Source organism: Candidatus Hydrogenedentota bacterium (assembly GCA_019695095.1).
Lineage (GTDB): Bacteria > Hydrogenedentota > Hydrogenedentia > Hydrogenedentales > SLHB01 > JAIBAQ01.
In genome coordinates, this window is sequence record JAIBAQ010000012.1 from 1 (window position 1) to 57,671 (window position 57,671).

Annotated in this window: 41 protein-coding genes; 21 read left to right on the forward strand and 20 right to left on the reverse strand. The window is 56.0% G+C overall.

The genetic code is table 11. The annotated features are described in order from the left end of the window. The first annotated feature begins 23 nt into the window (after nucleotides 1-23). Genes hemF through K1Y02_03665 form a run of 3 tightly spaced genes read left to right on the forward strand, consistent with a single transcriptional unit; the run spans nucleotide 24 to nucleotide 2,328 of the window. Nucleotides 24-932, forward strand: a complete 909-nt coding sequence (gene hemF, locus K1Y02_03655) for an oxygen-dependent coproporphyrinogen oxidase (protein MBX7255436.1) — start codon at nucleotides 24-26, stop codon at nucleotides 930-932. Then, complete coding sequence (locus K1Y02_03660; GenBank protein MBX7255437.1) at nucleotides 929-1,291, forward strand: MerR family transcriptional regulator; 363 nt, start codon at nucleotides 929-931, stop codon at nucleotides 1,289-1,291. Before hemF ends, K1Y02_03660 begins: the two co-directional genes overlap by 4 nt. An 8-nt stretch (nucleotides 1,292-1,299) precedes the next feature. Continuing rightward, entirely contained in the window at nucleotides 1,300-2,328 is a 1,029-nt protein-coding gene (locus K1Y02_03665) for an RluA family pseudouridine synthase (protein MBX7255438.1), read from the forward strand. On the opposite strand, the gene K1Y02_03670 is transcribed toward K1Y02_03665, so the two are convergent. The 4 genes from K1Y02_03670 to K1Y02_03685 form a co-directional block, all read right to left on the reverse strand. Continuing rightward, a complete protein-coding gene (locus K1Y02_03670) occupies nucleotides 2,265-2,525 on the reverse strand; it encodes a glutaredoxin family protein (protein MBX7255439.1) in 261 nt (86 codons plus the stop codon). The two genes, K1Y02_03665 and K1Y02_03670, sit on opposite strands and share 64 nt — an antisense overlap. 81 nt (nucleotides 2,526-2,606) lie before the next feature. Continuing rightward, nucleotides 2,607-3,749: a DUF1080 domain-containing protein gene (locus K1Y02_03675; protein ID MBX7255440.1), complete on the reverse strand. Its 1,143-nt coding sequence runs from the start codon at nucleotides 3,747-3,749 to the stop codon at nucleotides 2,607-2,609. Between the two features lie 112 nt (nucleotides 3,750-3,861). Next, nucleotides 3,862-5,289 (reverse strand): UDP-N-acetylmuramate:L-alanyl-gamma-D-glutamyl-meso-diaminopimelate ligase, encoded by a 1,428-nt coding sequence (gene mpl, locus K1Y02_03680; GenBank protein ID MBX7255441.1) that lies wholly within the window; start codon nucleotides 5,287-5,289, stop codon nucleotides 3,862-3,864. Nucleotides 5,290-5,397: 108 nt separating this feature from the next. After that, a complete protein-coding gene (locus K1Y02_03685) occupies nucleotides 5,398-6,402 on the reverse strand; it encodes a glycosyltransferase family 2 protein (protein ID MBX7255442.1) in 1,005 nt (334 codons plus the stop codon). 211 nt (nucleotides 6,403-6,613) lie between these two features. Between K1Y02_03685 and K1Y02_03690 the strand changes: the two genes are divergently transcribed. The 16 genes from K1Y02_03690 to K1Y02_03765 all read left to right on the forward strand — a co-directional run bounded on the left by K1Y02_03690 (nucleotide 6,614) and on the right by K1Y02_03765 (nucleotide 26,000). Next, entirely contained in the window at nucleotides 6,614-7,834 is a 1,221-nt protein-coding gene (locus K1Y02_03690) for a glycosyltransferase family 2 protein (GenBank protein ID MBX7255443.1), read from the forward strand. 154 nt (nucleotides 7,835-7,988) lie between these two features. Continuing rightward, complete coding sequence (locus K1Y02_03695; protein MBX7255444.1) at nucleotides 7,989-9,071, forward strand: Gfo/Idh/MocA family oxidoreductase; 1,083 nt, start codon at nucleotides 7,989-7,991, stop codon at nucleotides 9,069-9,071. Then, nucleotides 9,068-10,111: an NAD(P)-dependent oxidoreductase gene (locus tag K1Y02_03700; GenBank protein MBX7255445.1), complete on the forward strand. Its 1,044-nt coding sequence runs from the start codon at nucleotides 9,068-9,070 to the stop codon at nucleotides 10,109-10,111. The genes K1Y02_03695 and K1Y02_03700 overlap by 4 nt, the downstream gene beginning before the upstream one ends. Continuing rightward, nucleotides 10,108-11,328, forward strand: coding sequence for a glycosyltransferase (locus tag K1Y02_03705; GenBank protein MBX7255446.1), 1,221 nt, complete (start codon nucleotides 10,108-10,110; stop codon nucleotides 11,326-11,328). The genes K1Y02_03700 and K1Y02_03705 overlap by 4 nt, the downstream gene beginning before the upstream one ends. A 237-nt stretch (nucleotides 11,329-11,565) precedes the next feature. Continuing rightward, nucleotides 11,566-12,753: a hypothetical protein gene (locus K1Y02_03710; GenBank protein MBX7255447.1), complete on the forward strand. Its 1,188-nt coding sequence runs from the start codon at nucleotides 11,566-11,568 to the stop codon at nucleotides 12,751-12,753. 61 nt (nucleotides 12,754-12,814) lie between these two features. Continuing rightward, nucleotides 12,815-14,431: a hypothetical protein gene (locus K1Y02_03715; GenBank protein ID MBX7255448.1), complete on the forward strand. Its 1,617-nt coding sequence runs from the start codon at nucleotides 12,815-12,817 to the stop codon at nucleotides 14,429-14,431. Between the two features lie 78 nt (nucleotides 14,432-14,509). Beyond that, a complete protein-coding gene (locus K1Y02_03720) occupies nucleotides 14,510-15,679 on the forward strand; it encodes a glycosyltransferase family 4 protein (protein MBX7255449.1) in 1,170 nt (389 codons plus the stop codon). 85 nt (nucleotides 15,680-15,764) lie between these two features. Further along, a complete protein-coding gene (locus K1Y02_03725) occupies nucleotides 15,765-16,832 on the forward strand; it encodes a zinc-binding dehydrogenase (protein ID MBX7255450.1) in 1,068 nt (355 codons plus the stop codon). Nucleotides 16,833-17,847: 1,015 nt separating this feature from the next. Then, the gene (locus tag K1Y02_03730) at nucleotides 17,848-18,207 is read left to right on the forward strand and encodes an IS630 transposase-related protein (protein MBX7255451.1); all 360 of its coding nucleotides are present in this window, start codon (nucleotides 17,848-17,850) and stop codon (nucleotides 18,205-18,207) included. Nucleotides 18,208-18,311: 104 nt separating this feature from the next. Then, nucleotides 18,312-18,626: a transposase gene (locus K1Y02_03735; GenBank protein MBX7255452.1), complete on the forward strand. Its 315-nt coding sequence runs from the start codon at nucleotides 18,312-18,314 to the stop codon at nucleotides 18,624-18,626. 397 nt (nucleotides 18,627-19,023) lie between these two features. Beyond that, nucleotides 19,024-19,737: a hypothetical protein gene (locus K1Y02_03740; protein MBX7255453.1), complete on the forward strand. Its 714-nt coding sequence runs from the start codon at nucleotides 19,024-19,026 to the stop codon at nucleotides 19,735-19,737. Nucleotides 19,738-19,871: 134 nt separating this feature from the next. Further along, on the forward strand, nucleotides 19,872-21,089 hold the full coding sequence (locus K1Y02_03745) for a glycosyltransferase family 4 protein (GenBank protein MBX7255454.1): 1,218 nt from the start codon (nucleotides 19,872-19,874) through the stop codon (nucleotides 21,087-21,089). Then, nucleotides 21,082-22,308: a hypothetical protein gene (locus K1Y02_03750; GenBank protein ID MBX7255455.1), complete on the forward strand. Its 1,227-nt coding sequence runs from the start codon at nucleotides 21,082-21,084 to the stop codon at nucleotides 22,306-22,308. Before K1Y02_03745 ends, K1Y02_03750 begins: the two co-directional genes overlap by 8 nt. 69 nt (nucleotides 22,309-22,377) lie before the next feature. Beyond that, nucleotides 22,378-23,289 carry a glycosyltransferase family 2 protein gene (locus K1Y02_03755; GenBank protein ID MBX7255456.1) on the forward strand — a complete coding sequence of 304 codons (912 nt, stop codon included), beginning with the start codon at nucleotides 22,378-22,380 and terminating at the stop codon, nucleotides 23,287-23,289. Further along, nucleotides 23,279-24,454: a glycosyltransferase family 4 protein gene (locus tag K1Y02_03760; GenBank protein ID MBX7255457.1), complete on the forward strand. Its 1,176-nt coding sequence runs from the start codon at nucleotides 23,279-23,281 to the stop codon at nucleotides 24,452-24,454. The genes K1Y02_03755 and K1Y02_03760 overlap by 11 nt, the downstream gene beginning before the upstream one ends. Nucleotides 24,455-24,548: 94 nt before the next feature. Next, entirely contained in the window at nucleotides 24,549-26,000 is a 1,452-nt protein-coding gene (locus K1Y02_03765) for a B12-binding domain-containing radical SAM protein (protein MBX7255458.1), read from the forward strand. 6 nt (nucleotides 26,001-26,006) lie between these two features. On the opposite strand, the gene K1Y02_03770 is transcribed toward K1Y02_03765, so the two are convergent. From K1Y02_03770 to K1Y02_03820, 11 genes are all read right to left on the reverse strand, one after another. Then, nucleotides 26,007-27,281: a glycosyltransferase family 4 protein gene (locus tag K1Y02_03770; protein ID MBX7255459.1), complete on the reverse strand. Its 1,275-nt coding sequence runs from the start codon at nucleotides 27,279-27,281 to the stop codon at nucleotides 26,007-26,009. Between the two features lie 102 nt (nucleotides 27,282-27,383). Continuing rightward, on the reverse strand, nucleotides 27,384-28,712 hold the full coding sequence (locus K1Y02_03775) for a glycosyltransferase (protein MBX7255460.1): 1,329 nt from the start codon (nucleotides 28,710-28,712) through the stop codon (nucleotides 27,384-27,386). A 97-nt stretch (nucleotides 28,713-28,809) separates the two neighbouring features. After that, complete coding sequence (locus tag K1Y02_03780) at nucleotides 28,810-29,385, reverse strand: FkbM family methyltransferase (protein MBX7255461.1); 576 nt, start codon at nucleotides 29,383-29,385, stop codon at nucleotides 28,810-28,812. A 215-nt stretch (nucleotides 29,386-29,600) separates the two neighbouring features. Further along, nucleotides 29,601-30,968: a hypothetical protein gene (locus K1Y02_03785; GenBank protein MBX7255462.1), complete on the reverse strand. Its 1,368-nt coding sequence runs from the start codon at nucleotides 30,966-30,968 to the stop codon at nucleotides 29,601-29,603. 25 nt (nucleotides 30,969-30,993) lie between these two features. Next, on the reverse strand, nucleotides 30,994-31,719 hold the full coding sequence (locus K1Y02_03790; protein MBX7255463.1) for a glycosyltransferase family 4 protein: 726 nt from the start codon (nucleotides 31,717-31,719) through the stop codon (nucleotides 30,994-30,996). Nucleotides 31,720-32,229: 510 nt separating this feature from the next. Continuing rightward, on the reverse strand, nucleotides 32,230-33,804 hold the full coding sequence (locus K1Y02_03795) for a hypothetical protein (protein ID MBX7255464.1): 1,575 nt from the start codon (nucleotides 33,802-33,804) through the stop codon (nucleotides 32,230-32,232). 22 nt (nucleotides 33,805-33,826) lie between these two features. After that, nucleotides 33,827-35,050, reverse strand: a complete 1,224-nt coding sequence (locus K1Y02_03800; protein ID MBX7255465.1) for an alkaline phosphatase family protein — start codon at nucleotides 35,048-35,050, stop codon at nucleotides 33,827-33,829. Between the two features lie 116 nt (nucleotides 35,051-35,166). Further along, nucleotides 35,167-37,776: an exopolysaccharide biosynthesis polyprenyl glycosylphosphotransferase gene (locus K1Y02_03805; GenBank protein ID MBX7255466.1), complete on the reverse strand. Its 2,610-nt coding sequence runs from the start codon at nucleotides 37,774-37,776 to the stop codon at nucleotides 35,167-35,169. Nucleotides 37,777-37,963: 187 nt separating this feature from the next. Further along, nucleotides 37,964-40,225, reverse strand: coding sequence for a P-loop NTPase (locus K1Y02_03810; GenBank protein ID MBX7255467.1), 2,262 nt, complete (start codon nucleotides 40,223-40,225; stop codon nucleotides 37,964-37,966). A gap of 7 nt (nucleotides 40,226-40,232) precedes the next feature. Beyond that, nucleotides 40,233-41,276, reverse strand: coding sequence for an SLBB domain-containing protein (locus tag K1Y02_03815; GenBank protein ID MBX7255468.1), 1,044 nt, complete (start codon nucleotides 41,274-41,276; stop codon nucleotides 40,233-40,235). A gap of 577 nt (nucleotides 41,277-41,853) precedes the next feature. After that, nucleotides 41,854-43,044 carry a WecB/TagA/CpsF family glycosyltransferase gene (locus tag K1Y02_03820; protein MBX7255469.1) on the reverse strand — a complete coding sequence of 397 codons (1,191 nt, stop codon included), beginning with the start codon at nucleotides 43,042-43,044 and terminating at the stop codon, nucleotides 41,854-41,856. Nucleotides 43,045-44,968: 1,924 nt separating this feature from the next. Between K1Y02_03820 and K1Y02_03825 the strand changes: the two genes are divergently transcribed. Next, nucleotides 44,969-46,936 (forward strand): hypothetical protein, encoded by a 1,968-nt coding sequence (locus K1Y02_03825; GenBank protein MBX7255470.1) that lies wholly within the window; start codon nucleotides 44,969-44,971, stop codon nucleotides 46,934-46,936. Between the two features lie 142 nt (nucleotides 46,937-47,078). Here K1Y02_03825 and K1Y02_03830 read toward each other — a convergent pair whose 3' ends face one another. From K1Y02_03830 to K1Y02_03845, 4 genes are all read right to left on the reverse strand, one after another. Continuing rightward, nucleotides 47,079-47,834, reverse strand: a complete 756-nt coding sequence (locus K1Y02_03830) for a PEP-CTERM sorting domain-containing protein (GenBank protein ID MBX7255471.1) — start codon at nucleotides 47,832-47,834, stop codon at nucleotides 47,079-47,081. A gap of 617 nt (nucleotides 47,835-48,451) precedes the next feature. Further along, nucleotides 48,452-49,078, reverse strand: a complete 627-nt coding sequence (locus tag K1Y02_03835; protein MBX7255472.1) for an EpsI family protein — start codon at nucleotides 49,076-49,078, stop codon at nucleotides 48,452-48,454. Further along, a complete protein-coding gene (locus K1Y02_03840) occupies nucleotides 49,075-49,980 on the reverse strand; it encodes an exosortase/archaeosortase family protein (protein ID MBX7255473.1) in 906 nt (301 codons plus the stop codon). Before K1Y02_03840 ends, K1Y02_03835 begins: the two co-directional genes overlap by 4 nt. A gap of 11 nt (nucleotides 49,981-49,991) precedes the next feature. Next, a complete protein-coding gene (locus tag K1Y02_03845; GenBank protein MBX7255474.1) occupies nucleotides 49,992-53,207 on the reverse strand; it encodes a tetratricopeptide repeat protein in 3,216 nt (1,071 codons plus the stop codon). Nucleotides 53,208-53,706: 499 nt separating this feature from the next. On the opposite strand from K1Y02_03845, the gene K1Y02_03850 reads away from it, so the two are divergent. Next, nucleotides 53,707-56,652, forward strand: a complete 2,946-nt coding sequence (locus tag K1Y02_03850) for a tetratricopeptide repeat protein (protein MBX7255475.1) — start codon at nucleotides 53,707-53,709, stop codon at nucleotides 56,650-56,652. 418 nt (nucleotides 56,653-57,070) lie between these two features. Here the strand turns inward: K1Y02_03850 and K1Y02_03855 are convergent, their stop codons facing one another. Further along, a complete protein-coding gene (locus K1Y02_03855) occupies nucleotides 57,071-57,571 on the reverse strand; it encodes a hypothetical protein (protein MBX7255476.1) in 501 nt (166 codons plus the stop codon). Between the last annotated feature and the right edge of the window lie 100 nt (nucleotides 57,572-57,671).

The following is a 57,671-nucleotide window of genomic DNA, read 5'->3' on the forward strand; positions in this document are numbered from 1 at the left end:
TTTTCAATGACTCCCCAATACCGATGATCCCAAGCGTAAAACAGATCGAGTCGGCTTTCCGCCGTGTCCAAGATACGATAACCACATTCCTGACCAATGTGGGTGACGCGCCGTATCACGAAGACGAGTGGCACTACGAACGTGGAACCGGCGGCGGAATCACGCGCATTTGGGAGGGCTCGCCGGTCATCGAAAAAGGGGGCGTCAACTTCTCGTTCATTCGTGGGGCGTCTCTGCCGCAATCGGCTGCGACTCAATTCCGGATAGCGGAAGGCACTCCGTTTGCCGCTACCGGTGTAAGTCTGGTGATGCACCCGCGAAACCCTCACGTGCCCACGATTCACATGAACATTCGTTACTTTGAGGCGGGCGACGCCTGGTGGTTTGGGGGTGGAATTGACCTCACGCCTTACTATCCGGTGCGTCGCGAAGTCATTGCATTCCATCGCGCATTGAAGTCGATCTGCGATGCGCATGGCGAAGACTACGCGGTCCACAAACGAGCCTGCGACGAATACTTCTTCATCAAGCACCGTAACGAGATGAGAGGCGTCGGCGGCGTCTTCTTCGATCACCTGCGGACAAATCGCAAGCACAATCTGGAATTCGTCGAGGCATTGGGCATCGCGTTTCCGTCGGTTTACGGTCCGTTCATTGAAGCGAACAAGTGTAGGGCATACACCGAGGCGCAGCGAGAGTTTCAGTTGTACCGGCGCTCGCGATATGTGGAATTCAACCTCGTTTACGACCGAGGGACTCTTTTCGGTCTGCAATCGGGAGGGCGAATCGAATCGATTCTGATGTCCCTACCCGCCGTGGCAAAATGGCGGTACAATTGGAGTCCGGAGCCGGGCACGCCCGAGGCAAAATTGTCTGAGGTGTATCTGAAGCCGGTGGATTGGGCGAATGCGGTCGCGGAGGGTGAAGAATGAGAAAAGCGGCAACACCGTCGGGGGTGTCACCCGAGCGCCGCTATAGCATTCGCGAGGTGAGCGAGCTCATCGACGTTCCCGACTACTTGTTGCGGCAGTGGGAAGATCGTTTCCCTCCGCTGCGTCCGAAGCGCGACCGGGCCGGACGCCGTTACTACATGGCCCCCGACATCGAAGTCGCCCGACGGATTAAGCAGCTGATTCGATACGAGAAAATGACGATCGAAGGCGCGCGTGTGCGCCTCCAACAAGAACTCCAGGGCGAAGGCAGGCCGCGCACGCGCAAAGAAGCGCTCGAACTGATCGACACGATCGAGTCCGAGATTGACGCATTGTTGGACATCCTGGAAGCGGACTGAATTACCCCATGCATACCTCTCACACCTACGAAGTCGAGACAGCCACAACCCTTTTCTCTTTTCTGACGGAGCGATTGCCGGATCAGAAGCGCACAAACATCAAGAAGCTGCTCAAGTTCAAGTCCGTCTTCGTGAACCAGAAGCCGGTAACGAAATTCGACCATCCGCTTCTGCCGGGCGACTTGGTGCATATCAAGGGACACAATCCCGAGAAATCAGGCAAACGGCCGCCGTTTACCTTGCAGATTCTCCATGAAGATAAAGACATCATCGTGGTTGTGAAGCCGCCGAAGCTATTGACCATCGCCACGGAGAAAGAAAAGACAAACACCGCGTATCACCAGTTGTGGAATTACGTGGAGTGGCAGAATCCCCACCGCGGTGAACGCATTTTCATCGTGCATCGTATTGACCGAGACACCTCCGGGCTGCTTGTGTTCGCGCGCACCGAGGCGATCAAACGCGTCTTGCAGGAACGCTGGGACGAGGTGGAGAAGCGGTATTACGCGGTCGTGGAAGGGGTGCCTAAGAAGAGCGAAGACGTCATCGAAAGCCACCTGCGCGAGAGCGACAAGAGCCTGAAGGTCCACAGCGTAGCGCCTGCGGACGATGCCAAGTATGCGGCCACGAAGTACAAGGTGGTTAAGGTCGGCGACGACTATTCGTTACTGGATATCACGCTACTGACGGGACGCAAGAATCAGATTCGCGTTCACCTGGCCGATCGAGGGCATCCGGTAGTGGGCGATAAGAAGTACGGGGCTACATCGAATCCTGCGAAAAGGCTCGGTCTTCACGCCTATCACCTGTCGTTCATACATCCGACGACCGGTAAACGGATGGTGTTCTCCAGCGAATTGCCCCCCGAGCTTAAGAAGCTGCTGAAACTTAGCAACGAAAACAAAGCAGAGGCGCTTCGGCAACGCCCTCCAGCGCAGCGTGACGATCGCGCCAGGCCAAAGCCAAAACGCAGTCAGCCTGCAAGGCCGAAAAGACCGCGCGCGAAGTCTTCGGAGAAGGGTCGTCCCGGGACATAGCCGCGCACCCACTCGCCATCGATTAGCAAGTATGGGACACCTAACTTGCCTGTCTTCGTCTGCAACTCTTCGCCATATTCGGGGTTTTCGCGTATGTCTCGGTTCTCATACGGAATACCATGCTTATCCATAAACGCTTTCAGGTTCTGGCAATCCCCGCATAGTTTTGCCGAGTACATGATAATTGACGTTGGCATTGCTCCATCCTCCACAGGAAAAGGACAACGGGGGCGAACTGCGTAGTCCGCCCCCGCCGTGCCTGTCTTAACAAACAGCCTTTAGTTCTTCGGATATTCCGCGACGCGGATGTCCTTGAACGATAGATCGGTTGTCGGATCGTGGCCCTGAAGGTGTATCGTGCCGGGACCCGTCACGTAGCCCGCTTTGCCTTGACCTTCTTCGGACACAGGGCGCATATCCAGGAAATCGCTAACGAGGTAGCCGTTGATCCAAACGCTCGCCTGCGGGCCTACGCATACAACGGTCTTGTAGAACCACTCGCGCCCGCTCGGGACGACCTTGCGTGTATTCTGGTTGCCATAGTTGCCGCCCGTGCCATAGTCCACGGGTGCGTTGCGGTTGTCGCCTTCCCACTCATTGCGGACTTGCGACTCGTAGCCTAGCCAGAATTTGCCCACAGGCCCACGGAAAAACACGCCGCTATTCAGAGGCTTCGGCTCATCGGTGGAGAAGATCGCCAACTGCAGAACGAAGTCTTTGTAGACGTTCGCGGTCTCGATTTGCCCGTTGCCATCTTTGATATTCAGAGCGCCGTCAACCACGGTGAACTTCGACTTATGCCCGGGAATGATGTTCCAACCGTCGAGATCTTTGCCATTGAAAATGGGCTTCTCGCCAAGGGGGCGCAGCTTCATTTCGGCGACTTCGACCTTTGCTGGCCCTTTGGAAGTGCCGTAATAGAAGATGCCGATATGGCCAAATCCTCGGCCTGAAGTCAGTCCTTCAACCGCCTTGCCATCGACCGTAGCCGTGACCGTGGTTCCTTCGGCCTTCACTTCAACGACTTTCCAATCACCCTTACCATCTTTGGGTTCGGTGAGATTAATCACCGTGCCGCCGGTTTCCGCCGGATGCCCATCGAGGCTCGTGCGCACAGCCAATCCCGCCGAGTGTTCGGGGGCGACGCGAATCTTTGCCTTCAGTTCGAAGTCGGCAAACGGCATTGTCGTAGCCAACCAGCCGCCCGCGCCGCTGTCGCGCACGATGTTCGTGTCCGCAACCTTCCACTGCGCGTCGCCCAATTGGATCCAGCCGAAGAGGGTTTCGCCATCGAACAAGCTCACCCAGCCTTGCGCGGCTTCGTCTATTGTCGGCAGTTTTTCGGCCACCTGCGCCTGCGCGACGGCCGCTCCGCCCGCAATCAGCGCCACGGCAACCAGCGCCGTTAGTAATCGTTTCATGCCCATCGTATACGGCTCCTTTCCGCAACCATCGTTATGAGTTTGCGCGAATGCGCATCAGAATCCCCACTATCATACGCCTCGACGGCGACCGCTTCCAACGAAATCTCACCTACGAAAACGCGTCGCGAATCTTGGAGTAGATACCGCCGAAAGCGCCGTTACTCAGAACGAGTACAATGTCGCCGAATTCGGCATGCACGAATAAATCGTCTACGATCGTATCGACGTCATCTCTGTACGCCGCGTTGACTCCACGTGCGGCAAGTTCACATACGAGCTCGTTTCGATCGAGCCGTTCGTCTTCGGGAATTGAATTGGCGCGATGGATGGGCCCAAGCCACACCGAATCGGCGTTGGCGAACGCGTCCGTCAATTCGCTTTGAAACCGGCGCGTAACTGTCGTGTTTGACCGTGGTTCGAAGACTACGGACAGTCGCTGCCCCGGCCATCGCATACCGGCCGCTGCGATGGTCTCGCGGATAGCCGTGGGATGATGCGCGAAGTCGTCCACGAAGGTTATGCCATTGAATCTGTGAAAGACCTCCATGCGACGGCGGACCCCTTTGAACCAAGGCATCACACGCTCGATAGCCCTGCCATTCGCGCCGAAATGCGCAGCCACGGCAACGGCAGCCAATGTGTTTTGGAGATTGTGACGCCCGGCCAGCGGCACATCGAGTTCCGCCCAGACTCTTCCGGCCCGAAGCACATCGAATCCAATCAAACCGCCGGCCGTTCGCTCTTCACGAATCACGCCGCGCCATTCGGCGTTGTCCGCGAATCCATACGTGGTGACCGGGCAAGGCGCATAATCCTTCAGCGACAAGGCTCCCTCCTGATCCGCGCACAAGACCAGCAGGCCGTGTCGAGGGATTTGTCTCAGCATGCGTTGAAACGCAAGGTGAATCTCGTCGAGGTCGTGATAGATGTCGCCGTGATCGAATTCAACCGACGTTACTACGGCGCATTCCGGAACGTAGTGGAAGAACTTCGCGCGCTTATCAAAGAAGGCGGTGTCATATTCGTCACCTTCGATGATAAACGGCTTGCCTTCTGCGCCCAGCCTCGCGGAGTGGTCGAAATCAAGAGGCTGGCCTCCAATGAGAAATCCCGGTTCAAGACCCACGCGGTCAAAGAGGTAAGACGTGAGCGCCGTAGTCGTCGTCTTTCCATGGGTACCGCTGATGACAATCGAACGCCGTTGGCGGAGTACCGCATCCTTCATCCACTCGGGCAAGCTAACGTAATGTAGCGTTCGTTCAAGCGCGGCCTCCACCTCGGGGTTGCCGCGGCTTAGCACATTTCCCAATACGACAACATCCGGCTCCCAATCGAGGTTGGCCTCGCTATAACCGCTAGCCACGGGCACGCCCAGCGCCGCCACCATTTCGGACGTCGGCGGATAGAGTGGATTGTCGCTTCCGCGCACTTCCCACCCCGCTTCAATAGCCAGGCGCGCTCCCGCCACCATGGCCGTGCCGCCAATGCCCGAAAAATGCACGCGCGGCGCGCGATTCAACTCACCTAGAAAAAGCAATGCAAGGCTCCTTGCTCAATTCGACTGACTACTCATGCGTTTCATCTATTCGATTTCCAGATCCCAATGACGAGATTTGACATGCTGAACCAAGGAGTTGCCTCTAAATCACGTGGCAGATTGCCCGCTTTGGTTACGTTTGCGAGACAAGCTCCACTTGATCTGTCCCCATGCCAATGGAATCTTCGAGACATACACAAACACAGCATACCCCATGGACACGGCAATGCCATGTCCACGGCGGAGCATCTGCGCGGTCTTGCGCAGTACCATCAGAATCACCAGGGCTGCTACAACCGCTTTCGCGCTCAATGGTGCAGTGATGAGCACAACAACGGCCAGAAGCAGAACCAGTGCCCAACCAAAGTTCGTTGTGCGTTCGCGTACCCACATCGGGTCGTCGCTTCCCGCGCAACGCGCCGCAATCTCCGCGTAGGTCTCCCCGTGGCGCACGTACTGCCGCCAGTAGTCCTCGATATGGCGAAAACCGATGTCGTGCAGTGCCATGGGACGATTGAGGTGATAGATGAGCCGCTTCTGCTCATTGCGAATCCGCCAGCAAAGCAACGGTTCCTCGCCGTAGCGCACATCTTCCGGGAAACCACCTGCTGCCTCGAATGCTTCGCGCCGGAACATGGCCGCGCCGCCGCACGTGGCTACAGGGCCCTCTTGCGGATTCCAGTCGAGCTGCATTACACGGAATAGGATTCTCGTATTGATTTCCTGAAGATTTCCATAGACCGCGGCCACTTCCGGGTGCAAATCCAGGAATCCGATGGCGGCGGCGGGCCAATCGGGGTCCAGTACCATGTCGCCGTCAATGAACTGGAGATAGCGTCCCTGCGCAGACTTTGCGCCGAGATTGCGATTTTCCGCCGCGCGCCGCCGGCGTTCGCCGCCGAGAAGAAGGTCCACACCCACGCCTTCTGCGATTGTCCTGCTGCCGTCTGTCGACCCGCCGTCAACATAGATCAACTCGTATGTGGTTCGAGGGAGCGGACACCGCCTCACGGAATCCAGGCACGCGGCAATGTTCCGTGCCTCGTTGTAGCCGATGACGACAAACGAGACGTCAGGAGAAGGGTATTCAGCTTCGTCGGACAAGGCAGACATTGTTGCGAATGAACCTGGTTAGGTCTCTATTCCCGATTGAGTCGCGTCATCATAGTCACGCCCTGCAATACGTGCAAACCCGCCATACGGCGGAATTTGGGGTCAAGGCTCGCGTCTTGTAAGAGACTTCTGACGCATTGTGACAAGCTGGAGCGGCGTCTCATCATTCCTATACACTGTTCGCGCGTATGCGGCAAGGAATGCAAATAGAATGTTCGACGAGGTTGCCATGATAGTGGCGACCATCGTCATGGCGTGTGCCGTCGTGTACTTGGCCCTGGTTTCGGGCTATCTCCTCTTTCTGACATTTGGCGCGTTTTTGTTACATCTCAAGCCCCTACGCGAGGCGCAGCCACTGCGCATCGCCATCGCTGTGCCTGCTCACAACGAGGAACTTCAAATTGGCGCATGCGTGAAGCAAATCCTCCATGCCAACTATCCCGCCGATAAGCTTGGGATCTTCGTTATCGCCGACAACTGTTCGGACGGCACAGCCCAGGCCGCGCGCGAGGCTGGAGCCACGGCGCTGGAGCGCCACGATCTCACGTTACGTGGAAAAGGTCAGGCGTTGGACTGGTTCCTGAAGGGGCACAAACAGCAACTTGAATCGTTCGACGTGATTGCCATCGTCGATGCCGATACGCTCGTGGACAGAGACTTCTGCCGCGCCGTTTCCGCCGCTTTCGCTCACGAGTCTGTTTCCGCCGTCCAAGGATTCCATGGTGTGTCGAATCCGGGCGCGAACTGGCGCACGGCCCTGACTTTCGCTGCGTTTTCGCTGGTCAACGGATTGCGTCCCGCGGGCCGCACCTTCTGGGGCGGCACCGGCGATCTGAAAGGCAACGGTATGGCGTTCCGTTCATCCCTGTTGTTGCAGACAGGCTGGCCTGCGCACTCCATTGTCGAGGATATGGAGTTCTCGATGCGGCTGTTGCTCGAAGGCACGCGCGTCCAATATGTTCCGCGTGCCATCGTTATCTCCGAGATGCCCACGACTTCCGCTCAGGCCGATCCCCAGCGCCGGCGCTGGGAAGCCGGGCGCATTCAACTCATAAAGACGTTTTTACCGAGACTGCTGGTCGCGTTCCTTCGCGCGCCACGATGGCGCTATCTTGACGCGATACTGGAACTGATGGTCCCTCCGCTGTCGCTTCTGGTGTTCCTCGAACTCGTCCTGTTGGCCGTGTCAGTGTTTCTAGTTCCGGCATATACACTTCCCGTAGTTGGCTGCGGATTCATCATTGTTCACTACGTCGCATCGGGATTGTGGCTGTGCCGTGCGCCGGCCAATGTGTGGCTTGCGCTGGCGGCAGCACCGGCGTTCTTGCTGTGGAAGATACCGTTCTACATCAAGCTGGCGTTTACCAAGAAGCCACAAACGTGGGAACGCACGCAACGGCAAGCGGAGATCGATCGGGAGTCAAAGCAATGATAAAGGAAATGACGGATGCTCAGACGGTCTGCCGTACTTGTCATTCCGAGCGAAGCGACGAATCTGGCACACGGATCGATTCTCGTCCCAGATTCCTCGCTTCGCTCGGAATGACAATGGGGAAGTCTGAGACATTGGAGTTCAATCGTGTAAAATGAGCGGCGTGGGTACCGACAGATCTGTATCACCCTTGCGCGCGGCCGTACTGGGCGCGGGGCAAATCTCCGCGGAGCACATGCGGTTCTTGCAGCGCTCGTCGCGAGCGCAATTTGCCGCCGTCTGCGATCTATCGAACGCGCTCGCGCGTTATTCCGCGGACCGGTTCGGCGCGGAGCATGCCTACACCGAACACGCGCGCATGCTCGAAGAAATCAAACCCGACGTGGTTCATGTGCTTACGCCTCCACATACCCACGTCGCGTTGGCGGCTGAGTGCCTCAAGGCTGGCGCGCACGTAATCGTCGAGAAACCCGTTGCGCCGACCAACGCCGAATTCCGCGCGCTGTGGACACAGGCCCAGCAGTGTGGCCGCGTCTTGGTGGAGGACCACAATTACCGGTTCAACCAACAAGCCTTGGCCATCGAGACGCTGGTGAATGACGGCGCATTAGGAGATATTCGTGAAGTAGAGGTGCGGATGGCGCTGCCCATCACGGAACCCGGGGGTGCGTTCAGCGACACCAATCTGCCGAACCCATGCCATCGGCTGCCTGCAGGCGCGTTGCACGATTTCTTGCCACACCTCTGCTATCTCGCGTTGCGATTTCTTCCGAACGTCGAGACGGTAAAGGCGGCATGGCGCAAGCAGAGTGACCATCCCTTGTTCACCTATGACTCGTGTGACGCCCTCGTTGTGGGTGGCGGCGTGCACGCGCGGCTTCGCTTCTCCAGCCATCAGAGTCCCGATTGTTTTGCGCTCATCGTGCGCGGATCGCGCGGCTGGGTAGAAACGGACTTCTTTCAACCGTATTTTCGACTGAATATTCCGCGATCGGGAGGCAAGCAACTCACACCGCTCGTAAACCAGTTCGTGAACGGCGCGGGGCTGATGAAGGCGAGTCTCCGCGGGTTCATGAATAAGATTCGCCGGATTACGCCTCTTGAAGGCCTGCAGACTTTCCTGGATCGCACCTACACGGCGCTGCAAACGGATGCGCCGCCGCCCGTGACCTACGAGGACATGGATCGCACGACCTCGCTTATTGACGCCTTGGTTGCCGAGGAGAACCGCATATGAGCACGCGGTTTCTGGTGACCGGTGCAAACGGGTTTCTGGGCCGGTACGTAGTTGCGGAAGTGTTACGGGAAGGCTATCGCGTGCGGGCCGCGATGCGTCCCGGCGCCGATGTAAGCGCGCTGCCGTGGGCGGAGCACCCGAATGCGGAAATAGCACGTCTTGATTTGCGGTCGCGAAACGGCATTGTAGACGCTCTCAACGGTGTTGACGCCGTGATTCACATCGCGGCTGCAGTCGGTGGAGACTTGTATGCGCAGCTTGCTTCGACGGTCGTTGCCACCGAAAACCTGCTCGAAGGCATAGTGCAGGCGGGTGTACGCCGACTCGTGCAGATTAGCTCCTTTTCGGTATACGGGTATCTCGACAAACCAGCCAACTCAATCCTGGACGAGTCGAGTCCGATGGAACATCGCATTTACGAGCGCGACGACTACTGCCTGACAAAGGTCCTGCAGGAGAATCTTGCACGCGACTACGCCATGCGTCACCAACTCGCGTTGACCGTGGTACGCCCCGGCGTCATCTACGGAAACGGCCACTTGTGGACCGCATGCCTTGGAGCGGAAGCGGGGTCTCAGACTTGGATTCAGATCGGTTCAAGTGCTCATCTGCCCATGGCCTACGTCGAGAATTGCGCCGAGGCGATCGTGCGGTGTGCGACTCTCGACGACGCGGTGGGTGAGACCATTAACCTGGTCGATGGCGAAGGACCCACACACGCCGAGTACATCGCGAGGCTGCGGTCGCGCCTGACGCCGCGTCCGCGAGTCATACCAGTGCCATGGATTGCCATGCGCATGCTGGCCGCGTTTGCTCAATGGACCAATCGATTGGCTTTTGGCGGCGAGGCGAAACTCCCAAGCATCCTGGTGCCCTGCCGGTTGCACGCGCGCTGCAAACCGCTTCGTTACACCCATGCCCACGCACAAGACGTTCTCGATTGGCAGCCGCGCTACACCCTGGATGAAGCGCTTGACCGTAGCTTTCTACCGGAGGCGGATTTGCTTGCGGTCGATAGGCCTGGCGGAGGTTGGGAATGAGCAAACCGGTACGCGTGGCTTACATGACGGGCGAATACCTCCGTGTGTCGCCGTTTGTATTCATCCACCGCGAAATCGCCGCTTTGCGCGAATTGGGAGCTGAAATTGAGACCCTTTCCGTGCGCGGCATTCCGGAGAGCGAGTGCGTGAGTCCGGAGCAGCGAGCCGAACGCTCCACGACTCACATTCTGGTTCCTTTCTCATTCACGCGATTGATGAGCGTGCACGGGCGTCTAAAGCTGGCATCGCCATTGCGATACTTCCGCACATTCGCGCTTGCATTGAGGACACGCGCACCGGGCATCAAGGGCCTGCTCTATCAGATTGCTTACTTCATTGAGGCCGGGTTCGTTGTCGACTTCATGCGCAAACACGGCCTCACGCATCTGCACAACCACCTTGCCGACTCGAGTTGTACGGTGGCCATGCTTGCTTCCGAACTCGGCGGTTTCACGTTCAGCTTCACGTTACATGGACCCGGCATCTTCTTTGAACCGGACCGCTGGCGGCTCGACGCCAAGTTTGCGCGCGCCTCGTTTGTTGCGTGCATCAGCCACTTCTGCCGCAGCCAGGCCATGATCTGGACCAAGCCCGAGCGCTGGGATCGCCTGAAGATTGTGCACTGCGGGGTCGATACGCGCCACTACACGCCGCGCACGCACGAGGGAAAAGCAAAACGTCTGATCTTTGTGGGCCGCCTCGCCGCTGTGAAAGGAGTTCCAGTGTTGCTGGAAGCCTTCGCCGCGCTGGCAGCGATGCACCCTGAGTTGACACTCACACTCGCAGGCGACGGCCCCGATCGCGCATGGATCGAATCGTATGCGCGTGAGCGCGGAATCACGGACCGGGTGACGATCACCGGTTACGTGTCACAAGAACGGGTGCGCGAGTTGCTCGCGGAATCCGATGTATTCGTGATGGCGAGCTTTGCCGAAGGAGTCCCTGTCGTGCTTATGGAGGCGATGACAACCGGTCTGCCCGTCGTCACGACGCACATTGCCGGGATTCCCGAACTCGTCGAGGATGGCGTGTCCGGTTATCTGGTTCCGCCCGGCGACAGCGCATCGCTCACGAGCCGCGTTGAAGCCCTGCTCGGGGATCCCGCGCTCCGCAACCGGCTCGGTGCCGCCGGTCGCGCAAAGGTGCTAGCAGAGTTCGACTCGGCGAAAAATGCGCAGGGACTTCTAGTTCACTTCGGTGATTTGGGGAAAGCATAGGCGGGATTAGCTCACGTAGTCAGAAAAGCGGGACACGAAGCGTTCCGCCCTGTCCGAGAGTATGCCGCGCTCCCACTTGGTCGTTTCCGGACAGTCACAATGTCAACCATGAATCAGGCAAAACGCAATCATTCGGCCTTTTTATCGCAAATTCGCCGACCGCGTTGTTCTGGTGTTATACTTGATCGAGCGAAATTAGAGCGCAATTTCCTGGCTAAAGACTGTGTTTAACGTCGTATGATTGAATTCGAATGTATACAATGCGGGACCAGTCTGCGTGTCGAGAACCGGCACGCAGGGCGCACGGCATGGTGCCGCCGCTGCAAACGGCCCGTACTCGTCCCCGTTAACGCGACGCCCATCGCCGACCAGCCGGATGAGTTTCCAACGCCCGTTCCTCCGGCGCAACCGGTTGCCAGACCCTATTTTGAGCCGTCGCAACCACCAGCCTTGGAGGAACCGCAGGAAACAGCCATGCCTGCGCCTGTAAAGAGGGGGCCAATCCAAGCGATGGACACGGACCCGCGTAATGCGGCGTTGCTGGCGGAAATCGAGCGGCGCGGTCGGGTCATTGCACAATTGACCGCAGAGGTTGAGGCGCTTCGTCAAGCGGCGGAAAGCCGTGCGCGCGAGGGCGATCTGCTGGAAGCTGAGTTGGCCGCCGCGCGAAAGATGGCACTGTCCGGCGTGCAGGACACGGGCCGCGAACGGGCGATGATTGAAGAATTGAATGCCATCATCAGCACGCAGCGGGAACTGCTCGTCGAGAAGGACGAGAAGATCTACAAGCTCGACGCGGCGCTGCGCCGGGCGACGCGTTATTCCGCGGAAACGGACGGCAATACGGAGTTGCCGGATGTTCCCCGTACACTCGAGGACCAGACCGAGGCGGGTGGTTATGAAGAGGGCGCCGAAGGTGGAGATGCGCGGGCAAACGTCGAATTGGATGAGGCGCGCCGGCTGGCACAGCACCGCTCACTGGAGATTCGTTCGCTTCGAAATGCCCTTGACGATATGGCCGCCAAGTTCGACCGTGTGACGGTTGAATTGCGTAATGCTGTGCTTAAATTGACGGAGACACAGCAGGATAATGAACGTCTCGTGTCGGAACTGGCTTCCGCGCGAGATAGGCTGCGTGAAAAGGAATTTGAGGGGGAACGGTTCTCAACGGAGCCGGCGCAGGCACCTGCCGAGTCGATGGAACCTGCTCTCCTGGAAGAGTCCTTGTCCTCTCCCGTACAGGTCGAAGTGCGCCCCGAACCTGTTTGGGCCACGGCCCCGGTGCCGCGCCCCGAACCGGTGCGCGCCTACAGCCCGCCGGTTACGACGCCGGCTTCAGATATGCCCGCGCAACCCGCCACCGACATCCAGCACGACCAACGTGTGCTCGTGGATGCCCTGCTTCGATTCCTCGGCCGACGCTGACCGATTCGCCGTGGGAGTCCGTATCGTGCGAAGCACCCCCCTTTCAAGGTAAGATACGGGTATGCAGAGGCTAGTTGTCACATGCGTTTGCGGAGAACGTATTCAGGTACCCCGCTCGGCCATTGGCCGCACCGGGTTATGCCCTGCTTGCGAACGCCCCATCACCATACGCTCTCAGAACGCCACACCCGCGCGAACGCAGCCCGCACCGCGCGCCGTTGAGGTTTCCCCCTCCGTGCCGGTTCCCGCGTCGTCCGTCATGCCCGGGCCTCTGGCCGCAAATCGTGTCATGATGGCAGCCGACGATTCGAAGCGGCGCTTCAGTCAAGCGGTCGATCTGTACTTTAACGGACGTTACGCGGAATCATTGACGCTCTTCGATGCTCTCGTGCAGGAGTTTCCGGATCTGGAGGAAATCAAGACGGGCCGCGCCCTATGCTTGGGAGCCTTGCGCAAATCGCCGGCGCTTGCGCTGGAGCATCAGCCAAACGACGGTCGTTCTCAGTCACCGATACGCCCCATGTCTGGACGTCAACCGCAACAACCGACGCCACAGGCGCCGCCCATTCCGATGCCGCCGCCCCCGGGTTATGCGGGCGGATACGTGCCTGCACCCCAGTATGAGGCCCAAGCGCAGCAGCACCCGTATGTGGCACCGCAAGCGCCGCCGGTCTATGCTCCTCCGCCCCCCATGCAGGCGCCACCCGTGCAACCGTATGTTGTGCATCCCCAGGTTGCGCCCCAGGCATATACAGCGCCTCCGGCGTACGTGGTGCAGCCTCCTCCGGCTCCGCCGAGCCAGCAGGTTTACGTGGCGCCGCAACCAGCCTACGCTCCACCACCTTCGTACTCGGCACCGGCTCCAGCACCGGTATACGCGGCACCGCAACAGGCATATTCACCGCCCGTTGCGCCTATTGCGCAGCAGCCTGTTCCGCCTATCGCGCCCCAGCCGGAAGCGATCGCGCAGCACGTACCGCAGAGCTATGCTCCGGCGAGCACGACCTATGCGTATGAAGCTCAGGCTACGCCGAATTTGTCGACGGCGCATGTGCAGCCGATTCAGCCACCGGAGCAGGTCGCGGCACCTGCCGTTTCGACTATGCCGCCAGTGCCTTCGGAGCAGACCGCTCCACAGGTGGCCATACCGGCTCAGCCTATGCCGGCAGTCGTGCCGACTCCCGCTGAGTCCCCTGTCGTTCAGGCTGGTCCTCCTGCGGAGGCGACTCCGCCGCCACCGAAACCGCGCGAGAAACTGCCGCTTCCCGATACGCTCGACGAGGAGACGTTCAAGCGCGTGTTGCTCGACAAAATGATCAACGGCGAATCGGACGACATTCAGCTTCGCGCGACCGAATTGGCCGCGAAGGTATTTGGCTATACGGACCAGGAGTTCAACGAGGAACTTGCTTCGATGCAGCGATTGCTGGATTCGAGTGAAGTTACGGACTACGAGTTCCGGCTTCCCGACATCAAGATCAAGCAATCGGTTGCGGTCAAGTCGTCCAAACAGACAACCGCCGAAATGCCTGGAGAGGTAGCGGCTACGCCTGACGCCAATACGGAGGCGAACGTCGAAGGTGTAGTTGAGGAAGACGCTGCAATGTCGGAAACAGACGTGGCCAATGAACAGGCGGAATCGGACGGAGACGTACCTGTCGCCGTTCAGGGCGAGTAGCCGGTTGAGAAACGAGCGGCGCAGGGGAATCTGCTGCATCTTTCAATGGTGTAACCGGGTAGGCTGAGGGGAAACGTCGTGAGTAACCGGCCTTTGCGCATCGGTCTCGACGTAAGCTGCATTGCGGAATCCCCCATGACGGGAATCGGCTACGCAGCCCTCAATCAGTTACGTGCGTTGCTTCGCCGCGTTGAAGCGTTTGAGTTTCATCTGTTCGCGACGGGTGACCGCTCCGGTAAGGCCAACCTTGAGGATCTGCTTCCCTTCACGGCCAGTCACGCGATCTTCCGGCGCGCACGGCTGGTCAAATACCACCTGTGGACGCGTTTGTCCTGGCCTCCGATCGAATGGTCCTGTGGACCTCTGGACATTGCGCACAATTTCTCGCATCACACACCTGCGACGAAAGAGGCATTGCGCGTGGTTACGGTTCACGATTTGTCGTTCTTGCGACATCCTGAAACACACACGGCGCGCACCATCGAAGTACAGACGCGGCTCGTACGGCAGGTTGCGCGTGAAGCAGACGCCGTCGTTGCCGTGTCACAATCGTGCAAATCGGAAATGGTCGAACTGTTGGGGATACCCGAGGACCGGATTCACGTGGTTCCCAACGGCATACATCCTGAAGAGTTCGCGGGTCCGCTGGATTCGGAGACTCTGGACGTGCTGAAGCAAAGGCTGGGCATCTCGCGCGAATACTTCATCCAACTCGGGACCGTCGAGCCGCGCAAGAACATTCCACGCTTGGTGGAAGCTTACGCCCGGCTTCGTGAGAAACGCCGAGAAGTCCCTCAACTGGTCTTTGTCGGCAAACCGGGATGGAAGTGCGAGGCCAGCTTTCACCCTATGAAGCCGCTCGCCGAAACGAAAGACATTGTCTACGCAGGTTACGTCGACCGAAGCGAAGCGGTGCTTCTGTTGCGCGGTGCGCTGGCTTGCGTATATCCGTCGATCTATGAGGGTTTCGGACTGCCCGTGCTCGAAGCCATGGCCGCGCGGACACCCGTAATCACCTCCAACACATCGTCGATGCCGGAAGTCGCCGGAGACACGGCCCTATTGGTCAACCCCACCGACGTCGACTCCATCACGTGCGCTCTCGAGCAGACATTCGATGACCGCATTGCCGCCGACTCTCGAGCCGAGGCCGCATTCACGCGCGCCCAGACCTTCACGTGGGAACGCTCCGCGGAAACGTTGGCGGGATTGTATCGTACGCTCGCGGACAAACGAGGCGCGCGGTAACCTGACACAAACCCGTTTTCATGGTGTACAATGCACCTTCAGACTCATGTTTGGGCGCACGGACCCTTCGCGAAGGAGTAGACCATTGAAAGCAGCATTTATCAATCAAAACGGCGACCTTGATGTTATCGAATTTGGAGAGGTTGCCGATCCCGAACCCGCTGAGAATGAAGTGGTGGTCCGGCTCCAAGCGGCGGCTCTGAATCATCTGGACATATGGGTTCGGAAGGGCAGACCGGGCGTCGAACTCAGTATCCCTCACGTGCTCGGCTCGGACGGGATGGGAACCATCAGCGCGGTCGGCAAGAACGTCACAACCGTGCGAGTGGGCGATTCCGTTGTGATCAACCCTGGACTCTCGTGCGATGCATGCGAGTACTGCCTTCGCGGGGATCAAAGCGAATGCCTTTTTTTCGGTATTGTAGGCATGAGCAGGCCAGGGACCTTTGCCGAATACGTCGCCGTGCCTGCGGTCAATGTGCAGCCGGCTCCAGCACACCTCAATCCTGCCGAGGCGGCTTCGCTGCCCCTTGCTCACATCACGGCGTGGCACATGCTAATGTCGCGAGGCAATCTGCGTGCGGGCGAAACCGTGCTGATCCACGGAATCGGCGGCGGCGTGGCCTTGGCCGGCCTGCAACTTGCCAAGATGGCTGGCGCTGAAGTCATCGTTACGTCATCGTCGCAGGATAAGCTTGACCGTGCGCTGCAACTCGGCGCGGACCACGTCATCAACTACCGCACCAATCCCAATGTTGCAGCCGCAGTAAAGGATCTAACCGGCGGCCGCGGCGTCGATCTCATTCAAGACACAACCGGCGCGGCGACGTGGCCAATCAACTTCAGTTCCATACGACGCGGCGGACGCATCGTGCATTGCGGCGTCACGACGGGCAAGACCGTCGAGGTCGATATCTCCGCTTTGTACTGGAACCACGTCACCGTGATGGGCTCGACCATGGGATCGCACGAAGACTTCCGCAAATTGCTGCGAACAGTTTCGAGCACAAAACTAAAACCCGTCGTCGATTGCGTGTTCCCTCTGGCCGACGCCAAGTCCGCCGTGGGCAAAATGGAAGTGGGCGAACAGTTCGGCAAGATAGTCCTCGACGTGGTGGGTACCTGGCGCGAATCGTATACAGTTCCCGCATAGTCCGCATAGGGCGAACATTCCGCAAGCATCGACGGGACGCATAATTTGCTCGATAAGGTCTTATTATTCTGTAGGCAAAGTGCGCAGAACGTGCTATACTCCTGCTGTAAGGCAGCATGGGGACGCTGAGGATCGAAATCGCATCAGACGCGTGTAAAGAGGGGGCTTAATTCCGGACACGCGAAACGACGGCGCTTTGATGAGTGTACGTTGCGAATTCGGATCGTAGGGGCAAGTTCCAGTCAACGGCCGTCAAGCTCGTCCGGGGCCGCGCAGGCTACACACACCAACACGTCATAGCACATCGAGTTTCTACTCCGGATTAAGGGGGCCGGTAGTGTTTCCCGGCGAGACCCCCTTCTCCCGGGACTGAAGCGGTAGCGCACGACAGACTGCCCAACCTGCAAGTCACCCTCGCAGTTTGTCGCCTCCATGCACGACCGCTTCAAGGGCGGCGTCGGTGGAGGGCGCCGCCCTTTTTGTTAACTTATTGTATTTAATGTCTTATGTGTGTCCTGCCGATAAAAAATATCGGGTTAAATTAACCCCAATACATAGCTGATTCCTTTCCTGAGTCAACAGCAACCATCGTCAATTCGCCAATCCTTCTTCTTCGAACCGATGCCGTATGGAAAGTCCCGAGAAGACTTATCGACATAGATCTGCGGAAAACTCAGGCTGGTGTGGATTAAGTTGGCACAGTAGCTACAAGTGCCCCCAAGAGCGTGGGGGACAGATTCAGTCAGATTCCGACCCCGGGCAGGGTAGAGTCGCCGAAGATTTGCGAGCAAATGCCTGGTCATTCGAATGAGGTTGGAATTCAATATCGCGCCAGAATCCAACAGAACGCGAATGGTATGGATGTCCCTTTGCGCCCCAGCAAACAGAAACCAGTGGAGTTGACAAGTTCATTCACAACCCATTTACATCTCTCGATTCGTCGATCCTTGCCGTTCATTAGTGAGTTTTAAAGAATTCTGTATCCGTTTTGCTTCGACTGTGTATAAGATGGGGCATGGCTACACTATCCAACGATTTGCGCGAACGAATTGTGGCGGCCTATGACCGAGGAGATGGCACCCGCCAGCAGATTGCGGAGCGGTATGACGTCTCGCTGGGGATGGTCAAGAAACTACTTCAACAACGGCGACTTACCGGTGACATCTCATCCCGGCACCGCTTTTCTGGCCGCAGGCCCACGATTACGGTGAAACATGAGCAGCTGCTCAGGCGCCTGGTTCGAGAGCACCCGGACATGACGCTGGTGGAATTGCGTAATGCCGCTGGACTTTCGTGTACACCGCAGGCAATTCACTACGCCCTGGAGCGGCTTGGCTTGCCACTAAAGAAAAGACGCTCTGTTCCTCGGAATTGAATCGGCCCGACATTCGAGTAAGTCGGGAAGACTGGTTCAAGGCCATAGGCCATGTGGCGCACCATCGCTTTCTATTTATCAACGAGTCTGGTGCGAAAACGAATATGACCCGTCGCTATGGCCGTGCACCGCGCGGTCAGCGCGCCTATGATCGCGTGCCGAGCGGCCGTTGGGAGACCACCACAATGATCGCGGCGATTGGCCGCAACGGTGCACAAGCGCCCTGGGTGCTTGATGGACCAATGTATGGGACGGCTTTTGCAGTATGGGTAGAGCAGGTCTTGGTTCCCACCTTGGTGCCCGGCGATAACGTGATCATGGACAGTCTTTCCGTCCACAAGAACGTGGCCGCGCGAACAGCCATTCAATCAGCTGGAGCCCCACAGTCTGGGATTTGCCGCCGTACAGTCCTGACCTGAACCTCATCGAAAAGATGTTGAGTAAAATCAAAACCTTCCTACGCAAGGCAAAGGCACGAACTCCAGAGACCTTGTGCCAGGCAAGCGGCAGCGCCTTCGAGCAAGTCACCAACAAAGACATCATGAATTTGTTTGCCTCGTGCGGCCATAATTTAATTTAAAATGCTTTGTATACTTGATCCCTTTGGTATGCGTCTTTGTGATCTTCTGAAAACAGATACATTGATAGATCTCAGCGTAAATGGACGGGTGGGTGTATCGCGCAACTATATGTCAGTGTATGCCGATATGAGGCGAGTCAAGCTGGCCGTATCTGATTATTCCAGTCGCGATTCATGCTACAATGGACCTGCTTTCAGGGGAGCACTTCAAAGTCAGAGGGCTTTGGGAGGGGAGTTTGGCTGGACACTCTCTGCTTCTGGTCACCGGTGCTGAAGCACTGACTGCTTCTTTGGCTGGTTTCAAGCAGGCCCGCGGCGGCGCCACTTCAACATTGGCTTGGGTGACTACGGGCGCATACACGCTGGCAGCCTTTCTCTGCCTATGGGCGATGCTGCGACGCGGTGCTCAGAGGGACGGGCGTTCCGGCAATTCCGCAATGCTGTGGCTAGCCTTTGGAATCGTCATGCTTGTCCTGGCGGCAATCAGGCAGTTGGACATGCTGGCGTGGCTGTGGCAACTGGGAAAGTCCTTCGCAAAGGCATACGGGTTGTATGAGGAACGTCGCGTCATACAAATCGCTCTGCTGGGGCTTGTCAGTGTGGCGGTCACAGGGGTCTTCCTATATATGTTGCGGGTGACCAGGGGCTGCGTCATCGAAGACACCATGGCCTTGTGTGGCATCCTTTTCATCCTTGGATTTGCATCCATCCGCGCCACCTCCCTGCATTATTTCGACATCGCGCTTGAGTGGCATGCGGGCGGTGTCACGTTAAGCTGGGCTTTGGAGAACAGCGGCATTCTTATGGTCATTGCTGCCGCACTACTGGCCATACGGCGTGTTCCTCCTGTCCACTATATTCAGTTTGACAAACCAGCCTATGGCGGCACGGGGACCAGTCAGGCGAGGCCAGGAAAGAAGATCATAGTCTTTCGCGATGTGGATGATTGATGATTGCCCGTTTGAGGGACTGCAGGATTATCGCAGAAGGATGAGGGAAACCGGCACCTAGAACCGTGGACTCTACTGCAACGAACGTAGGCTGACCGCCACCGGCACTTACGTCACTGCGCTCTCGGGGGTGTATGAGCATTTCGTCAGACGCAGCGCTCGCAGGTCACAGGATTCCGAATCGGTTACTGTGGGTAAATGACGCTGCAGACTTCGTTGGCGGGTGCGAACAATACATCTTCAACACCGTGCGTTTGCTTCGTGAGCGCGGTATTCGTTCAACCCTCCTATACGATTGCAGACACCCCCGTTTTTCCACAGATTTCGCCGTTGCGTTTGACCAGGCGTTCCCGCTTGTTAATGCCCAGGTACAAGTGCGCAGCATCAAGCCTGACGTCATATACATTCATCGCCTGTCAGACACGAGTGCGCTGCGCGAACTCAAGGAAACGGGTATCCCAACGGCGCGGTTTTTCCACGACTATCAGATATTCTGTCCGCGGGAGCACCGGTACAGCACGATTGGATTGCGCACCTGCCGTAAACCCATGGGAATGCGGTGCTATTTTCCCTGCCTGGGTTTCATAAACCGAAGCGAAAACGGAATTGGCATTCGAATGACCCCGGTTCGAATGCTGCTTGCGCAGATAAGTCAAAACAAGAAGCTAGATGCCTTCATTGTGGGTTCGCAATATATGGCAAAGCTCATTGCAGAGCACGGCTTTGAGTCACGACGTATTCATGTACTCCCTCTATACGTGCTTCCCCCGCAAGACGCGGTCGAGGCCACTAGAGAGTCCGACCTAATCCTGTTTGCCGGGCAGCTTATCCGCAGCAAAGGCTTGGATACCCTCCTCAGAGCCATGGCAGCAACGACGCGCCCGTGCAGGCTCGCAATCGCGGGACAGGGCAGGCAGGAGCATGTGTTTCGCGAAATGACCCGGAGACTTCATTTGGAGAGTCGCGTTTCCTTTCTCGGCAGAATCCCCCACGAAGAGCTTGCTCACTGGTATGCCAGGGCCGCCGCCGTTGTAGTCCCGAGCCGATATCCCGAAACGTTCGGTTTGGTCGGTCCCGAGGCAATGCGCTACGGCGCCGCGGTAATAGGGACCACCGTAGGTGCAATCGAGGAATGGCTGGAAGATGAGCTGACAGGGTTCGCAGTGCCGCCCAATGACCCCATCACCATGGCCTCTGCCATCGACCGCATCACCGCCGACCCCAATACGGCCATCACCATGGGCTCGGCCGGCAAGCGGCGCTGCGCGGAACGGTTCTGTCCACAGCGGCATATTGATTCGTTGCTGGCACTATTCGGCTCTTTAGTCGCGAGAGGAGGGGACTGTGCCTAACCCGTACGGCAGGTTTACCGTGTGTGGGTCTTCTGCCGTAGAGGAGCTGTTGACAGCGCTGGCGACGGATGCTGCACGGATGGCGGAGGCTGCCCTTTCCCCCAGCGAATACAGAGCTCTGGTCATCATAGGCGGATATGGGCGTGGTGAGGGAGGTGTGGAGATTGTGAGTGGCCAGGAGAGGCCTCACAACAATATCGACTTTTTGCTAATCGCCGAGACGTCGCGGCCTGCGAAAATAGCGGCCCTTCGCCACCGTCTCCTGGAAGCGTTTCAGCCGGTGATGCAGCAGTACGACCTGGAAATCGATTTGAGCGTAATCGGCATCTGGCAGCTCCGGTTCTCACCGACTCTTATCATCTGGTATGAAACCCGCTTCGGGCACAAGACAATTCTAGGCGACACGAACTTTGTTCCTTCATTAAGTCAATTCCGCCTGGATCGGATTCCGTGTCGTGACGCACTACGACTGCTTGTAAACAGGGGTACGCTGCTTGTCATCAACGACCAACTGCTTGACAAAAACACCGATCCTTCCTCGCAAAAACGGCGCATTACGCGCAATATCATGAAGGCCATTATCGGCTATGGCGATGCACTGCTCTTTGTACTCGGCGACTACGACTGGAGCTACGTTGAACGAAAGCGACGAATGAAGCTCCGGCACGAACTCCCGCCGGAATTCCGTCAGTGGTATGACCGGGCCGCAGAATTCCGATTCTGCCCCAACTATGAGTACTATGATTCCTGGGACCTCGCATCGTGGATGGAGAATCTGCGGGATATTCTCGAGCCCATCCATCGCCAATGTGAAGAAAAGCGACTTGGCCTCGACCATTTAGCGTGGGAGGAGTATCCTGCGCACGCCTCGGCCCATGCGCTGCTCGATGAGCCTATGTCTATCCGTGCATGGGCGCGTAAGTCGGCCAACTTCTGTAAGAAGGCGCAATGTCCACAAGACCTGGGCATCCGAGGGAGAATGGGATACCGTGCTCTAGGCGTCCGCGGACGCTATCCGATAGTGTTCCCGGCTATCGCTTACCGCATGAAGGAAGCCCGATTGCGGGAGTTTGCAGCGAAGGTGTTGAACTCTGATGACACCACCTACAAAGCCCTGCGAGAGGCCTATCTCAGATTCTGGTGCGAGGAGGTGGACATAAACGCGTACTCATCGCTTCGCATATGGCAGCCTCCGAACTTCCAGGAGAACGGGGTGTGAAAGCGAACGTCTGTGAGGTGAGTTCCGGATCACGATGCCGGCCTGCTGTATCTTCAAGAAGGTTCCACTATGGACACTAAAGCGCCTCGAGCCTCCGTCATCCTACGGACAAAGAACTGTGAGAGCCTTATTGGACAGACCCTGGCCGCACTGTTTTCCCAAGACTTCAGGGACTTCGAGTTAATCGTCGTCGATTCGGGTTCCACCGATCGGACGCTCGACATCGTTCGACGATATCCCAGCACTGTTGTTGGCATGAATCCCAAGGAGTATCTTTCTGGCCGCGCACTGAATCTAGGCGCCTCCCGCGCACAATCTGAATTGCTCGTGTTCATCAATTCGGACACCGTACCGTTGGTGCCCGATGCCCTCCGTCTTCTGCTATCCGCCTTGGACGACCCGGAGGTGCAGGCGGCATTCGGCCGCCAAGTACCCCGTCCCGATGCAAGAAGCTGGGTGCGGCACGAAGTGAACACCGCGTTTCCGGACCGTGAGGATGGCGTGACATTCCTGGTGCCTTTTGCTGCGCCCTTTTCCGTGATCCGAAAGAGCGCCTGGGAAGAGCATCCCTTCTTTGAGGAAGCATGGGGATCGGAGGACACGGAGTGGGGTCACTGGGCCCGAACCAACAACCGAAAGGTCAGGTATATCACGGAAGCTCGTGTTATGCACTCGCATAACCACAATCTGCGCCAGTTGTACGGCCGTCTGTTTACAGAAGGCGAAGCCCTGGCGCTCATCCTGGGGGGACAGGATACGATCCTATCCACATGCCGCAAGGCGGTTGGGTCTATCGCGCGCGACTGCGCTCATGCCATTCGATGCGCTCGTCCCTTTGATTTGCCGAGTATTCCCATTCGTCGCCTGGTCTGCCACTGGGCCTACTATAGGGGACACAAGTTGGGTGAGCACCGGCGAGCGACGGGAAGCCGGGATTCGAGTATCGGTCAGGAAGTCATTTTGAAACGGTATGACGGATAGCTATGCCGGGCGCACCATGAAAGTCGGGATACTTACATTCGCATGTGACGCGGGCCTGTCGGGTATCGGGCAGTACCTGATTCGACTGCTGCGTGAGTTTCCACAGACTGCAGCCGACTTGCAGTTTGAAGTGATTGGCTTTCACGATGAGTTGGAGGCCTTTCTTCCTGCCGGGCACCCTTACACTACGCACGTGGTCTGCACGTTATGGAAGAATCCTATTCTCAATATCACGTGGCAGAATACGGTGCTGCCCGCTCTTTGTCAGAAACGCCGATATGACGTGCTATTTCTGCCTGCGGCGAACCGTCGCCTGCCACTCTGGCTGCCGTGCCCCACTGTGGGCACCGTGCATGATTTCTCAAGTATTCATGTCAGCGGGAAGTACGATCCGCTGCGCGATTTCTACATCAAACAGGTACTTCCTTTTCTCATTCGTCGCTTGACGCGTGTCATTGTGGTTAGCGAATGTACGAAGCAGGACGTTGTCCAATACGCGCGCTGTCTTGAGGAACGTGTCCAGGTTATCCTGCATGGTGTCGATCACAATACTTTTTTCCCGCGAGACAAGGAGGACGCGCAGCGAGCAGTTTGCCCCAAGTATGCCATTCGCCCTCCCTACATACTCTACCTGTCGCGCATCGAGCATCCTGGAAAGAACCACACGCGACTGATTCAAGCCTTCGCGCACCTGAAGCAACGCACATCGCTTCCCCATCAACTCGTTTTGGCGGGGTGTGATTGGACGCGCGCTGAGGTCGTGCATCAGGTGTGTCAGGATATGGGACTTGGAGATAATGTACGTTTCACCGGCTTTGTCGAGGCCCAGGACCTTCCAAGCCTGTATTGTGGTGCAGAACTGTTTGTCTTCCCTTCGCTTTTTGAGGGTTTTGGCATGCCTATCGCGGAAGCCATGGCCAGCGGTGTTCCTGTTGCCTGCTCAAACTGTAGCTCCCTGCCGGAGATCGCGGGAGATGCCGCGGCGTATTTCGATCCCGGTGACGTGACGGACATCGCCAATGTGCTCCTGGAAATGATTGACAATCAATCTGCGCGTGAGCGCTGCATCAATTCAGGCAGGGCGCGGGCGGCGCAGTTTCAGTGGTCCTTTGCCGCAGATAGAACGATTGAAGAATTGATTCACGCGGTCACCGAGTCTGCATGAGACGGCAAGTTATCTGAGACCCGGGGAAATCGAGTGATTCGGGAGTAAACATCGAGGTTAGCGGGCTCCCGAAACCGTTTTGAAAGGATGCGCCATGAACGTACTTTTCATTTCGAGTCTTCAGGTTTACTGCAGCGTTGAGAAACCGCTCTACAATCAGAATGCATTAAGCCTTGGCGTTTCCTACATTTCATCCTACCTGAAGCGGGCCGGCCATGAGACACGTATGTTTGTAATGACCCGGGATACACCGAGGCGCGACCTCGACCGCGCCATCGATGAGTTTAAACCCGGACTTATCGGGTTCACGGCAATCTTCAGTGAATTTGCGTTCATACGAGAGGTGGGAATGTACGTCAAGGAGCGTCATCCTGAAATCTACCTGATGGCAGGTGGGCCGCACGTATCTTTGAATCCTGAGATCGCAATTCAGGATGCTTTCGACGCGATTTGTATCGGCGAGGGAGAAGCCGCTTCACTTGAGCTGGTTAATCAGCTTCAGCAGGGACGGAGTCCCTCTGGAATTCAGAATCTCTGGATAAGGCAGAATGGCAAGATTGAAAAGAATCAGACACGGCCTTTTGAGCAAGACCTTGACGCGCTGCCATTTCCTGACCGCGACATGTGGCAGGAATGGATTGACGATCCCGTTACGGTTCCTTGTATCTTGCTGGGCCGGGGCTGTCCCTATACGTGTACCTATTGCTGCAATCACGCGCTGAGAGCGCTCGCGCCGGGTAACTATGTCCGTTTTCGTTCTCCTGAGAACGTGCTGGAAGAAGTCAAGGAATTTTCAGCAAGAAATCCCGCGGTGTCACACATCTATTTCGAGGTTGAGACGATTGGCGCCAAACCCCATTATGCCGAAGCCCTATGTTCGTGCTTGAATGCATACAATCAGGAGCGCAAAGCGCCACTGACATTTTCGGTCAATCTGCGTATCCATCCGAAGAAGGATTTTGGCCCATTCTTTGCCACTCTCAAGACGGCACATTTTACGTCGGTCAATATAGGTCTCGAATCGGGAAGTCCTCGTGTCAGAAAAGAAGTGCTTCGGCGCACGTACTCAAACGACGACGTAAGGAGCGCAGTGCGTGCTGCGAAAGAGAACGGATTAAAGGTTCATCTCTATGTGCTTATCGGATTGCCGGGAGAGACCCTGGAGGAGTTCCGGGAAACGATTGAATTGACGAGGGAATGTGAGCCAGATTTCTACTATCTCTCCATCTTTACCCCGTATCCGGGGACCGTGCTCTGTGACAAATGCAAGGAGATGGATCTTCTGGAAAACGAGCTCGATATGACGCTGGAGCGTCGCAGAGCCGTTCTTGACTTGCCCGGATTTTCGCGGCGCCAGATTCAGCGTGAGTATCTTTTGTTTGCCTACAGGGTGTACAAAGGGAAATGGCCCATCAATGCCATATTCAGGAAGGTAGTCGGGACGTGGCTGCGCACCAGTGCCGTCCTGTATCGATGTTACCGCATCCTGATGCGGCGACCTAGAGTTCGCGATTTCATGAGGAGCGTCGGGTGGCAGTGGGGCTGAGTGCCATCAGGGAGATTCTGGCGACCGGCGCTTTCCTCGCTCAGGCACAGAATCTGCGATTACCGCTTGATAGATGTTAAGCAGCCCATTTGTAACGTTGTCCCATGAATACCGTTCGACCGTCTCGCGACCTGAGGCGGCAAGGGCAAGTGCCCGTTCCGTTGTCAACGATCCGTAGGCACGAAGGAAGTCCACGATATCATCCGCCTCGAAGAGCAGGCCGTTCGTTCCATCCTTCACAAAGTCTGGAATTCCGCCGACACGGCTGGCAATCACGGGACATCCTGCGGCCCACGCCTCCAGTACGACAATGCCAAACGGTTCATGAACGGAGGGTAAAACAAATACATCAGCCGCATGGTAGGCATCGACGAGCATTGGGTCTTCTGGCGTCAGGCCGGGGACGACAGTCACGGCGTCTTCCAACCCGTTTTCACGCGCACATCTTGTCAGGTTGTTCCAGTAGTCTTCGTTGTTCACGGAACCCACGAAGGCGATATGGATACTGGGATCGCTCCGGCGAAGGTCGGGAAGTGCTTTGACCAGGAAGAGCTGGTTCTTTTGGGGGGCGATCCGCGCCACCGTCAATAGCAGGCGAGCGGACTCCGGGATGCCGTGCGCCTGCCGAAACCGCTGGCCATCGCCGCGTGCAAAGTACTCTACATCGACGCCATTGGGCAGGTACTCTATGCGCTTACCGGGGAAGCGCTCTTGGGCTAACCTCTGTTCCTGCCGACCGACGCAGAATAGTGCTGCTGCATCGTCCAGCACACGCCTGGAGCCCACGCACCACCCCAAGATCTTACCCCATTCGAAGGCGTTGTCAGCAGGAGCCATCAAGGCGCTCTCTTCCTCCGCTGGCAAGTCATAGATGCCCCCGTGCAAGGTAATGACGTAGGGGATGCGTCTCCACTTGGACACCGTCCGCACGATGCCCCCAAGTCTCTTGCCAGTATGCAAATGGAAAAGGTCAATATTCGGAATTTGCATGAGCGTGTGCATTAGAGAAAAAGAGAAGAGGTTTCCCCCCACCTTGTCGAGCTTCAATCGCGCCTCGCTTCCGAGGTTCCAATACGGGTAGAAGTACCCTAGTCTCTTTACGCGTACTCCGCCGATTTCCTCCTCATTTCTGGAACTCAGAACGGCGGGACACACGACTTCGAATTGGTTCCCTGCTGCCTGGATTCGGCGTCCGGTTTCCAGCACATACGTCTCGATGCCGCCCCAGTCCTCACGAACGAAACGACGCGGCACTGCCACGACATGAATGCCTACGCTCATCTCAATCACCCTCGGGAGCCACGCTGTGTTTCGGCGACGCGTATCGATCCACATCCCAAACTGTAGCGGTTCGGAAATCTGGTTCGTAACACTTCCTCATCTTTACGGGTCTGACAGCGGCATGCCAAAATCGGGTTTGTCCGCTCGACGCCCCAGTATCCATTCATAGACTTGCAGGACCTGCCGGGCTTTGGCTTCCCATGCAAAACATTCCCTCACTCGCCGGCACGCGCTCTCTTGCATGCTGAGTATCCGAGACGGTTCACAGACAATTTGCTCAAGTATATCTCGCAATCTAGTGACTACTTCTGCTCGATTTCCCATCTTAACGAGAAAACCGGTCTTCGCAGTTACCAATTCGGCGGGGCCTGCGTAGTCGAGGACGATTGGGACAAGTCCAAGTGCCATGGCTTCGATTACAACGCCGCCTCCGAAGTCGCGAATGCTGGGAAAGGCAAATACCTGCGACTGTGCCAGGCGGTCATGCAGTTTATCGTGGTCGAGCCATCCCTCCATCTTTACGCCAAAGTCAATTCCGGCCCGATCGACTAAAGCTCGCAGTCGCGGCATTTCTGGCCCATCGCCGATTATGTCCACCACTATTTTCTTCTCCTTTACAAGGGGTGCGGCAGCCTCAAGCAACATGTCCACCCCCTTGAGGGGGACCAACCTGCCGACAAACGCCACTCGCAGTGGGCGCTCGATAGGGCCTTGGGAACCTGGCTTGAATTGGCCGACATCAATTCCGTTCTCAGGGATGTACACGCACTTGTGCCGGTAGAGTTCGGGTATCTGCTGCCAAGTGAACCGCGCTCCAACGATAATTGCGGATGCATGTGTGCGTGTCGCGCGATAGCCAGGTAACAGCTTGTGAAGGGGGCGCAAAAGAGAAATCCACTCTCTCTCTCTCTTGCGAATCTCATCGAATCCATCGGGCCAGGGAACACCCCCATTAATGGGTCCCAGGATAAAAGGCACGCCCGCCTTGTGGCATCTGGTCGCAAGGATACTCGGAATGGTTGGACTTAAGGGAAGCAACCGATGCACAAGGTCAAACTCTCCAGCCTGTATGTGAACCCTAAAACGCGCCCAGACTAGATACTCGAAGTAGTAGTAGGAGAGGGCTGAAAATGCAGTATGCGTCGCCCATCCTTTCGCGGAAAACACCGTCCACTTTTTTCGCGCACCTCCCCTGAAGAACTCACCCACCTTAAACATCGGCTCCAGCACTCTACTGGAGTCAATCGCCGTGAAGTCACGTCCTTCTACAAGGCCGGCACGCACGATGGCATCCCGCGTCCTTAATTGAGTCACCAAATGAACATCGGCCAGTTCGGCCAAGGCCCGGGAGTGCGACCATCCGACCAACGGCACGCTCGGGGCCTCCGGATTCGCAGACTCCGCAATTAGTAGTACTCGGATTCTTGGCATTTCCCGTACCTTGTTGCGCCATTGCCGTGCGTGAAACGTACGCGCGCGCTCTTACCTCAAGTCATTCCTCCATCGAACTCTGCTCCAATGGCCCCGCTTATAGTCCAACCGATGATCTGCCGAGCAGTCTGTCTGCATAACGCGGCAGAACTGCCGACGTGTCGTATTCCCGCTGAATCAGCACATAACCGCGTTCCCGGAGATATCTCCTGGCCTGCCTTCTTTCATGGGAACGAAGATTGCAGTGCTCGTAATTGATAAGCACGGGCTCAATTGCAGAAAAGTCAATCAGCTTGATAATTTCGAAGTCATACCCTTCGACATCGATCTGGAGTAGATCTAGTTTTGCTATGTGATGCTTCTTGAGGAGATCCATCAGCGTTATGCAGTCTACGCTTTCCTGATCAATACGTTCTTCCGGCAAATTCCTGAGTGCATTCTTCTCGGGGCAGAATGTGGCAAGGCCCTCTTGCCAGGGTTCTGTGGCATGGCCTTCCTTGACACGGAATAGCGTGGCGGGTCCCGGTGCCTTGGATATGGCCGCGTTTTCGAAAATCAGGCCTTCTGTATGTGCGTAATTCTGTAGGAGCTGCGCGAACTTACCCTTGAGCGGTTCGACCAGAAGGCCTTTCCATTTGTGGCCAACAATGTGCTGCCGCAGCGGGTCTGCCATGGCGCCGTCGTTGGCGCCAATCTGGACAAAGAAGAAGTCGGACCGTTCCCCGGGAAAGGAATCGAGAAAAGTCCGGAATGCCTGCTCTCGACGCTCCCACCTTGTTCTGAACAGCGCCCTTCGCACGTTGAGGAAGAGATTTCGCAAGATTTTCAGAAATGACCACAGCAATGGACACTTCCTGAGGTACCTTCTTAGAGGGACAGAAACGCTACTCATCGGTAGGCTCCCCCGCGCAATTCGTATGCACTAGCAGCAAAAGTCATGCGGTGGGCCGCAACGGCCAATCCAGTCATTATGTTGAAGAGCATGAATATCTGCTGATTCCTAAATGTAATCTCTGTGGTGTTGGCCAGGAATTCAGCCAGAAATCCGAAGAAACACCCGATGCCGATCAGGGTCCAGAGTTCAGAATTGCGGACGAAGAAATGACGTCCGGCTATTGACAGCCAACGGAACCAGAGCAACAAGGAGATGAGCAGCCCAGGCCACCCAAGTTCACCGAGCGTCAAACCGTACAGCGTGTGCCCCTGTGTTGCGCGGCCATCGCCGGGTTCTGCCGTACTGGAATAGGGCCGCGAGGTGTCGTCGCCCGCCCAGTGGCAATACAGGTGGTAATACCAGCCCCAGTTGTTGAGACCGACCCCGAAGGGATGGTCTTTCGCCATCATCCAACCCACTCGGTAGAAACCCGTGCGTCCCCCTTCCGGTTTGAACGCGGCCGCCGTTCTGTCGGCTTGATGCCGCTCTTCCAGGGCGTCCAGGCCACGATAGAAGATTCCACATACGACAGTGGCAAGTATGAGCAAGAGCGCCGTCTTGCGCGCGTCGACTCGAGCACCGTGACCTGCGATCAGGGCGCCGGCGGAAGTGGCCAGGAAGACAACGGACGGCATACGGGCAATAGTCAGAATTGTAGCCACCGCTCCCAGGGTCCAGGCAGCAGTACAGAACGCCTTTATCGTGCGGCGCTCGCCTGAGAGCGCGATCGCGAGCAGAAGAGGGGCCGTCAGGCAGCAATAGTCGCCCAGAATGTTGGAATGTGGAAAGGTCCCATATACCCGGTAAATTGACCATACATAGCGCTGCAGGACCGCAAGGCATCCGTTGTATATGAGGACGGCACTCAGCGCGTACAGCAAAATATATGCGTCACGGCGAGACCTGATAAACCATGCTACCGCGATAAACACCAGCATGCCGCGGAGGAGCTTCACGATTTCAAACATCCCGAACAGCTTGGGATTGGAAACGGCAACAGTGAAAGAGGCGTAGGCAAAGTAGATGAGCATCGGGGCCAGGCTTGCGGGCCAGAATATGCGGCCGCCTTCGCGCCGCAGGGTGACTACCGTGCTCATGAGAAGGATGAGGGCGAACAAGTCGACAATGGAGAATTCGAATCCGCGCGTGGACCCGGCATACCACCACCGTTCAAGGAAATTGATATCGCATCGGTCTGTAAATGCCGTGAAGAACACCAAGGCAAAGAAGACGCATTCGCGGACACGCCGTGAATAGGACGATGCGAGGATGCCCGCAGGCACAAGGAGGACTAATCCGGCCAGGAACACCGCGTATTTCATCAGGGCATGGCTCCAGCAGCTTCTCCTACCGCTGCATTAGTACGGAATTGGACAACGTATGAACCTCGGAGGCCCAACGCCCCCAATTAAACGTTTGATCGTACGCGCCTCGTGCGGCCTCGCAGAACTGCGCGTAGGTACAAGTATCCCGAAAGAGTCCGGCAATGATATCGGCGAACTCATCGGCCGGCGTAGATCGGTCGCGTACAATCCCGTTGACTCCGTCAGTAACGATTTCCGGGACGCCACCGACTGCACACGTGACAACCGGGAGTCCATGTGCAAATGCCTCGCAAAAAACAATGGGCGAGCAGTCCCCCCTGGTCGGCAAGAAGAGAAACGTGGCCTCGTCAAGCAATTGAGACAGGCGTGCCTGGTCCTTTGCCTCGTGCTTATTCAGAAACGGGACGACGCGGATGTAAGGACTCACACTTGCAGGGACTATACCGCACACAGTCAGTCGCGCCTTCAATCCGAGCCGATTCAACGTCTCCACTACGGAAATGGCCAGTTCGCCCCCTTTCCGCTCCCAGTCAACACCCAGGAACAGCAGCTCGCACGTTGATTGCTCACGCCTCCTGTTTTCCAGGACTCTCTCTCGATCGGGAACCTTATCCAGATTGGCTCCAAAGGCAATTGATCGGACTTTGTCCGGTGAAACTCCATACTGATGAATCGCAGAGTCAGCGGCCCACTTGGACCCAAACACGATAAGGTCGCAATGAGCGTATGCTTCGCGCTCAAATTTCATAAGCTCTCGAAGATTTCTCGCGGATATCCCTGCATAGCCCGGATATTGAAGTTCAACAAGTTGCGCTTTTGTGCCGTCGGAAAAATAGATCAACGGTTTTGATGTCTTGATAGCTCCCGGCAAAACCAAGGAGTCAATGCAGAAGGCGATATTCCAGTTGTCTGGAAACGATCGAAGGCGATGCTTTAACTGTCGGGCATGATAGGCAGTAGACCTTGGTCTCCAGTAAGGGCTGCGTCCAACGAGAGCAAGCAGTCGATTCTCAAAGCCTATGGTGATACCTCGGGGGTAGCCAAGGGAGTCGCAACGATGAACTTCGTCGCACACCGAGGTGAGGGCCTCGAACATCTTGTACGCTATCCCGGACCAGATCAGCCTGTCCAGAAGACTGAAACGAGCTATGACCAATGCATTCATGGGACGCATATTCGGCAGCCTGAGAGGTCTGCCGTTCCCTTTTGCGGTGCTACTGTCAGTTGACATACCCAGTTGGCCAATATTCTGTTACCTCTAAAGCGACACTTCCGTATTTCTAGACCATGTGGATTTCCGCGTCTCTGAGCGATAGCGAAGAGCCGAGCGAATCATGCGGCGCACGTCCGCGCGATCATTGTCTTTCATGAGGACTACCAGGCATAGGATATAGACCGTGGCGCCGGCGATGGCTATCACGATTACGGCAGTCCATTGTGGGCTGGCGACGCATGCACGGAGACCCAGCATGAGAAGGACCGATGCCAAGAAGGGCACTGTACCGGGAAGAATAGTCTCCGAGAGTACGCGACGAAGTCGCATATTCAGGAGTCGAATCGCAAGAGGCCACCAGAGGAGAAGGTGACCCAGGTACACGCTGATGACAGAGGCCAACGCGGATCCCTTCGCTCCGAGGTGGAGAGAAGCAACAAGGTAGATGGTAAGTCCCAGGTTGAATGAGTTCTCGAGCGCGGTTCTCCAGGCAAGGCATCTCAGCTGCGCTCTGGCGGATGCGATAGGCCACAAAATCGAGTTGCCATAATTCATTGGAAAGCAGGCAAACAGCAGCATTGACACCACACCCGCCTGTCCATACGCATTTCCGACGTAGAGGGCGAAGATATCGCTACCGAGAATCATGAAAGGTGCTGCAACAAAAAGGGAACTCCACAGGGAGAGACGGCCCATTCGAATGAAGAGCTCCGTGAGGCGGTCATTCTGATTCATGGCGTGCATTGAGATGACAACCGGCTCGATGGCGCCACTGTAACCTGCATAAAGTGATTTGAACTGCCGGATAGGTAGGGATCCAAGGTAGAAGCAGGAAACATCGACTGCAGAAGCAAAACGATTGAGCACGATTGGGTCCGCTGACTGCAAAACGGCGCCAAAAAGCCCATTGACGAAGTTCCAACCGCCAAAGCCTACCATCTCCTTTGCCAGAGTTCGGTCTCGGTATGCACGTCGCAGGCGGAGGCTTGGAACGAGACGTCTCGATACTGTCTGCGTAATGGCCAGGTTCAGCATGTCGGCCCCTACAGAAGCTGCGATGACCCAAATAACGCGATCGCCCGCCGTATAGAGTAGAGTGAAAAGCAGCGTGAGGCGAAAGAGTTCGGTGCCGACACCAATCATGTTTTGCAGCACGAATTTCTGGCGCACATAAAGTCCCATTCCAAAGGGGGACAGCGGAAGGCGAATCGCAGCGGAAAATATGAGCAGGGCCATCATGACGCGGGCGTCCCAAAGCAGCTCCGGAGAGATGTTGACGAGGTGGTCAATGTACCAGGCAATTGTCCAGCCTGCCCCGAGAAAGGCGAGTCCCCCGGCGCATAGGATGGGAAACATTGTGGACACAATTCGAGTCACACGTTCATCATCGCTTCTGGCGTAGGCCTCGACTAAGTATCGGCCGAGGCCGCCAGTCAGTACGGTGGTGATCAGGGGGGCGAACATCATGATGGAGTAGAGAACGGGCAGGAGACTGTACTCCTCGGGCGTGACGCGCTTGAGCAGGTACTGTTGCAGCCAAATGAGTACGGTTATGGTCAGCAGTCGCGTAGCAAGCGAACTGGCGGTGTTGATGAGTACGAGCCTCTTGCTGATTGGCACACGGAGTGTCGCGTCTGGGGAGTTAGGCTTCATCTGCAGTAACAGGGCCAGTGAGAGCCGCACTTCGCACATCGCTATCGGCCTCGGACCGCATCAGGGCAAGCATGTTGACCAGGTGGGACGGTCTTGCGGCATCTTGGGAATTGGTCATGAATGTGGCAACGGAGTCTTTGTCCTCCGGGTCGTAGCCGTGCATTGCCACAAGTGGTTTTTCACCCATAAAGCTTGGGCACAGTAGACAGCCAGGGTCCATGAGAAAGATTAGGTCGCCATACCTGTTATCTGGAAAGTCACAGCCCCACCGGGCCAGTACTTCCTGGGACAGGATGTGGCCGTGTGCTTCCTCATTCAATTGGGCAGTGATGGCATCTCGAGCACGGGGACTGTAAAACCAAAATCGGGCCATTGTGGAGTCATACGCGGCCAAATAATCCTTGCCAAAGCGGAGGCCCAGAGAGTCGACTCGTTCCATGAGGGGGCATGTGCAGATAGTGTCCGTCATGCCATGGTCAGAAAAAACAAAGAGCCGGACTTCGTCGTAGCGGCGGTTGGCATGTTCCATCAGAATCCGAAGTTGATCCTCGTACCAACGGACTTTGCGGGCCCCCCCGTTCCCATGTTTGCCTTCGCGATGCAATATCGCATCTAGAGCGGCGAGGTAAACAAACCCGAACCGGATCTTGCTTTCATCAATCGCCAGCCTGGCGGCAGCGAGATTTGCCTCTTCATTCGCGTGCCAGTCAGACCGGTGAAACGGGATATCGTTTTCCCGCAGATGGTCGAAAATGGTCGGACATCCGCCATTGATACCACCCGGTTCGAAGATATCGCGACGTTCCATGTAGTCGAATTTGGACAGATGCTTGAATGGCATGTTGTAAATCTGAAAATAGCCGGTGATACCGTGAATGCGCTGGAGATGCTTGCTCATGTAACTACGGATTCGCCCGCGCCGGGTGATGAACCGAGGGATCGCGCTGAAAAGATGATAGTAGGCAAATGGCGTTTTCCCCGTGGCGCGCGCGAAGAATGTGAAATGGCCGTGCTCCCGAGGAAGCCTTCCGGTAAGTATCGTTGGAATACACGTAGAGCTATAGCCAAATTGGGTGCCCAGCGGCATTCTGACGGGTAGCATGTCATCCAGAAAGGAGTAGTGCTTGACAAGTTCCCAGCCAAACGCGTCAATGAACACGAATAGGCTCAGCCTGCCGGGCTTGACCGCAGCTTTGGAGGCTTCACTATTCACCGCACAAGTTTCCCACTACGCCCCTACAGAGTTCCGCAGAAATGCATGCAGAGAAGGCTGCTTCTGGGAAGCACTCCCCTTTGCCGCATACCAGTTGGCGTTTCTCAATCACTGCTTCACGCCGCCCCACGACCGCTAAACACTGCGTTGAACGTCTTTAAGAGGATCAGAAAATCCGCACTAAATGACCACGAATCGATATAGGCGAGGTCCATTGCAACCCACTCGTGGAAGGGGACGTCGCTCCTGCCGCTAACTTGCCAAGGGCCTGTCATTCCGGGTTTGACGCTCAAGCGACGTCTTTCAAACCACTTGAACTTGTCGACTTCATGGGGCATCAGAGGGCGCGGGCCCACCAGACTCATTTGCCCTAACCAGACATTAAAGAGCTGCGGAAGCTCATCGAGGCTGTATTTGCGCAGGAAGCGCCCAAATTTTGTCACACGCGGGTCGTTCCGAATCTTGAATACCGGTCCATCCGCCTCGTTCAGTGGCATGAGGTCTCGCTTAAGGTCCTCGGCATTTGCCACCATTGACCGGAACTTGATCATCTTGAAAGACCGGTGGTTCTGCCCAATACGATCTTGCACGAAAAACACAGGGCCCTTGGAAGCCAACTTGATGAGGACTGCAAGCACGGCGAAGAGCGGCGCGAAGAGGATGATCAGGACACTAGAGGAAGCAAAATCTACGAGTCGCTTCACCGCCAGCCAGGCGTAAGTCTCGGACATGGTGGAGAGAGAAATCAGTGGCCTGTCCTCAATCAGTACCGTGCGGCATTTTGCGATGTGAAGCGGCAAGACATTCCCAACAACATGTACCGGCATGCCTACGCGTTCACACTCTTCGACCACTGCCTTTATCGCATCAAAATGGGAATGAACCGGGAGGGTTATGAAGGTTTCATTTACTTTGTTCAGCTTCAAGATGGTGCTAACTTCGCTGATGGGTCCGAGGTACGGTACCTCCGCCAGTCCCACGGAATCGGTGCGAGGCTTTTCGTCATCGATCACTCCCACCACTCGATACCCTAAGCGCGACACTCCTCCCAGTTGCCGGATTAGATCAACGGTTCGCTCATTGGCACCGACGACGACCACATGGCGAATGCGATAGCCCAGGGAGTAGATGATCTGCGTCAAAAAGCGAATGGAAGTGCGGAAAACAAGCAACGCGACACAGGAGAGCAGGCAGAACACGAGAAGGAAGTTTCTTGTCGATCGCACACCAGAAACAAGCACTGCCAACAAGAACCCACTGATGACGGCCGCGTTGCCTATGGCCTTGAGAATGCCAAACACCTCCGGTGTCAGCGATTCGACGTTACGCCACCGCCATAGCCACCTGTCGGTTGCGGCCGCATACCACGCGGCCACAAAGATAGCCCAGAACGGCAGATAGTTCACAAGGCAAATCTTCACCAACTCCGGAGTAACCGTCGTGAGATCGATGGCAAGAAAGTAGGCCGCAGAGATGCAGCAGGCATCCAGGCCAGCCAGAACGAGGGTGGTTATGGAATGGGGTTTCAAGTATGACCACCGGTCCTCACTGCCGTTCTCGAGGGCACGAGGCGATGCGCCTGAGTGCAACGGTACTCGTAGGAACGAAAGCTGCCCAAAGAGAACATCGGCCAGTTGTGGCAGATCGTCCAGTCCGTAGCGGCGCAGGAAGCGGCCAACTCGAGTGAGCTGAACTGCCGCATCTGTCTTCCCTCTTCCGCTAGCGACCGGATGTATGCGAAACGCCCACAAGCTTTCGGCCCGCTCGTTTCCCACAGGCTGACGCTTCTGGACAAAGACGGGACCTTTCGATTCGAGCTTTATAATCAGGGCGACGATGGCGAAAAGGGGCGCCAGCGCAAACAGCAGCAGGAACGCCGTGATAACTTCCGTTACCCGCCGCAATTGAATGTTTGCCAAGTACCGAGGTCTACCAAGGACAGACAAGAGGGGCACATTTCCGATTCGTGTAACGTCACATGCGGCCATGTGCACTGGAAACATATCCCCTACGAGCCGAACAGGGACTCCGATGGTCTCGCATACATGGGCAATGCGCTCGACTTCCTTGTAGAAGCTGCCCAAGGGAAGCGCCAGGTAGACCTCATCAATCATGTGCTGAATCAGGAGTCTATCGATTTCGCTCACCTTGCCAAGACAGGCTATCCCAAGTTCATTGAATCCGGCACCGCGTGCGGGGTCATCTTTGATGTATCCAATCACGCGGTACATTCTGTGTTCGTCGGCTAGGAAGTCTCTGGCAAGTTCCACAGCCTTTTCGTCCGCGCCCACAAACAGGACGCGGCAGTCACTATAGCGTCGGCGCAGTACTAGGACGCCGGGACGAGTAATCAGTACTCCCGCCAGCATCATCGTCAATGCGACAACGGAGAACACAAGAAAGAACGGGCGGCTGTAGTCCCATTTCAGATAGAGGACAAGCGCAAATCCGCTGAATATCAGTGTTATGAAGTAGACCCGGGTCACAGAAAAGAGAAGCGCCGTCAGGGATTCGCCGCGCCGAGACTCGTACAGGTGCTGGTCAAAAGTCACAATGCACCAGATCGCCGAAAAGACAGCAAAGTAGATCCCATATGTCGCGGCGCGTTCCCCCCACGTCTCTTCTGGTCCAGTAGCCAACCACACAGAGAACGCGAATGCGGCAAACAGACAACTGATGTCGCGTAATACCCGGAGAAACAGCTTCACCATGGGCCTGAACAGCATCTAGCCGACTCCACGCCAGTATTTCACGGCGCAAAACAGGACTACCCACCCGCGAACTGCAATCACCCAGCAAGCGCAACTATGAACAAAAGCGTTTCCAGTCGAGAAGCACCTTTGCGAGCCAGAACCTGCGATACCCTTAAGTACCCTCCAGAACGAACCGGCCAACCGCGTTTCCCGAATTACTTCATCTAGCCGATTCGTGACCTGCCGAACCTGCTTTCCGGCGAATTAATGGAGTTGCCCTGTCCATCTCAGAAGGCATTTCTTCTCCATAGCTGTGATAGAGTTCATAATTCTTCTTCATGTAGCCGCCTACTGTGAGCCGCGCCCCATTCAGCACAACGCCGATCACTTTCGCATCAATTTCCCTAAGCTCGCGCAAGCACCGCGCGACCATGCCAAGTGAAGAGACTCCAGAACCCACCACGACGAGCACGCTGGATACGAGTAGCGCAACCAGCCTTGCATCGGCCATAATGAGCCATGGCGGCGAGTCCAGAATCACGTGATCCACCTCCTCAAGTGCCTTCACGAGAAAATTCGACATTTCACGTGATGCAAGGCGTCCCGCAAGGTCGTCCTTGTCCTGGCCGGGTCCCAATACGTAGAGACCTGGCACATGCGTTTGCCGCAAGAGTTCATTCGGGGCCCTGCACCGGCTAAGTATCTCCGCGAGTCCCTCCGCCTCGGGAAGGCCAAAGGACTTCTCAAGCTTTGGATGCCGATAAGACAAATCCACGAGCAGTACGCGCCGGCCCGCTTGAGCCAACGCCACGCCCAGATTACAGGTTAGTGAAGTCTTTCCATCGCCTCGAGTGGGACTTACCACGAGCAGGGACCCCATATCGCGAACACTTCCCCTGTCAGGATGAAGAAACTGCGCCAGTACCCTGCGGTATGCGTCTGCAAGTGTTGAAAGGGGGAGCCTTTCCGTGACAAGAGGTATAGCCACTTTGTCCGGCACTGAATCTTCGTCGGCATGTGGTATTGTGGCCACGACAGGCAGGTCAGTCAGCCGCGCCAGATCTTGAGAGGAGCGTAGCTGCTGATCGGTCAATTCACGCCAAACGCCAAGGCTTACTCCGACTCCGAGACTTGCGGCCCCAGCCATCAGCATCCCGACGATTCGCGGCAAATAGTCGGGGCCGCCTCCCGGCACACTGGGTGGGGCCACGAGTTGGACTCGGGTTGGGGCGTTACTCTCCACCTTGATGCTGGCAATATTACTGCGAACCTCATCGAGAATGCTGCGAGTCTCTGCAACTTTACTCTCTAGGTCCTTCAACTGGGCATACTGTTCGGTGGTCTTCTCTACACGTCCTTTGTATTCGTCAAGTAGTTGTTTGTATTTGCTCACGCGCTGCTGTGCCTCTTCCACTTCCTTAGTAAGCGAATCGAACTCCCGGCTCTGTTGTGCCTGAAACGATTGGAGTACTTCCTTCCGGACATCTCGCTCGACCGTCTGCAGATTGTCCCGGAGACTCGCGAGGCGTTTTTCATCAATCTTCCGCGTGGGCAGATTCTCCCTTTCGATATCCGAGGCTCCCGCCAGTCGGGCCTGTGCCATAACCACTTCTCCACGCAACGCACTCACACGCGAATCAGCGCTCACCCGCTCCTCTAGGCCGAAATCGTAGGCAGGCAGGCCTTTTGAGACATTGTCGGTCAGCGCTTCGGCCAACGTCATCTGGTTCTGAAGCTCCGCCTGCGAGCGTTGTGCCTTGACCAGGTCTTCCTCGGCACGGATCAAGCTTTCGTTGTACAGTTGCGGCTCTCCCGTTTCCAGCGGTGTTTCTCCAACAACGGGAATACCAAGCGTCTTTTCGAGCGTGGCGATTTTCTCCAGTTGCATATCCAATTCGACCTGCCGGGCGTCGCGCTCACGCGTAAGCCACGCCAAGCGCTCATCACTCATGGAGGCTACCAGGGTGATGGAATAATTCATGTACACAGAGACGATTTGTTCCAGCGTAATGCGCGCCGCTTCCTTTTCCGGCATGGAACAGGTAATGGTGATAATCTCGCCTCCCCGGCTTATGTGGGCGCTCACACAACCCTTAAGGTATTCCAGAGGGTCGTCCTGACTGCTCAACAGCGGAAGGTCGCGAACGGTCGGTGACTTCAAGACATCGGAGAGCACCGCGTTTCCCGTTACAATGCTGATTTGGGTGTTTACATACGTGGCGTAGGGGGTGTCGTCTTCCGGCTTTTCTAGAACAAACGGCTCGGCTGACAATAGTCGAATATCAGCACTGGCCGTGTAACCCACCGGCACAAACAGCCACGCCGCAACTACTGTTGGAATGGCCAGGAACAAGGTGGTCACGGCGATCATCCGACCACGCAATACGACGAACCGCTTGAAATCAAAAACCGGCCAGCCGGCAGGTGGTGTCCCTGTCTCCAAGGAGGCTGTTACCAGCGATGGACGGGTGTCTTGATTCATGGCGCTCCTATTTCCCGAGTGGAGGGACGAGCTGCATGGCGCTGTTAACCACTCCCTGCAAAGACTGCACGCTCTGTTCCAGTGTCGACTGAATGGATGAACCAAGTACTCCCCTGCTCTCGTTGTACATGCGGTCAAACTGTTCCGGCGTATAGTAGGCACTGTAGGCTTGCTGATAAAGGCTCAAGACCTGCTGAGCGAAGCTCATGCCCGTGGTAGCAGGCGCAAGCAGCCGCTGCACGAATGCCTGTGCGTTCACGAGGCGTTTTCGAGGCACATATACTATGTCCCCGGGTTCCAGCAACATGTCCGTCCCCTTCTTAAGGGCTTCGCGAACATCGAAAATGAAGATCTTTGTCTCCGTGTCGTTTATCTCGCGAGTGATGGCCACCTCTCGGATTCGTGCAGTAGATTCATTGTATCCACCTGCAAGGGAAAGGAGACGCGTGAGTGTCAGCCCTTCGGATATCGCATACACACGCGGTTGGCGCACCTCACCCAGCACATAAACCAGGTTCGCGCTCTCGGGAACATACACTACGTCCCCCGGATAGACCGGCGTATCCGCCGGGCTCGGACCCGATTTCTGGAAGCCTCGCAAATTGAACTCGGAAACCTCGCGGTGACCATCCGCATGTCGCACAATAAAGGCTTTGACCAGTTGCCCCTGACTGCCGACGTACGTGTCGCCGCCATATTGATTCACTCGAGGGCCGCCGGCCACAGCGATTGCGTTCATGAGCGTAATAGGGCGAATATAGGGATACTCGGAAGGACGGCTGACATCGCCCAAAATCGTGAAGACCTTGCTTCTGACCTCGAATATGGAAAGGGTTAGCTGTGGCTCGGAGTAGAATTCCGCGTAGGCGCCCCGTACAAGTTCTTCCGCTTCTTGGCGAGAGAGTCCGTCTACCTTCAAGTCGGGGACCATCTGGAGTGAGATGTAACCGTCATAGCGAACCTGCGCCTGCATGCTGAGCCTTTCGTCATCAAAAGAGCGTAGGCTCAGAATATCTCCCGGCCCAATTCGATATGACAGGGGAATTTCCATCCCCGCGATTGAATCCCCAGTCTTTTGGTCGGAAGCGTCGGTCGATTGGGCATCACTCAGCAGGTTTTTTGTTGGCACTACAGCCCGGTCAACTATTGCGTCGTCTTTGCCGCCCCCCCCCGACTTCGTAGCGGCAGATGGAGCATTGGGGGGTGCTTTTGTTGCGCAACCAAACTGTAGTCCACACGCAAGGACAAGGACCGTCAAATACCACATGACTCGCAGAACTTGAGTTGACAGAATTGTCCCCTCCCCGGAATCGCGCTTAGTCAAGACGCTTCAATGCAAACCTCCGCAAAACGTGTTGCGATTGCCCCATCCTCATCTGCCCGCTTCCGACTTGACTTACGTACAGTCGGCGGACCCAACTGTCGGCTCTCGCACTTCGAGTATACTTCTGACTTCTCGTACGCTAGGTTTACGCCCATTATATATTAGAAATAAATTGCTGTGTGCAGCTTTTTCACTTTATCGGCCCTATCGTTCACTCCACGCCTGCGCGGGTTCGGTTCGATTTTTCTGACCTTCCACTTCCTGGCGACCAGCAGGCACCCTACTTCCTCACTCGATCATACGGCTAATTCTGGGAACCAATTCGGTTGCAGCGTGAAGAGACTTCCACAGCGCGAAAGCGTTCGCGGACTATACGAAAAAGAAACACAAAATTGCCTATAAGATAGCGTCTCCACATTCGACCTGGTTCCTGAATAAGGCGGTAGACCCATTCCATTCCAATCTCGCGCACCCAGAGCGGCGCCCGCGGAATTCGGCCGGAGAAATAATCGAAAAGCCCCCCCCACCCCATGGCCACGGGAACGTTGAGTTCAGCTAGATGATTGCGGATCCAGAGTTCCTGCTTTGGCACACCCATTGCCACGACAAGCATATCCGCTCCCGATTGTGCGATTCTGCAGACCACCTCGCGCTCTTCCATGGGATTGAAATACCCGTGGTCACATCCCTTGATTACGACCCCCGGATAATGCTGTCTGACCCAATCTGCGACGCGTTCGGCTGCCCCGGGCGCGGCACCCACGAGGTAGATCTTCTTTTCGGCTTCAGACAGCCGGGCACACAAGCGGGGGAAAAGGTCTGTACCGCAGAGGTTTTGGCGAATGGGCTGACGCAAAATCTCTCCGGCCAGCTTTGTGCCAAAGCCGTCTGCCAGAACAAGGTCCGCCTCGTCAAGGGCTCGTCTATATTCGGGTACCTGGAAGGTTTGATTTATATTGTGTGGATTCACAAAACAGACGTGACCCGCCTGAGGTGAATCTATCATGTTCATTACGCGGTCGATGGCGTTGTTCATTGACATATTGTCAATCCGGACGCCCAGGATGCGCACTTCCGCAGGGTACACAGGAGGCGCGTTTCCCCACAGGAGCCACGTAACGATCCCTGGAATTGCGCGCAGTGCGAGGCCTATGTCCTTGCGTAATGACATGCTCTTCACGTACCGCACGTCCAGCGCAACTTCCTGGACATAGTCCAGACTAATGTGGCGCCGGACCCACCAGTCACAAATGAGTCCCGGACGAACTGCTATCCGAAGGCGTGCTTGAGGTTCACTTCGACAATACGAGCACATCTCACACGAGTAGGCGGCCCGTGGACCAACAAACGACAAATCACCTTTCAAAACATTGATAAGAATCGGAAGTTTACGAAAAACACGCCATTGGGTGGCAAATGAGAGTTCACTGAACGGTTGACACTCAATCCCCATCTTGGGTGTCCGTTGAATGATGGTCATGCTTCGACTCATCATAAGTGCCATTCCGACACCCACGAAAAGCGGTAATAATAAGATGACCAGAAAGAGAGATATCGTCAGGTCAATTGTCCGCTTGAGGTAGGGGTAAACCCGTGCACGCACCCTCGCATCTTCCAATCCTTCATCAGTCTCGAGGCGCTGCATTTTCTGTTGATTTGCGGATCTCCAAGCGTGCTCTGGTTCCCCGAAAGAAGCAGGCGCTTTCGTTGAAGTCGATGTCCCAAAAGCCTTTGAAGACAAGTGCAGTACCCCCACGCACTAGCTCTTCATGGCAAGCGGCACACATTCAATTTGTAAGCAAGTCATATACCGCTTCAGCATGATAATGTTAAATCTATATTTTCCAGGACCTTAACTTAGCTTTCAGAGATGTCATGGCCTGAGTAAAATGCGATAAACATGAAAAAATATATCAAACTTGACAAATCCTTGAACGCGACTTGTCCACGCGAACTTGACTAATGCTAAAATTGCGGTTGTCTGTTACATTACTATGTCGGGCGCTGTTCCTGTATGGGCGTCAGTGTCTCACGTGCGTCCCGCTGTTCACCACGATAGGGCCTTACCAGAGCAGGCCGAGAAGGATGGGGAAAGTGGTCACCTCTGCGGGAATACTCTGGCTCATTGTTTGCCTATTCGCTAGTCAGATACCGAGTGCACGACTAGATAACAAAGTGACAGATTGTGGCCAATCTGTCCTTTGCGTTGAGATTGAGGGCCTTCTGGACGGTAATCCTGCGGAAATACCCTTCGCGAGAACGGTTGACGGTACCGTAGTTCCTCCTTTCGGCGGCTCACTGGAGAATCTGGACGGAACCCCATTTTCGTGGTCAAAAGGATACCTTCTTGACCACCTCGTCACTTGGCCGGAGTTTCCCAGTGCGCCGGACGATAAACTGCCTCTGGCTGATGGGAAATGGACGGGAGGCCCGTATAGGAACTCTTCCGGAAAGCGTTGCATCGAACGAATCAATGCCTGGTATCGGGAGGGCACCGGTGCCGGGTTTAAACAGGACGTCTTTCGCAGTTTCGATAACGGGCATTCCAGTGTCCTGCCGGGTGCCTATCCTTCGCTACGGATTGAGACTCCTGTTGCCCAGCTCAGTCCGGTGTGGGAAAACGTCTTCAGGCCTAGAGTGACGACGGGCGTACAGTCTTGCGGAAGCGCTGGACGCTTGACCTGCGATTCAGCTGGACGGATTGCGGGCGTCCTATAGCCTCATACTGTGCGTTGGTATTGCGCGGGGAAGCCGAAATCGAGCCGCTGAATGCGGAAAAGTCCATCCTGAGAGTCCGGATTCCATGGCAACAGATGAAAGAACATCCCAGCGTGCGCACTGACGTACTGCTTCTTGTTCATGACGGCGATTATTACTCAGCCCCCGCCTATGTGTCTGTGCACCATGTGTATGCACTCGACGGGGCAGCGCAGGGAGTCAAAAAGGCACCCTGACCCACTACGTGAGGCATCGGAGGACTACCATTCCCCGTCTGCTCGTGGCTTGAGGACCGATATCGGGCAACGACGAGTAGTGCCCGTGCCTCGCTTGAGTTCCACATTCGCTCGGCAATTGCCCCACGGGTTTCCCGCGCGAAGTTGACCTACCGCCGAGGCCATCCCCCTCATGCCTGATGGCAATCCAGTTCGTCTTTGCTGAATCGTTTTTTTTCTGTGCTATCTGTGGTATTTTTTGACAATTATTGAGTTGTGCAACCAATTTTTGGCGGTGACAATTTTTTGTCCTATTGGGTACTTACTGTCGATTCGCCCGGTTTAATTTCCCCAGCTACCCACGCACATATCAGCTTAACGTATTGAAATTAAATAGTTTAAAAATCCGGGTATGAGAATTGTTCGTGAATCCCCTTAGTAAGTGCCGCGTATGCGGCGTCAGCCGCCAGAAGAGGAGTGAGTACTATGGTAAATACGGCAAAGGCTAGTCTAGCTTGGCTGCTGGGCGTGCTGGCAGTAACCTTCTTGTGCGTCGCCTCGCACGCACAAGTCAATCCAGGCGAATCTACAGTCCCGGAAACCACTATCACAGGGATAGTCGAGGTTGTCCAGGAGGACTACCCTCAGAACAGCGAGGGAAAGTTGTACCACGTGCTGACGGACCAGAAGACGGGCAAGCTTTACTGGATCAAGTTCGAAGGCACCCCGCGACACGGGCTCAAGTCCGGGCAGGTCATCAAGGCGCGAGGGAAGGTGCGCGGGGACGAACTGGTGGTCCTAAGTGGGGACAGCAGTTCGGTCACCGTACTTCAAGACAGCGCGGCTGTTGCAGGTCAGCGTACCATTGCTGTGATAATCGTTGACTTTCTGGATACTGCGGCTCCGTGTACGCCTCAGCAGGTAGCCGCCATTCTTTGGCCAGACGCCAGCCAGTCCTACGCGAACAAGAATGTGTCCGGATTATACGAAGAGGCCACTTCGGGCCTGATTGGATTTCAGTCTGATACCGACGGCAACGGAACCCCCGATGTCTTCGGCCCGTACACGGTCAATGCAATGAGCACCGACGCGTGCAATTATTACGCGTGGGCCTCGGACGCAGAGAATCAGGCATCCTACGATGGTGTTCAGCTGGATCTGTATGAGCATTTGCTGTTTGTCATTCCGACCGCCAACACCTGTGGCTGGTCAGGAGTTGCTAATGTGGGACCGGGTAATCCCGCTCGCGCCTGGGTAGTCGGAATACGGTATCCGGACGCATTTGCACATGAATTGGGTCACAATCTTGGGATGTATCACGCCGGCACGGATACCAACAACGACGGCGTCACAGATAACGCATATGGAGACTTGTCCGACATCATGGGGTACTGCGGCGTCGGCTATCGCCATCCTGACGCGCCCCACAAAGAGCAGTTGGGCTTCTTTACCGGCTATTCTGAGCGCGTGAAGGTCGTGCAGGCAGGGGGAACGTATACGATTGCGCCCTTGGCGCTGAATCCGTGGGAGACAAACCTGCCTCAGGTTCTCAAGATCTACAAGCCCAATACCGGGGAGTATTACTACCTGTCGTATCGAACCCTGCTGGGATACGACAGCGCATTAAACTCCGGCTATGCCAATCAACTCAACATCCACCGCTATGCAGGCGCACAGACGTCTTTTGTCAAGGCATTGGCGGACGGAGGGATATTCCAAGACACTGCAAACGGCATTAAAGTCACCCAATTGAGCCACAATGTCGATCCTGTCTCCGGATTCGTCAGTGTCCAAGTCGATTTCGGTGCCGTAGTTCGCGCTCCGAGCGTGTCAATATCGCCATCGAACCAGGTCGCATCGCAGCCCTCAAACGCGCTTCAATTCACCGTCTCGGTGACGAATAACGATTCAAACGCGGGCGCAACCACGTTTGCTTTTGCGGCCAGCCTGCCCGCTGGATGGTCCGCATCGGGTCAACCGGCTCAACTTGCACTGTCGCCGGGGCAAAGCGGCACCCTCGTTGCTACCGTGACTCCTCCCTCCGGAATCACGGACGGGAAGTATACGCTGAAGCTTGGCGTTTCGGATCCTTCGGGCGTGCATGCGACGGCGCAGGGTACGGTTTCCTACACATTGGATTCACAGGCGCCGCTCACCGTCACCGGGCTTCAGGCCAGCCTGAACCGAAAGGGCGTGGCCCTTACTTGGAGCGCGAGCTCTGACGGAACGGGCACCGGCATTCGCCAATACAGCGTGTTCAGAGGCTCCGGCGGTTCTGCGCTCTCGTATGTGGCGGCAGTGACAACCCTGTCGTTTCAAGACACCGCGGTCACCGCTGGCAATACATATACCTACGCGATAGCGGCTCAGGATTACGCAGGCAACCTGTCTGTCCTCAGCAATCCCGTGAGCATCGCGCTGACAAGCAGTAAGTCCAGGCCTTCGCAGAAATAAAACCAGGTCGAGGGGACTGAGTTTACGGAATGTGAAACTGGCTGGTTGCAGAAATGACAAGGCATGAGAAAGTGTTGCAACTCACAACGCTTTCTCATGCCAACCTAATACGCTGTCTCATGCCAACCTAATGGTAAGAGAGTTAAAGTTTGTTACGGAACCTGCCCGCAAACAAGCCCAACATGCCAATGCCAACGATCGACCATGTCGCAGGTTCCGGCACGGGGATGCCCGGTTCGTCCGGCGGGAAATTCGGCTCGTCCAAAGCGGTTCCGTACTGGAACGACCAGTTCGAGAGATTCGCTAAAGAGAACCCCGCATAATCGTCCGCGACGGAAAGGTTAAAGGTCACGGAATTAGAAATGGTCGGATTCGACAGAACCGCATTATTCGAGCCGGGTCCGATTCCGTAATCTATCCCGTAGTTCATCCCATCAACAGCGACGGGGCCAGCCAGGTTGACACCGTTAAAGTTTGCGGTGCCAAACAAACCAAAGCCCGAACTGCTGATACCCGAGGTAGCTCCATTGGGAGCACCAACGAGACCGTCCCCGTAAGCCCACTCACCACCCACGTTGCCGCCCCCATCCGGGCCATTGAGTACAGCAGAGCCGGAAGTGAGCACCGCGCTCACAGGTGCGAGCATGTAACCTCCAGAGACGGAAAAGAAGAGCGCCGTCAGGAGATCGCTGGGTTTCAACGCTACATCGTCCACGTTGGCAAGCACTACGGTCAGCGTACCGTTACCGTCGTAACTGACGACTGCCTGCGCCTGCAGGAGGCTGCCCGATTCCGGGTTGGTTTCCGATCCGAAAATCGTAATGGAATCAGCGAAAGCAGGCATGGCAAACAGCGCAACCAACAGCACGCCAAAAGCACAGCCCAAAATCTTCAACACTTTTCTCACCTCCTCTCAGCCCAGTCTTCGGACCATACCCCTAAGGTCCGACCCCAAGTTACAGGAGGTGGCACAAGACTCCTTGCACGCAGAGTCTTTAAGCAAGAATAGTGCCATTTGGAGTGATATAGTATTTAATTTACAATGTCGGCGAGGTCAAACGGCGGTGCGGTAAGGCCCAAACATGAGTACCGGCAAACTAAGTCTAGTATCAGGAGGCTGTTGGGCGTTGATGAAGGCCAATTAGAAGCTTGGGCCCAAACCTTAAAGTAAGAATAATGACAGTCTGCCGAGTGGCGGTGCCGGGAATGAATTCCGTGACTGCTGGACAATGAGTATTCATCCTAGACATTTCTTTACTGCACTTGTTGACAAATTGTCATTCATTGATTGACCTGCAAATGCGCTATTCCCGCAGTCGTTGGGAAGCGCAGAAGTCATGTGAGCCGTTGAAATTAAATATCACTATGCATTGTGCTTTCTGGTTTCTTTGCTTAGCCTTTGCACGACAGGCGGTAGTTCCTGGGCGTTGGAAGGTATGCGGTCGGGCCTACAGGCCGACCAAGCCAGTTGGCATGTCACGCAGTGCATCCACGTGAGGAGACAACCGAGTACGGCTACGGGATTCTATCCTGCAGAATCGGCGCCAGGCTGGAAGCAAAGTCGTTGAGCATTCGAAATGCTTTCTGCTCGCCCGAACTGTCGACGGGGATGCTCAATCGGATCAACATAGAACTAGGATTACGAAGCAAAAGTTTGTCGCGCACCCAACAAAGCGAATTCACAAAATAGCTTCCCGTGAAGTCATTGCCCGTTTTGAACCAGTAGAGCACCGCCTGGCGCGACTTGCCTCTCTGCAGCGTGAGCCCTTGTCCCACAAAGTATACCCCCACCGGAATCGGCGCTTTGTCTTGCGTCTCCCAACCCTGACCCGTGAAGCAGACTTCAGGGAAATGGAGGCTGCGACGAGTCGTTCCCGCACAGACGATGGTCATCAGAATGGTTCCGCCGCTACGCGACGAATAGCTGCGCATGAGAATCGCGTTTGATTCTAACTGTTGCCTTATGGATTCGGACACAGGTATGTCAGGGCCGGCCTGGTGGAATTCCAGAATCTCGGATGGCAGATTAAACAAGTCCGACGGAGAGCTGTTCGCCGCGGTATTGGCCTCAGCCCCTCTGATAGTCAGATGCAGTATTGCAGTAGCCAACAGCATAATGAATGTGATGAGGTACCGTTTCATGATGAGGCCTGTGCGGAAGTATGCGGCTTGGAGGGGGCGAGGCGATGAAGCAACCGGTCAAATCCAAATAGAAGTAGGAGCGCTACCACGTAAATAAAGAGGCCCGATATGTCATGAACCCAGCCGCTGGCGACCTCACTTCCCCAGAAACTGGCAACCACGCAAAGAAAGAAGATGCGGAGGACGTTGGAAAAGACGGCAACCGGAACGGACACCAGCAGGGTCAAGACTCGAGCGCATGGTCGTGTCTGGCTCATATAGCTCATCATGGCGCCGAGCGCCAGGAGCGCAATAAGGGAACGTAGACCTCCGCACACATCGCCAATCAAGAGCTGATCGTCGCCGAATCGGACATATGATCCATCGCGAATCATAGGAAGCAGGCAAGCGCGCGAAAGGAAAATGGCGCAGTCCATGGCGAGCATCTTTACCCGGAAGGTAATGCTTGTTGTAAGGAATTCAGGCAGAGGTATCATGAATAGCAGGAATGCTAACGGGAACCACAGGCGACGCAGGTGACCTGCGCCCAGAAAAATCAATACAAATCCCGCCAGTAGCGGAATAATCGCCGCTTCTCCGAGCATGCGCAACCCAAGGAGATCTCCTCCCAGGACCATAAGGCATGCGCAGCCCAGGACGGCGTATCCCCAATTTGACGAACCCCTTGGGATTCGAGCGAGTTCATTTCGCATCCGCCACGTGAAAAACAAGCATATGAATGGAACAAGAAAGGCGTGCGTATAGTAGGAGTTCTCACGGGAGACATTATCGCGCCAGTTTTCGAAGTAAGGTCGGAGGATGAAAGCCGAGAGAGCTAGAGTCGCTATCCAAAAGCCAATCCTGAACCATTTTGCGTTTGCGATGGCGTCCCGCAGTCCCCTTTGGGAAACAGCACTGTCCATTAGGTGTTACGTTACTCTCCGAGTCGAGCTGCCATGTTCGCCAATCGGGCCCTGTCGGACGGCGAACTCCCTTCAGCTTCTTCCTTGGCGGAATCATAGTAGGTGCGGGCTAAGTCCAATCTGCCGAGTCCGAGATAGGCCTCCGCCATGAGCAGTTTCAGATTGCCGGGGGCAACGCCGCCCGCTTGGCTGAAGCCTTGAAAATCTTCAATGGCCTTGGCGTAATCCTTAAGGTCGAGTCTGATGGACCCACGCAAGAATAGGAGCATGGGCTTGGGATTGATATCGATTACGCGCTGAACGATGGCGAGCGCCTCCGCGCGCTGTGCGGGAATGCGCGACAGAATAAATGCCTTTTGCTCCAACACCTCGGTATCTTCGGGCCGCTGCGCCAACAGGCGGTCGCACAGACCGAGCGCCGCGCCGGGGTTGTTCGTCAGCAATTCCACGACAAGCAGGCCACGTAGTGCCCGCCAGGAGTTGTGTTGTTTCACGAGCGCCTGAGTGTAGGAACTTGATGCATCCGGAATCCTGACGGAGGTTCCTTCAGACAAATAGAAGTTGCCCAGTTCAATCCACAAATCGGGATCGTCCGGTTGACGAGCCGTGCATTGCTTCAGGAATTCTTCTGCTTCATTTCGCTTTCCCTGATTCGAAAACGCAGCGGCTAGTGAATGAATTACTGCCAGGTCCTTCTGATTCAGAGCATATATCTCGCGCAAAAGGCCCTCCGCCGCTGCCCAGTTCCCGCGGTTCATAGATAACAGCGCGCGAAGATAGGAGGCAGACTTGCCGCCTTGCAGAGCTTCCACCCGCTCTATGAGTACCTCTGCTTCAGAAAAACGCTTTGCATCAGAGTAGGCCCGAGCAAGATAGCCAACAATTGCGAGGTTATTTGGGAACAAGGTAGTTGACTTTTCAAGCGTTTGAATGGCATCCAGCAGCCTTCCCGCCTGTAACTGGGCTCGCGCAAGCACAACCCATGCACCCGGGTCTTCGGGCGACGCTTCGCGGGCCTTGGAAGCAAAGCTGAGCGCCGTTGCGAAATCACCCTTTCGAGAGGCCACTTCACTGGAGATCATATAGGTCTCCGCATCGGGTGCATTCGCTGTCCTCGCCGCAGCACACAGCTTCTCCGCGCCATCGACATCTGCGGGAACGTGCTGCAAGAGCGCATAGGCCCGCAAGACCTTCGCGTCGGTGCGTTCGGGCTCGATGCCTTCAGCCTCTGCAGTGAGTCGTTCTGCGGCACTCCTGTGCTGAGGGTCATCCGAAATCAGCAAGGCTCTTGCAATGAGGATTCGGCTATCGTTAAGGCGAGTCGTCATAGTCGTCACATCGCGATATTTCTCTGCAAGATTCCCGAGAACCGAACTAGCGGCCTCAAAATTGCCCACTCTGAGGTACAAATCAATTTCGTCCAGTTCAAGTTCGCTGTGATTTGCCGCGGAAGGCTCACTGGCTTGAAGAGTCCGAAGCAGGTCCAGGCCTGCGTCGAGAAACCCGCGGTCCGCGAAGAGTGACGCCCACGCAAAGGCCCTCTCCGGTGTGATTGCACTCTCCGCAAGCTCAAGCTCGAAGTACTTCTTGGCTTGTTCAACATCTGACTCGCCAAGCGCGAGTGCCGCCCGCAGAAGGGTCAACTCCGGAGCCGCGACTTTAGCGTCTTCCGCGCGGGAGAGCACGCTTCTCGCACTCTCAGCGTCTCCCTGGTCGAGAAACAAAGAAGCGAGTTCCCGATAGCCTCCAGGTGCAGAGGGGGCTTGCTCGATCGCCCGCTCAAAGAGTTGTCTTGCCAGGGCTATTTGCTCATTGCCGGCCCCTTTGCCTGATTTCTCGCGTGAGAGAGAGAATCCGGTCGATAACAGTGAGCCAAAGTACGGCGCTTCGCTTTCAAGCAAAGAGACTGCGGTCTTGGTGAGTTCTGATACAGGGTGCTCCGCGAACGTCGCGTCCCAAATCGCAAGTGCGACCTCATCGTTCGGATTGTTGGCGAGATAGATTTCAAGCGTGTTCTTCGCTCGCTCTCGTTGTCCGCTTTCAAGATAAGCCACGCCCAAATACCGTCGTGCAACCCGAAGTTCAGGAGCTTGCCGCACGACGACCTCCAGTTTAGACACCGCGTCTGTAAGCTGCCCCTGCTTCATTAGTCTCCGCGCGTCGAGATACTCCGGCACGATTCGGTTGTCTGGGCATGCGGTCCGAAATGCCTCAACAGTTTTGTTTGCGTTCTGCAGGAGCCCGGCATCAATCTGCGCCTCAGCCAGCAACACATAATGCTGTGGATTGTCCGCCAGGACATACGGATCCGTTTGGGATAGAAATGAGATAGCCTCAGCAGCTTGACCACAGGCGAGATAGGTCTTGAAGACGATGACGTACGCGTCCGCTGACTCAGGCGCCTTGCCGATGGCTCTTAGTGCAAATGACCGTGCCTTATCCCACTGCTTGCTGGAAGCGTAGACCTTTGCCGCCACCAAAAGGGCATCTGCGGAATCAGCACCCGCAGTCAGGGCTGACTCGATCTCCTGCACGGCCCTGCTGGAATCGTTCGCTTCCAACAAGAAGCGGGCGCGCTCCACCCCAATACGCTTTTTGTCGGAGGCTTCTGCCTGGGCCTTTTCCAGAACCTGCCACCCCTGTTCTTCCAAACCCTTCTTCAGGAGGAGTATGGCCAAGTTTCCGTAGACTACTGGCTCGGCGCTGCCAGATTGGATCATCTCTTGATAAGCAGTCTTTGCCTGGTCTGTTCGCCCAAGGTTGTCACATGCCAGCGCTTTGGCAAGGGTCAGCGTGGCGTCATTTGGATTCACCCGAAGAAGCAGGTCAACTGCGAAATCGAGGTCCCGCCACAGTCCGTGTCGAAGGTAGAAATCGATTACCTGCTGGGTCAGGGCACGGTCTGACGGGGTTGCAAGGGCTAGCTGCATATACGCGCGCCCCGCGTCACGAACGTTGGCTTGGCGGTCGTTTAGCAGTTTCAGACAGGAATCGATGTATTCTGGAAGAACGCTTGTGGCTTGCGGATGCCGCGCGAGATACCACGTGAAATTGCTCTTGGCTTCGCGATACCGCCCCTCAGCGTACGCGCGCTTTGCGGTGACATAGGCTCCCTGCCCTTGGTAACCACGAAACAATAGGTATCCCGCGCCACCCAATACCCCAAGGCCAGTCAACACTGTCGCGATCAGAAGTATGCTTGCCAGCGGTCGCTTAAGCGGAAACATCTCTTCCCCCGTCGCTGCTCACGGCATGCATCGTTGCTGGAAGAATGGTGCGCGATAGAAAATGTCCCCTTACCCTGACGCGATGTATGGTAACATTGTCACGGTGATTTAGGCTACTCCAATTATCGGGCGGTCTAGTGGGGGTACAAAACGTCTCAGCTAATCATCAATCCAAATACCGAGCAGGCAGATTCAGAGGAACCAGAAAAGTGTCCAGATTGTGACAGTGGCAGTCTGTGCAGTTACTTGGCACAAACGCGTATCGGTACCAGCTCTGAAGTGCATTCGCTTACCACGAGAACAACGTGAATGGGGGACATGTATCATTCCCCTGAGCGGGACCCGGAAATGTCTCTGATTCTCTCATTGAGTCCGAGGATGAACTTTCCTGAAAGTTGGTTCAGGCCGCAGGCAGCTGATTCTGCGATTCGTTTAGTGCGCGAATTCGTCAACGGTATTTCGCAGTTGATTTTGCCCTTTCGCATGAAAGGAAGTGGCTATGCGTCCTCTATACGGTTTGTCCAAGCCCGTCTACGCCGCTGGAATCGCAGTCCTCTTTTTCCTCGTTATTCTCGTATCCTCGTGTGAGGCCCGCCGAAGTGAGCAATACCGGCTTGAAGCAGATGCTTACTTTAAGCTCGGGCGATTGCAGGAGGCTGCCGAACTGTACCAGGAAGCCATTGTGGTCGACTCATCCAATGCGATGGCCAAGCTTGGCTACGGCCGATGCCTGAAGGCGGAACATAAGTTCGACGAAGCACTCGCAATTTTCCAGGAAGTCTTGTCCAGTGCACCCCAGACGGGAGCCGCATACCTGGAGACGTCGAACCTTCTGCTTGACCTCGACCGCCCCGATGAGGCCATTCAGCTCGCTAGCCAGTACACGTCACTCAATCCGGAACAGGGGGGACTGTTGCTGGGACGGACTTTTCTGGTTGTCGGGCGAAGCGCGGAGGCATTGGCGACCCTTTCCACATTAAATGAGCGTTTCCCCAATTCCGCTGACATCAAGGTAAATCTAGCTTTGGCCTGCCTCGCGCAGGGTCAAGCGAAAGAGGCAGAGACGCTGCTCAGGAAGGTGTTGGGCTCCGTTTCGACAACCTCTACTGCCGCCCGGGTTGCGCTCGTAGATGTCTATGAGACCTTGGGAAAGAGCACCGAGATGGTTGCGGAATTGGAGGACATGCTGGCTAGAGCCCCTGAGAATGAAGACACCAAATCGGTACTGGCGCGAAGCCAGGTCGTGGCAGGACAGCTTACTGAGGGGGAATCTCGGGCACGTGAAGCGGTGACTACAGACCCTTCCTCCGGTTGGGCCAACTACGCGATGGGATTTTGCATGCTTCAGAAGGGCGCTAATGAGGAAGCTACAGGCTATCTTCAAAGAGCCTTTGCAGTCTTACCCCAGGAGACTCAAGTACAGATGGCATTGAGGCGCGCTCAGAACGGCAGTTCTGCAGCAAGGGGAGCGACAACTCATGCATCTGGTGCTGGCTTGAAGACTGAAGGGACACCTCCTTTAGAGATCCCAAAAGATTGGCGCACGCTCTGGAAGCAGTCCGTTCTCAACCAACTTTTGGAAGGTCGCGACGGGTTCCTCAAGGAAGGCGGAGAGAACCTGCGCGAGACGCTTGTGGCGGCGGCCATCTTTACCGGCAAGCATGCATTGGCTGAAGAATTGGCTCAGAGCCTGGCCGAAGATAGCCCCTTGCGCCTCTATCTGCGTGCTTTGAAGGAGGGTAACAGAGAAGACGCCTTAAAGGCCGTTGAAACATGGAGTACCCGAGACGACGACCTTGGACTCCTTGGCCAAAATGCCTTGGGCTACGCGATGGCACTCTCAGGCGCACATGCCCGGGCCTTGCAGGCACTCACCGCGTGCAACCAGCGCTGGCCCGACAATGCTGTCAGTCTGTTCAATACCGCACAGGTGTTCCGAATGGCCGGCATGTCCAGGCACGCAGCAAGCGTGTGCAGGCGAATCAGCACTGAGTATCCCAGCAACTCGGAAGCTCACGGGATGCTTTTTGCCATACTCCGAAGCAGTGGGCATGAATACGAGGCCTGCAGAGCCGCTGAAACTGCATATGCAATATTCCCTGGGGCTCCTGAAGCCGCGCTCAATCTATCCCAGTCTTACCTGGACTTGCGCCGGCTCGACGAAGCAAAGGATGTGCTCAGTCAGGCTTTCGAGGCCGCTCCTGGAAAACCGGAGCTGCGCTTGGGACTCGCCAATATCCTGCTTCATGAAGGCAAACCGGATGAGTGTCTTGACCTTATCGCTGGGGAGACGTCCTCCCCCAATTGGGAAGGGCAAACGGGGGTGCTTTCGGCGTTGTGTTACACCATGATGCGCGAGTGGGAACCGGCTCTTGAAAAAGCCACATCTATCGACGGCGCATCCCAGCAGCCAACAGCGCAGCTCATCAGGTTCAGCGCACTATTGAATATGGGCAAGTCCGAAGATGCGGTTGCCAGCCTGCTTCCGACGGATACTGCAAAGCCCTCAGGAGACCGGGCAGGCCTGATTCTGATGCAGGCTGTGGGCCATCCCGCCGCCGGAATCAGCGACGCCGAATCCGCACTTGCCGCAGAACTCTCCAGAGACGCTGCCCTGGTGAGTTGTTTTGCACTTGGAGCAACCTATCAATCAGCCGGCCTGCACGATGACGCTCTGGAGGCATTTCAGGATATAGAGCCCTTGGTGTCAGAGGGAGCACCCTGCCTTATCCGGTTTATGTTCACGAGTATGACCATGGCTGCCAGACTGCAGGATGTAAAGGACGGACTGAGGTCCCTCGCACAGCGCCATGCAGCGGTGCCGGGTGCCTGGCTGAACCTTGCCGCCGCACTTCGAGCGCTTGACGATGACATGGGGGAGCGAGAGTCCCTTGACAAGGCATTGGAAGCAGGACCAAATGATCCTAGTGTGTCGTTGCAGCGAGGCATGTATTTTGAGCGCAAGAATGATGCGCCATCGGCCATTAACGAGTATCAGCGATTTCTAACACTCCGTCCGGACGACCCCATCGGAAACAACAATTTGGCCTACTGCCTGCTGACAACAGGTGGAGACGCGCAAAAGGCGCTCGAATGCGCGCTCCGCGCCGCCAGAAAGCTTCCCCAGGACCCTCACGTCATGCATACGCTTGGTGTCGCACAATTGCGGTTGGGCGACCTTGCAGAAAGCAAGAAGAACCTCACGGCCGCGTTTGACAGACTTCCTGGAGACCCTGCCATAGCGCTGGATCTCGGGCAGCTTTCTATCCAGGAGGGAGACAGCCAAAAGGGACGCCAACTGGCAACGGCTGCGCTGGCTTACGCCGATTACTTTGATTTGAACTTTTCTCGAAAGCAGGAGGCTGACGAGATACTTGCCAGACCTCCTGTACAGGAGCCTGCAAATGGTCAACTTTCACAAGCAGGCGACCTGCCTTCACCTTAACCGGGAGACTGCTCGCGCCACCCGACGAGGTTGAATGACCGAAGATTTGTCACCGACATGCTATTCTGCGTGCCTAATGCTCTCCATTTCGAGAGACGGCGCCGGTGGATGGCGCCGCCGTTTTATTCGATGCAATCGACTACCAAGGCTGGAGCGTCCTCACCGCAGACCTCCACTCGCCCACAGTCATGGATTCATCTCGGCCAATTGATTGTCATCATCTCAGGTAAGATCGCGAATACTCCAGACCTGAAGCGACATCAGGCTGGCAATCTGCTTTTCTTGCAACACAATGATAGGACCGTTCATGGAATGACGTGTGAATATCGTTCAAACTCGTCACGAAGGATCGACGGCGAGACTAGGCTGTCCAGATGTCTCAGTCTGAAAGTGGTGTGAGGGCCAGGGCAAGGACTCCTCAGTAATGCAATTGCCAATCGTCCCACACAATTTCCATGGGGAAGTCGGTATCAGGCGTCTGACAACATACGTTTATGATTATCGACAGCGGCTCGGCGTCAGTTACAGAGAATACACCTGAGAACTCCTGAAATTTGTCGCACGGAGCAACGAGGATTCTTGCCAAGGGAGGCCTTTGAGCGAGTGTCTTTTCAGTAGCTGAGTTTATCGCCGATACCAATACGACCAACGTGTTCTTGGAGCGATTGACGGCCTTGAACGAGAGCTTGTACTGCCTGCCAGGCCGTATGTCGTTAACGACAGTGTGCAATTGGTTCCAGAACGAATCGAGACCGTCATTTGCCGACCATACTTGACGCATAGCGAATTTTCCTTCCGCTATCGTGCTGCTCTCCTTCATCAATTTCGAGTACTGGTTGGATTCTTGACCGAAGCCCTTTGGCGCCGCCTCGCCGTCAATCCATTCTTCTACCCCCCCGTTTTCAATCAAGTTCGGCACCGGAGGTACTTGCGTCTTCTCCGCAGAAATAAGCTGAACATACTCTGTGCCTGAGTTTTCAGCACTTTGAGATGGAAGTGATTGAGCAGGCTGATTTGGG

Bases quoted from the DNA above. Each gene is read 5' to 3' on its own strand.
- K1Y02_03790 (MBX7255463.1), bottom strand. From the start codon at position 31,719: ATGAAATTTGAGCGCGAAGCATACGCTCATTGCGACCTTATCGTGTTT.
- K1Y02_03675 (MBX7255440.1), bottom strand. From the start codon at position 3,749: ATGAAACGATTACTAACGGCGCTGGTTGCCGTGGCGCTGATTGCGGGC.
- K1Y02_03820 (MBX7255469.1), bottom strand. From the start codon at position 43,044: ATGATGAGTCGAAGCATGACCATCATTCAACGGACACCCAAGATGGGG.
- K1Y02_03695 (MBX7255444.1), top strand. From the start codon at position 7,989: ATGAGCGGCGTGGGTACCGACAGATCTGTATCACCCTTGCGCGCGGCC.
- K1Y02_03805 (MBX7255466.1), bottom strand. From the start codon at position 37,776: ATGCTGTTCAGGCCCATGGTGAAGCTGTTTCTCCGGGTATTACGCGAC.
- K1Y02_03770 (MBX7255459.1), bottom strand. From the start codon at position 27,281: ATGAGCGTAGGCATTCATGTCGTGGCAGTGCCGCGTCGTTTCGTTCGT.
- K1Y02_03735 (MBX7255452.1), top strand. From the start codon at position 18,312: ATGACCCGTCGCTATGGCCGTGCACCGCGCGGTCAGCGCGCCTATGAT.
- K1Y02_03775 (MBX7255460.1), bottom strand. From the start codon at position 28,712: ATGCCAAGAATCCGAGTACTACTAATTGCGGAGTCTGCGAATCCGGAG.
- K1Y02_03845 (MBX7255474.1), bottom strand. From the start codon at position 53,207: ATGTTTCCGCTTAAGCGACCGCTGGCAAGCATACTTCTGATCGCGACA.
- K1Y02_03685 (MBX7255442.1), bottom strand. From the start codon at position 6,402: ATGTCTGCCTTGTCCGACGAAGCTGAATACCCTTCTCCTGACGTCTCG.
- hemF (MBX7255436.1), top strand. From the start codon at position 24: ATGATCCCAAGCGTAAAACAGATCGAGTCGGCTTTCCGCCGTGTCCAA.
- K1Y02_03705 (MBX7255446.1), top strand. From the start codon at position 10,108: ATGAGCAAACCGGTACGCGTGGCTTACATGACGGGCGAATACCTCCGT.
- K1Y02_03700 (MBX7255445.1), top strand. From the start codon at position 9,068: ATGAGCACGCGGTTTCTGGTGACCGGTGCAAACGGGTTTCTGGGCCGG.
- K1Y02_03825 (MBX7255470.1), top strand. From the start codon at position 44,969: ATGGTAAATACGGCAAAGGCTAGTCTAGCTTGGCTGCTGGGCGTGCTG.
- K1Y02_03850 (MBX7255475.1), top strand. From the start codon at position 53,707: ATGCGTCCTCTATACGGTTTGTCCAAGCCCGTCTACGCCGCTGGAATC.
- K1Y02_03665 (MBX7255438.1), top strand. From the start codon at position 1,300: ATGCATACCTCTCACACCTACGAAGTCGAGACAGCCACAACCCTTTTC.
- K1Y02_03765 (MBX7255458.1), top strand. From the start codon at position 24,549: ATGAACGTACTTTTCATTTCGAGTCTTCAGGTTTACTGCAGCGTTGAG.
- K1Y02_03730 (MBX7255451.1), top strand. From the start codon at position 17,848: ATGGCTACACTATCCAACGATTTGCGCGAACGAATTGTGGCGGCCTAT.
- K1Y02_03660 (MBX7255437.1), top strand. From the start codon at position 929: ATGAGAAAAGCGGCAACACCGTCGGGGGTGTCACCCGAGCGCCGCTAT.
- K1Y02_03670 (MBX7255439.1), bottom strand. From the start codon at position 2,525: ATGCCAACGTCAATTATCATGTACTCGGCAAAACTATGCGGGGATTGC.
- K1Y02_03810 (MBX7255467.1), bottom strand. From the start codon at position 40,225: ATGAATCAAGACACCCGTCCATCGCTGGTAACAGCCTCCTTGGAGACA.
- K1Y02_03745 (MBX7255454.1), top strand. From the start codon at position 19,872: ATGAGCATTTCGTCAGACGCAGCGCTCGCAGGTCACAGGATTCCGAAT.
- K1Y02_03815 (MBX7255468.1), bottom strand. From the start codon at position 41,276: ATGGAAATTCCCCTGTCATATCGAATTGGGCCGGGAGATATTCTGAGC.
- K1Y02_03710 (MBX7255447.1), top strand. From the start codon at position 11,566: ATGATTGAATTCGAATGTATACAATGCGGGACCAGTCTGCGTGTCGAG.
- K1Y02_03755 (MBX7255456.1), top strand. From the start codon at position 22,378: ATGGACACTAAAGCGCCTCGAGCCTCCGTCATCCTACGGACAAAGAAC.
- K1Y02_03785 (MBX7255462.1), bottom strand. From the start codon at position 30,968: ATGAAATACGCGGTGTTCCTGGCCGGATTAGTCCTCCTTGTGCCTGCG.
- K1Y02_03840 (MBX7255473.1), bottom strand. From the start codon at position 49,980: ATGGACAGTGCTGTTTCCCAAAGGGGACTGCGGGACGCCATCGCAAAC.
- K1Y02_03690 (MBX7255443.1), top strand. From the start codon at position 6,614: ATGTTCGACGAGGTTGCCATGATAGTGGCGACCATCGTCATGGCGTGT.
- K1Y02_03760 (MBX7255457.1), top strand. From the start codon at position 23,279: ATGACGGATAGCTATGCCGGGCGCACCATGAAAGTCGGGATACTTACA.
- K1Y02_03780 (MBX7255461.1), bottom strand. From the start codon at position 29,385: ATGGCAGACCCGCTGCGGCAGCACATTGTTGGCCACAAATGGAAAGGC.
- K1Y02_03715 (MBX7255448.1), top strand. From the start codon at position 12,815: ATGCAGAGGCTAGTTGTCACATGCGTTTGCGGAGAACGTATTCAGGTA.
- K1Y02_03835 (MBX7255472.1), bottom strand. From the start codon at position 49,078: ATGAAACGGTACCTCATCACATTCATTATGCTGTTGGCTACTGCAATA.